50 protein-coding genes, 2 pseudogenes and 1 riboswitch (1 of these 53 running past the window's edge) are annotated in these 57671 nt (G+C 45.7%); of the genes and pseudogenes, 14 read left to right on the top strand and 38 right to left on the bottom strand.

Going from position 1 to position 57671, the window contains the following annotated elements; translation table 11 throughout:
* Positions 1-35, top strand: partial view of a substrate-binding periplasmic protein gene (locus L5M29_RS18155; protein ID WP_173243155.1) — the 3' end only. The gene continues 823 nt to the left of window position 1, outside the view; the window shows 35 of its 858 coding nt (coding positions 824-858); the start codon falls outside the window, past its left edge; its stop codon occupies positions 33-35.
* Between the two features lie 15 nt (positions 36-50).
* On the opposite strand, the gene L5M29_RS18150 is transcribed toward L5M29_RS18155, so the two are convergent.
* The 3 genes from L5M29_RS18150 to L5M29_RS18140 all read right to left on the bottom strand — a co-directional run bounded on the left by L5M29_RS18150 (position 51) and on the right by L5M29_RS18140 (position 1583).
* The gene (locus L5M29_RS18150) at positions 51-488 is read right to left on the bottom strand and encodes a universal stress protein (protein WP_105251647.1); all 438 of its coding nucleotides are present in this window, start codon (positions 486-488) and stop codon (positions 51-53) included.
* Between the two features lie 171 nt (positions 489-659).
* On the bottom strand, positions 660-1091 hold the full coding sequence (locus tag L5M29_RS18145) for a universal stress protein (RefSeq protein ID WP_028761700.1): 432 nt from the start codon (positions 1089-1091) through the stop codon (positions 660-662).
* 108 nt (positions 1092-1199) lie between these two features.
* Positions 1200-1583 (bottom strand): STAS/SEC14 domain-containing protein, encoded by a 384-nt coding sequence (locus L5M29_RS18140; RefSeq protein ID WP_263169280.1) that lies wholly within the window; start codon positions 1581-1583, stop codon positions 1200-1202.
* A gap of 226 nt (positions 1584-1809) precedes the next feature.
* Between L5M29_RS18140 and L5M29_RS18135 the strand changes: the two genes are divergently transcribed.
* Positions 1810-3234, top strand: coding sequence for a coniferyl aldehyde dehydrogenase (locus L5M29_RS18135; protein ID WP_263169278.1), 1425 nt, complete (start codon positions 1810-1812; stop codon positions 3232-3234).
* A gap of 17 nt (positions 3235-3251) precedes the next feature.
* Positions 3252-3857 (top strand): TetR/AcrR family transcriptional regulator, encoded by a 606-nt coding sequence (locus L5M29_RS18130; RefSeq protein WP_181800896.1) that lies wholly within the window; start codon positions 3252-3254, stop codon positions 3855-3857.
* A 147-nt stretch (positions 3858-4004) separates the two neighbouring features.
* Here the strand turns inward: L5M29_RS18130 and L5M29_RS18125 are convergent, their stop codons facing one another.
* From L5M29_RS18125 to L5M29_RS18080, 10 genes and pseudogenes are all read right to left on the bottom strand, one after another.
* Complete coding sequence (locus tag L5M29_RS18125; RefSeq protein ID WP_105251644.1) at positions 4005-4811, bottom strand: CsgG/HfaB family protein; 807 nt, start codon at positions 4809-4811, stop codon at positions 4005-4007.
* Complete coding sequence (locus tag L5M29_RS18120; protein WP_106649655.1) at positions 4811-5206, bottom strand: curli assembly protein CsgF; 396 nt, start codon at positions 5204-5206, stop codon at positions 4811-4813. The genes L5M29_RS18125 and L5M29_RS18120 overlap by 1 nt, the downstream gene beginning before the upstream one ends.
* 10 nt (positions 5207-5216) lie before the next feature.
* Positions 5217-5627, bottom strand: coding sequence for a curli production assembly/transport protein CsgE (locus L5M29_RS18115; RefSeq protein ID WP_131523186.1), 411 nt, complete (start codon positions 5625-5627; stop codon positions 5217-5219).
* Positions 5628-5926: 299 nt separating this feature from the next.
* Positions 5927-7615: a sensor histidine kinase gene (locus L5M29_RS18110; RefSeq protein ID WP_263169276.1), complete on the bottom strand. Its 1689-nt coding sequence runs from the start codon at positions 7613-7615 to the stop codon at positions 5927-5929.
* A gap of 46 nt (positions 7616-7661) precedes the next feature.
* Positions 7662-9140 (bottom strand): annotated as a pseudogene (locus L5M29_RS18105) (sigma-54-dependent transcriptional regulator).
* A gap of 123 nt (positions 9141-9263) precedes the next feature.
* The gene (locus L5M29_RS18100; RefSeq protein WP_263169274.1) at positions 9264-10463 is read right to left on the bottom strand and encodes an FtsX-like permease family protein; all 1200 of its coding nucleotides are present in this window, start codon (positions 10461-10463) and stop codon (positions 9264-9266) included.
* Between the two features lie 10 nt (positions 10464-10473).
* Complete coding sequence (locus L5M29_RS18095) at positions 10474-11784, bottom strand: ABC transporter permease (protein WP_198571797.1); 1311 nt, start codon at positions 11782-11784, stop codon at positions 10474-10476.
* 11 nt (positions 11785-11795) lie between these two features.
* Complete coding sequence (locus L5M29_RS18090; protein ID WP_028761691.1) at positions 11796-12545, bottom strand: ABC transporter ATP-binding protein; 750 nt, start codon at positions 12543-12545, stop codon at positions 11796-11798.
* Positions 12546-12630: 85 nt separating this feature from the next.
* Positions 12631-12894: a hypothetical protein gene (locus tag L5M29_RS18085; RefSeq protein ID WP_028761690.1), complete on the bottom strand. Its 264-nt coding sequence runs from the start codon at positions 12892-12894 to the stop codon at positions 12631-12633.
* 109 nt (positions 12895-13003) lie between these two features.
* Positions 13004-14266: an efflux RND transporter periplasmic adaptor subunit gene (locus L5M29_RS18080; RefSeq protein WP_263169273.1), complete on the bottom strand. Its 1263-nt coding sequence runs from the start codon at positions 14264-14266 to the stop codon at positions 13004-13006.
* A gap of 375 nt (positions 14267-14641) precedes the next feature.
* Here L5M29_RS18080 and pyrC point away from each other — a divergent pair, with 375 nt between their 5' ends.
* Both pyrC and L5M29_RS18070 read left to right on the top strand, forming a co-directional pair.
* A complete protein-coding gene (pyrC, locus tag L5M29_RS18075) occupies positions 14642-15673 on the top strand; it encodes a dihydroorotase (RefSeq protein ID WP_263169271.1) in 1032 nt (343 codons plus the stop codon).
* Between the two features lie 212 nt (positions 15674-15885).
* Positions 15886-16932, top strand: a complete 1047-nt coding sequence (locus L5M29_RS18070; protein WP_263169269.1) for a hypothetical protein — start codon at positions 15886-15888, stop codon at positions 16930-16932.
* Positions 16933-17315: 383 nt separating this feature from the next.
* Here L5M29_RS18070 and L5M29_RS18065 read toward each other — a convergent pair whose 3' ends face one another.
* Both L5M29_RS18065 and L5M29_RS18060 read right to left on the bottom strand, forming a co-directional pair.
* The gene (locus L5M29_RS18065) at positions 17316-18503 is read right to left on the bottom strand and encodes an MFS transporter (protein ID WP_198571801.1); all 1188 of its coding nucleotides are present in this window, start codon (positions 18501-18503) and stop codon (positions 17316-17318) included.
* A gap of 98 nt (positions 18504-18601) precedes the next feature.
* Positions 18602-19291 carry an SDR family oxidoreductase gene (locus L5M29_RS18060; protein ID WP_049821802.1) on the bottom strand — a complete coding sequence of 230 codons (690 nt, stop codon included), beginning with the start codon at positions 19289-19291 and terminating at the stop codon, positions 18602-18604.
* A 118-nt stretch (positions 19292-19409) separates the two neighbouring features.
* Between L5M29_RS18060 and L5M29_RS18055 the strand changes: the two genes are divergently transcribed.
* Both L5M29_RS18055 and L5M29_RS18050 read left to right on the top strand, forming a co-directional pair.
* A complete protein-coding gene (locus L5M29_RS18055) occupies positions 19410-20333 on the top strand; it encodes a LysR family transcriptional regulator (protein ID WP_028761684.1) in 924 nt (307 codons plus the stop codon).
* A 299-nt stretch (positions 20334-20632) separates the two neighbouring features.
* On the top strand, positions 20633-21085 hold the full coding sequence (locus L5M29_RS18050) for a hypothetical protein (RefSeq protein ID WP_028761683.1): 453 nt from the start codon (positions 20633-20635) through the stop codon (positions 21083-21085).
* A 664-nt stretch (positions 21086-21749) separates the two neighbouring features.
* Here the strand turns inward: L5M29_RS18050 and L5M29_RS18045 are convergent.
* Together L5M29_RS18045 and L5M29_RS18040 are read right to left on the bottom strand one after the other, a co-directional pair.
* A complete protein-coding gene (locus L5M29_RS18045) occupies positions 21750-22715 on the bottom strand; it encodes a hypothetical protein (protein ID WP_263169265.1) in 966 nt (321 codons plus the stop codon).
* The gene (locus L5M29_RS18040; protein ID WP_263169263.1) at positions 22672-25695 is read right to left on the bottom strand and encodes an NACHT domain-containing protein; all 3024 of its coding nucleotides are present in this window, start codon (positions 25693-25695) and stop codon (positions 22672-22674) included. Before L5M29_RS18040 ends, L5M29_RS18045 begins: the two co-directional genes overlap by 44 nt.
* A 543-nt stretch (positions 25696-26238) precedes the next feature.
* On the opposite strand from L5M29_RS18040, the gene L5M29_RS18035 reads away from it, so the two are divergent.
* Complete coding sequence (locus L5M29_RS18035; RefSeq protein WP_263169261.1) at positions 26239-28293, top strand: toxin-antitoxin system YwqK family antitoxin; 2055 nt, start codon at positions 26239-26241, stop codon at positions 28291-28293.
* Between the two features lie 203 nt (positions 28294-28496).
* On the opposite strand, the gene L5M29_RS18030 is transcribed toward L5M29_RS18035, so the two are convergent.
* Together L5M29_RS18030 and L5M29_RS18025 are read right to left on the bottom strand one after the other, a co-directional pair.
* Entirely contained in the window at positions 28497-29639 is a 1143-nt protein-coding gene (locus tag L5M29_RS18030; RefSeq protein ID WP_263169259.1) for a glucosaminidase domain-containing protein, read from the bottom strand.
* Positions 29640-29903: 264 nt separating this feature from the next.
* The gene (locus L5M29_RS18025) at positions 29904-30818 is read right to left on the bottom strand and encodes a LysR substrate-binding domain-containing protein (protein ID WP_263169257.1); all 915 of its coding nucleotides are present in this window, start codon (positions 30816-30818) and stop codon (positions 29904-29906) included.
* A gap of 96 nt (positions 30819-30914) precedes the next feature.
* Here L5M29_RS18025 and L5M29_RS18020 point away from each other — a divergent pair, with 96 nt between their 5' ends.
* Positions 30915-31982, top strand: a complete 1068-nt coding sequence (locus tag L5M29_RS18020; protein WP_263169255.1) for a tartrate dehydrogenase — start codon at positions 30915-30917, stop codon at positions 31980-31982.
* Positions 31983-32107: 125 nt separating this feature from the next.
* On the opposite strand, the gene L5M29_RS18015 is transcribed toward L5M29_RS18020, so the two are convergent.
* Positions 32108-32566: a GNAT family N-acetyltransferase gene (locus L5M29_RS18015; RefSeq protein ID WP_263148791.1), complete on the bottom strand. Its 459-nt coding sequence runs from the start codon at positions 32564-32566 to the stop codon at positions 32108-32110.
* Positions 32567-32683: 117 nt separating this feature from the next.
* Between L5M29_RS18015 and L5M29_RS18010 the strand changes: the two genes are divergently transcribed.
* The gene (locus L5M29_RS18010; protein WP_263169254.1) at positions 32684-34147 is read left to right on the top strand and encodes a PLP-dependent aminotransferase family protein; all 1464 of its coding nucleotides are present in this window, start codon (positions 32684-32686) and stop codon (positions 34145-34147) included.
* A 9-nt stretch (positions 34148-34156) separates the two neighbouring features.
* Here the strand turns inward: L5M29_RS18010 and L5M29_RS18005 are convergent, their stop codons facing one another.
* The 3 genes from L5M29_RS18005 to L5M29_RS17995 all read right to left on the bottom strand — a co-directional run bounded on the left by L5M29_RS18005 (position 34157) and on the right by L5M29_RS17995 (position 35617).
* A complete protein-coding gene (locus L5M29_RS18005; RefSeq protein WP_113941155.1) occupies positions 34157-34540 on the bottom strand; it encodes an MAPEG family protein in 384 nt (127 codons plus the stop codon).
* Between the two features lie 92 nt (positions 34541-34632).
* Entirely contained in the window at positions 34633-35028 is a 396-nt protein-coding gene (locus L5M29_RS18000) for a GNAT family N-acetyltransferase (protein WP_263169251.1), read from the bottom strand.
* A 73-nt stretch (positions 35029-35101) separates the two neighbouring features.
* Positions 35102-35617: an AAA family ATPase gene (locus tag L5M29_RS17995; protein ID WP_263169248.1), complete on the bottom strand. Its 516-nt coding sequence runs from the start codon at positions 35615-35617 to the stop codon at positions 35102-35104.
* Positions 35618-36157: 540 nt separating this feature from the next.
* On the opposite strand from L5M29_RS17995, the gene L5M29_RS17990 reads away from it, so the two are divergent.
* Both L5M29_RS17990 and L5M29_RS17985 read left to right on the top strand, forming a co-directional pair.
* The gene (locus L5M29_RS17990; protein WP_263169245.1) at positions 36158-37273 is read left to right on the top strand and encodes a glycerol dehydrogenase; all 1116 of its coding nucleotides are present in this window, start codon (positions 36158-36160) and stop codon (positions 37271-37273) included.
* A gap of 238 nt (positions 37274-37511) precedes the next feature.
* Positions 37512-38903 (top strand): NAD-dependent succinate-semialdehyde dehydrogenase, encoded by a 1392-nt coding sequence (locus tag L5M29_RS17985; RefSeq protein ID WP_263169242.1) that lies wholly within the window; start codon positions 37512-37514, stop codon positions 38901-38903.
* A gap of 62 nt (positions 38904-38965) precedes the next feature.
* On the opposite strand, the gene L5M29_RS17980 is transcribed toward L5M29_RS17985, so the two are convergent.
* From L5M29_RS17980 to L5M29_RS17935, 10 genes are all read right to left on the bottom strand, one after another.
* Positions 38966-39793 (bottom strand): cobalamin-binding protein, encoded by an 828-nt coding sequence (locus tag L5M29_RS17980; protein ID WP_113941151.1) that lies wholly within the window; start codon positions 39791-39793, stop codon positions 38966-38968.
* A 76-nt stretch (positions 39794-39869) separates the two neighbouring features.
* Positions 39870-40904: a DUF2235 domain-containing protein gene (locus L5M29_RS17975; RefSeq protein ID WP_168822678.1), complete on the bottom strand. Its 1035-nt coding sequence runs from the start codon at positions 40902-40904 to the stop codon at positions 39870-39872.
* Positions 40905-41118: 214 nt separating this feature from the next.
* On the bottom strand, positions 41119-41742 hold the full coding sequence (gene cobO, locus L5M29_RS17970) for a cob(I)yrinic acid a,c-diamide adenosyltransferase (RefSeq protein WP_006085878.1): 624 nt from the start codon (positions 41740-41742) through the stop codon (positions 41119-41121).
* Between the two features lie 44 nt (positions 41743-41786).
* Positions 41787-43421, bottom strand: coding sequence for a cobyric acid synthase (locus L5M29_RS17965; protein WP_263169239.1), 1635 nt, complete (start codon positions 43419-43421; stop codon positions 41787-41789).
* Between the two features lie 104 nt (positions 43422-43525).
* Complete coding sequence (cobU, locus tag L5M29_RS17960; protein ID WP_263169237.1) at positions 43526-44146, bottom strand: bifunctional adenosylcobinamide kinase/adenosylcobinamide-phosphate guanylyltransferase; 621 nt, start codon at positions 44144-44146, stop codon at positions 43526-43528.
* Positions 44143-44931 carry an adenosylcobinamide-GDP ribazoletransferase gene (locus tag L5M29_RS17955; RefSeq protein ID WP_028759425.1) on the bottom strand — a complete coding sequence of 263 codons (789 nt, stop codon included), beginning with the start codon at positions 44929-44931 and terminating at the stop codon, positions 44143-44145. Before L5M29_RS17955 ends, cobU begins: the two co-directional genes overlap by 4 nt.
* A 106-nt stretch (positions 44932-45037) precedes the next feature.
* Positions 45038-46120, bottom strand: coding sequence for a nicotinate-nucleotide--dimethylbenzimidazole phosphoribosyltransferase (gene cobT / locus L5M29_RS17950; RefSeq protein ID WP_263169235.1), 1083 nt, complete (start codon positions 46118-46120; stop codon positions 45038-45040).
* Positions 46121-46328: 208 nt separating this feature from the next.
* Positions 46329-47459: a FecCD family ABC transporter permease gene (locus L5M29_RS17945; protein ID WP_105251612.1), complete on the bottom strand. Its 1131-nt coding sequence runs from the start codon at positions 47457-47459 to the stop codon at positions 46329-46331.
* On the bottom strand, positions 47456-48331 hold the full coding sequence (locus L5M29_RS17940; protein WP_263139915.1) for an ABC transporter ATP-binding protein: 876 nt from the start codon (positions 48329-48331) through the stop codon (positions 47456-47458). The genes L5M29_RS17945 and L5M29_RS17940 overlap by 4 nt, the downstream gene beginning before the upstream one ends.
* Positions 48332-48430: 99 nt before the next feature.
* Positions 48431-48607, bottom strand: a riboswitch (cobalamin riboswitch).
* A 221-nt stretch (positions 48608-48828) separates the two neighbouring features.
* Entirely contained in the window at positions 48829-49554 is a 726-nt protein-coding gene (locus tag L5M29_RS17935; RefSeq protein ID WP_263169233.1) for a histidine phosphatase family protein, read from the bottom strand.
* A gap of 269 nt (positions 49555-49823) precedes the next feature.
* Here L5M29_RS17935 and metH point away from each other — a divergent pair, with 269 nt between their 5' ends.
* Positions 49824-53558 carry a methionine synthase gene (gene metH, locus L5M29_RS17930; protein ID WP_263169232.1) on the top strand — a complete coding sequence of 1245 codons (3735 nt, stop codon included), beginning with the start codon at positions 49824-49826 and terminating at the stop codon, positions 53556-53558.
* A gap of 379 nt (positions 53559-53937) precedes the next feature.
* Here metH and L5M29_RS17925 read toward each other — a convergent pair whose 3' ends face one another.
* From L5M29_RS17925 to L5M29_RS17905, 5 genes are all read right to left on the bottom strand, one after another.
* Entirely contained in the window at positions 53938-54348 is a 411-nt protein-coding gene (locus tag L5M29_RS17925; RefSeq protein WP_263169229.1) for a hypothetical protein, read from the bottom strand.
* Between the two features lie 69 nt (positions 54349-54417).
* Positions 54418-54849, bottom strand: a complete 432-nt coding sequence (locus L5M29_RS17920; protein WP_263169227.1) for a hypothetical protein — start codon at positions 54847-54849, stop codon at positions 54418-54420.
* A gap of 239 nt (positions 54850-55088) precedes the next feature.
* A complete protein-coding gene (locus tag L5M29_RS17915) occupies positions 55089-55820 on the bottom strand; it encodes a hypothetical protein (protein ID WP_263169225.1) in 732 nt (243 codons plus the stop codon).
* Positions 55821-55979: 159 nt separating this feature from the next.
* Positions 55980-56759, bottom strand: a complete 780-nt coding sequence (locus L5M29_RS17910; protein WP_263169223.1) for a Bro-N domain-containing protein — start codon at positions 56757-56759, stop codon at positions 55980-55982.
* A gap of 71 nt (positions 56760-56830) precedes the next feature.
* Positions 56831-57232 (bottom strand): hypothetical protein, encoded by a 402-nt coding sequence (locus tag L5M29_RS17905; protein WP_263169221.1) that lies wholly within the window; start codon positions 57230-57232, stop codon positions 56831-56833.
* Between the two features lie 299 nt (positions 57233-57531).
* Here L5M29_RS17905 and L5M29_RS17900 point away from each other — a divergent pair.
* A pseudogene (locus tag L5M29_RS17900) lies at positions 57532-57671 on the top strand (IS110 family transposase); the annotation flags it as partial.

Genomic DNA, 57671 nt, shown 5'->3' with positions numbered 1-57671 from the left:
CAGAACCTAAAATGATCAAAAATGATTCCTACTAAACTTATCCCATAGTGTTATTTCACCACCAACACAGGGCACTTAGCGTACTTAACAATATCCTGTGTAACGTGGGGTTTTAAAAAGTCAGCTAAACCGCTGCTACCATGACTAGCGATAACCACCATGCCCACATCAACGGCTTCCGCTAAAATCTCATCAATAGCATCACCATGGCGCACGACTAACTTAATATTGAGCCCTTCGGTAAGGTTCTGCTGCATTTCCTGCTGCAAACTGTGCATTTTTGCATCAACGAAAGCTTTAAGTTCATTTTCCAATGTCGCGGGAATATCGACCGCAATACCATAACAATGGGCGCCACGGGCAGGGCTAGTCACATGCAACAACCGAATATCGACTTGATAAACATTTGCCATTTCAACCGCATATTTTAACGCATGGGCCGCAGTGGATGAAAAATCCGTAGGGCATAACACTTCTTGAGTACGCATAAGCTTATCCATCATTTGAGTTTTTAATTAAGCTAATTATTAAGGCCAAAATACCACTATTTTATAGCAGTTTGCTATGCTTCTTGCGTACCCATTTCAATTAATTATTCTTTATCAATCAAAAAGAAAGGACGCTATAAGCGCCCTTTGGATTTATAGAGTCAAAGCCAGTTACTTAACCACAAGCACAGGACAAGCTGCACCATTCGCCACCGCTTCTGAGACATTGGTGTGTAAAAAATGCGAAATCCCAGTTCGGCCATGGCTAGCAATCACTACCATGCCAATGTCTTTACTGTTGGCCTCTTCTAAAATTTGATAGACAGGATCGCCACGACGGATCAAGGTAGTGATAGGAAGCTCAGTATTCAATCCATCCAATAGTGCTCGCATTTTAGTTGCCGCCGCTTCCTCCATGCTTTTAGCAAGCTCTTCAGGGGTAATAGATAGAATCATAAAGTTTTCATCACCGATCGGCTGTTCAACCACATGTAAGATTTTTAGCCCTACATGGTATAGATTAGCCATTTCAATGGCATAGCTCAGTGCATGGGCCGCAGTTTCCGAAAAATCTGTGGGCCAGAGTATTTGACCTGTACGCATAATTTGTACTCCTTCTATGGCGCGAATGGATTGCTGGGTGAATCTTTACGGCGCTGCTATAACGCCCGATTTAGCGCATTGGCAGACCACAAACTTCATCTCACAACCTTAGTCTCTCAGCCAAGCAACAGCATCGCCATTATCAACAAAAAACCTTACCTCAGCAGGCGTAAACAAATTTGCCAATTTAGCCAACACTTCCTGCAAAGTCGTCTTACCGACGATGGCTATTTTCTCGAAATGACGAATATGCTTCACCCCAAGTTTGAGATCGTCCCAAGCAGCCTGTAGTTCCAAGCCTTCCAACTCGGTGACATCTACCAAGGCGAATATATCAGGATCTTTCACCCCAGCTAATGCAGACTCCAACACAGGCACCATCATTTCGTAGTCTTGATGAGTTAAGGTACCGATAGCTTTAAAGGTAACGAAAAAATCATCATCACCATAACGCTCAATACCAATCAAAATTCCGTGCTTTAACAATGCCATACATACTCCTTATGTAACAACCCTTGATTTAGTGTAAAAGCTAACGCCACAACAAGCCGTGATCTTGCTCAAAAATACACCAGATACCTTGCACCATCTCACTAAGCAAGCTAGGATAAACCGACTAATCAGTCGGTACTGATTTAATAAAAGACTCAATCGAGACGATTACTTAAATAAAGTACCGAATAAGACTCAGCCTACCATTTCCCTTGGAGCAACCACTATGAATATGGCCACCGAACACCTTAATACTTCGCCACTGACTCAGTTGCTCCAACGCCAACGCAGCAGTTATTTAGCGGCGCCGAATCCTAATTACGCTACGCGAGTGGAGCAATTAACTCGACTTAAGGCGGCCATACTGCAATTTCAAACACCCTTAGTCGAAGCCTTAAGCCAAGACTACGGCCATAGATCGATTGATGACAGCCTGATCTCAGACATTATGCCTGTCATCAACAACATCAATTACAGCTTGAAAAACCTGAAAAAATGGCTCAAGCCCAGCGCTCGCCATGCGGGCATCTTACTCGCCCCCGCCAAAGTCACAGTGCATTATCAACCTTTGGGGGTGATCGGCATTATCGTGCCGTGGAATTTCCCCGTCATGCTGTCAATTGGCCCGCTAGTGACTGCCATTGCCGCGGGTAATCATGCCATGCTCAAAATGTCTGAATTTACCCCAGCGACCAACCAAGTGATCAAACAGTTATTGGCACAAGTCTTCGAGGAATCCCACGTGGCGGTTGTTGAAGGTGAGGCGGACATTGCTGCCCAATTTTCTGCCCTGCCCTTCGATCATTTACTCTTTACAGGCTCGACCACAGTCGGCCGCCATGTGATGCGCGCCGCGGCGAATAACCTCACCCCTGTAACACTCGAATTGGGTGGTAAATCGCCTGTGATTATCGCCCCCGATATGCCGCTTGAGATAGCAGTAGAACGAATGATTTACGGTAAGTGTTTGAATGCCGGACAAATCTGCGTCGCCCCTGATTATGTGCTTTGCCCTAAAGCCAAGGTGGATGACTTTATCGCCGCCTACCAAGCTAAGTTTAAATCCATGTACGGTGCAATTAATCACAATAAGGACTATGGCAGCATCATTAATACACGTCAGTTTGACCGCTTGATGACAGTGCTCGAAGACGCTAAAGCAAAAGGTGCCCGTGTTATTTCGGCGACGGACGAAGCCATAGATAGCCAACATCGTAAACTCGCAACTCAGTTGATAACTCACACCAGTGAAGACATGCTATTGATGCAAGAGGAAATCTTTGGTCCATTGTTACCGATTATTAGCTACGACTCCTTAGATGAAGCGATTCAGTACATCAACCACAGAGCCAGACCCTTAGCGCTTTATGTGATGAGTTTCGATGAGCCAACTCAGCAAAAGATCCTCCAGCAGACCCATTCTGGCGGTGTTTGTATCAATGAAACCGTATTTCATGTCGCCGCCGACGATGCGCCCTTTGGCGGAATAGGCCCGTCGGGCATGGGGCATTACCATGGCAAGGAAGGCTTTTTGACCTTCAGCCACGCTAAAACGGTACTCAGCCGTGGCCGATTCAACACAGGCAAATTTGTTCACCCGCCCTACGGCACTTTTATCCAGCGCATCTTAATGAAGCTATTTTTGCGCTAGTCATTGGGGGATAAATCTTGAATAAACCATCAACAACACAACCCATTAAAACCATGACAGATAAACGCCAAGCTATTCTCGATACTGCTTTAGCGCTCTTTGTCAGCCAAGGATTTCATGGCACGTCTACCGCCTCGATTGCGAAACAAGCAGGTGTAGCAACGGGCACCTTGTTCCATCACTTCCCTTCTAAGGAAGCCTTGATGGAATCTTTGTTTCTTACCATAAAACAAGAATTTGCCGATGCCTTACTGTTAAACACCCATAAGGGCAGCGATCTTAAACACAATGCCCTACAACTATGGCAAAGTGCGATAGATTGGTCGCTGGATAACCCTGTCAAACAACTGTTTTTTCAGCAATATTCAATGTCGCCCATGATTGCCGCTAAGGTGCGCGATCAAGCGATGAATAGCATCTTAGGCTTTATTAGCGAACTCATTAAGCAGGGACAAATGATGGGGCTAATCGCCCATTATCCAGTGGAATTGATGCTAGAAAACTGCCACGGCCAATATCTAGCAGCAACCCGATTCTTTATCGATAACCCGCACTTGGGGACAGATAAAACATACCGCGATGCCAGTTTTGAACTGTTTTGGAAGGCCATGCAAGCGGACTAAAATAGCCTAATATCAACTGACTGCTGCAATAACTGCAATAAAAAACCGAGTCAGCTTAACTGGCTCGGTTTTCTTTTACGCTATCGCGACTAAGTGCTAAAGCAGAAGCCTGCTTTGCTCTAGCATCTAATACCGGCTTTCAGACACCTAGCCCTGACTCAACTCCTGGGCTTTTTCTGCTGGCTGCGCCACTTGAGTTGGGCTCCAGTAACCTTGTTTGATACCCTTATCAATCAGCTCAGCGACCGCCAATTCAATGGCTTGTAATACGCAAAACTGCACTGGCTCATTGGTAGTAAAACCGACTTCAGCCTCGGCTAATCGATTTAAACTCGTGTAACGGAACAAACCCGCACGCATTTCTTGGGACAAGACTCGTTTGCTGGTTGAGACCGACATCATAACTTTACCTGTGTGTACATCCACGGCTCGTAGATAAATGGTCACCAGATCTTCACGGTACATTTCAGAGGCGCCAATACCATAGTATTCGACCCCGCTACCGCCTGTGCTAGTGTTGGTCTCATAACTAATCACTCCACCTTCGAGTAACAATCTGGCGGTGGATAATACGGGCACTTCATCGCCCTTAGTACCGCTCTGTTTATTGCTGATCTTACGCTCGGTAAGCAAATTTTGTAGCCCTTCACGCTCAACGGGTGTAAACCATTTAGAGTCGAGCAAAGTCTGCATCAACATCGATGTTGCACCCTGAGTAACCGCGGTCGAAAATGAACTCACGTTAGCCTGCGGCTTATATTGGCCAGTTTGATCGCGAAAGGAATACACGGCCACAGGGATAGGAAACTTAGGTCCTGGTTGAGTTTGCAACCCACGCATCACCTCACTCAAGGGGTTAACCTCGGCAGCCGTGATATTTAAATCGGGTTTGGAGATCAGGCTACAGGCCGACACACTTAGCAGTAATAAACTCACTAACACTAGACGGGCCATTAGTTGACTCCTCCGAATGTCGGCATTTCAATCACAGTGACTTCACCGGTTTCAGTATTAGTAATAGTTAGCATCACGCCATTTCCCGTAGAAGCCACTTCAATCCGAAAATCACCTGTATCGTAAACACCATCGGTAATTTCACCATCAGCAACACCGCGGGTGATTGAGTTAATGATATTACGCTCTAGGGATTCTTTAAAACGGGTGACAAAGTCCTTCTCGGTCGAGGTAGATTTATTATCATTCTGGGCTTGAGCTTTATTTAATAAGAAAGCCCCATTTTGTGGATTGCCGCCAAAGCTGGGATTCACTGGCGTATAAATCAATTCAGTGGCTTGGCCACTGCTTGCCACACATAGCGTGACAAGAGCAAGTAACGTCCTGTATGTCATTATTATTATCCTAAAAGTCGTCCGATGTTCCTGAAAAATCACCTGTTATTGCATTGGCTCTGACTTGCGCTAAATAATCAATCGTAAGCAAAATCGCCTGCTCTGCGCTCTCTTTAATCGGATTTGCACGACGACCAAAATGGGTGGTGTAAATCCGAGTCCCGTTTACCTCTAAGGTTAAAACGGTTCCAGCTTGTGGAAACACTGTCTCATATAGAGTGACGTTAAAGCCTTGAGTAAAGGGCAGTTCGCGCCAATAGCTTGAGTAGTAAAAGCCAAAGTCCTTACCAAACCGAGTCAAGGTTCTATCTATTACTAAGCCACTAATTTCAATGTCGTTATCGGCAATAGTGATAGGGGAAGCCAGCAGCAGGAATGGACATAAAACGTAAGTAAGCAGACGCTGTTTTAACTGTTTCACTTATCCCTCCTTAACCTTTTTAATCGAACCTTAAAAACCGCGCTAACCTCTGTTAGAACAAGGTGAGTTTTAACGCAAATTTTCGATAAAACAGGTTAACAGGGTTAAAGATCTCCCGTCATTACGCTGGGGGGCAAATTAGCCCGAAGAGCTAAGGTAAAAAGGCAAAAATAGCCCATTTGGCTAATACGCCAAGAGGCAGTTGAGGATAGGAGTTATGCTTTAAACAAGCGGATAAGATAAGCAATAAAAAATGCGACTTAAGAGTCGCATTACGGTGTTTATTCAAAACGCGAGCATTATTGTGGTAACCATAGTCGAACCAACAGGCCACCGTCACTGCGATTATGCATGCTAATACTGCCATCGTGGGCTTCAATAATTTCACGGCACAAAGGTAAACCTAAGCCTGTACCCGATTGTTTTGTTGAGTAAAACGGCAGTAGCGCCTGCTCTAATACTTCACCAGACATACCTGCGCCGCGATCCTCAATCACAATACTAAAACCTGCACCATCCACTAAGGTTTGATACCGAATCGATAGAGTGACATCCTCGGGGTTTGAGCCAGATTCATGGGCGTTTTTAAGTAAATTGAGGAGCACTTGCTCCATCTGTCCTTGGTCGAAATAGCCATCGACCTCAGGTAACTCATGAATGAGTTTAAAGGGATAATGCTGAGTTAACTGGGCAGTAAATTGCGTCCAATTCACCTGACGCCGTTGCGGGAGCGGCAACTTAGCAAAACGGGCATAGTTGAAGATAAACTGGCTTAGATGACTGGTGCGATTCTCGATGGTATCGAAAATTAAGGTTAGCTTGGGATTATCGATATCTTTGGTGAGCAGTCGGCCGGAGTTCACCATAGAGGCGATGGGCGCGACTGAGTTATTGAGTTCATGGCTAATAATGCGGATGACTTTTTTCCATACTGCCACCTCTTGACGATTGAGCTCGCGGGTCATCTGCTTGAGCAAAATCAAGTTATGCTGTTGGTTATTCAATAAAAATTGGCCGCGACTTAAATACCAAGTTTCCACATCATCTTCACCCATGGCGAAGAGTCCGTTCTTTTCATGTTTAAGCGCTAAGGCCAATACTTCGGGCAAATCCACCAGCAATTCATCTAGGCTCAAGCCTTCCATTCTGCCCTTTTTATGGAATAGGTGACGCGCCGCATCGTTGGCGTAAATGAGCCGCTGATGATCGTCCAGTAACAACATCACATTGGGAGAACTTTGAATCACCTTATCCAGTAATAACTCCCGCTGGTAAATGTACTGCCTTTCTTGGCGCAATTTAGCAGCGCTATGGTTAAATAACTGCGCTAAGGTTTTGAGCTGACCTTCGCCATGTTCAGGAATACTCACACTAAAGTCATTATCACTAAAATTTAGCAAGCCGACTTCAAGGGAATCTAAACTGCGGCCGAGATGTCGAGTCAACCAAGCAATACCTAAACCACAGACAGCACAAGCGAGAAGCAACACGATCAAACCTTCACCTAAGGTCAAACTCGAGACACGCTCTCCCTTAGCTATATCAGCGGATATCGCAGGAGATACAGGTGCTTTGGGCGGTAAAATGGATAGCGGTTCTATACGTAAAGGCTCAACCACATGAGGAATAGAATTAAACAGCCCTTCTTTAAGTTGTTCTAACTTGAAGAGTTTTATTTGTAACTGCTCTTGTTTAAGTTGTTCAAGCTTTTGCAGCTCGGCTTTAATCTGCTCGGCCCTCTGGTGCGCTTGCATCGCCGCAGCCTCCTGCAATTGCTCACTATTGTTAAGGGCGAGTTCGATGGAGGCGACCGTTTTCTCAAGCTCCGCAAAATCGAGTTGCACATTCACATCAGGGATTTCAATCGTGTTAGACGTGGCAACAGACGAAGCATAGGGTGAGATATACTTCACCAAAGCAAAACTCAGCAAGACGCCAAAGGCGCAGCAAGCCATTGAAAAAATGATAAGTTTAGTTCGAATTAACACTCAGATTCCTTAATCGATAGCCTTTACCCTAGCATCTGCACTTAGCCTATGACTTATCTAAACCAAACTTGTCCATCCGCCGATACAACGCTTGGCGACTGAGTCCAAGCGCTTTTGCCACCCGAGCAATTACGCCATGATGCAGTTTTAACGCCGCTTCGATATCTTCTCGGCTCACGTCTATCGCCTCATTGGCATCTGACACTTGGGCACGAACAGACTCATGATAAAACGCGGTATTTACGGGGATGGAAGCGGGCGAATAAACAGGCAGAGGATCAGACTGTCTCAAGCCAGATAGCCGCGACTCAGATACAGCCGAAACACTGGAAGCAGATTTTATAACACTCGCAACAGTCGCCAAACCAAAGTCAGCTTCAGTCAACACATGGCTTTGCGCCAACAATACGGCCCGCTTACAGGCGTTTTCAAGCTCGCGCACATTTCCTGGCCAGCGGTGCTGTAATAACGCCTGCAACGCAGGTTTACTCAAGCTAAAATCGCTGCCGATAAAATGCTACACTAAAGGTAAAATGTCATCGGTGCGTTGATTCAGCGGTGGCAATGCCAGTTCAATCACGTTTAAGCGGTAAAACAAATCCTCACGGAATCGCCCTTCGGCGATATCTTGGGCCAGATCCGCATTGGTCGCACTGATCACCCGCACTTTTACTTTCTGGGTTTTATGGCTTCCTAAGCGTTCAAATTCGCCAGTTTGTAGCACCCGCAATAATTTCACTTGCCCAGACAAAGGTAAATTGCCAATTTCATCTAAAAACAGCGTGCCGCCGTCTGCCGCTTCGAAACGGCCAATACGCGCTTTAGTCGCGCCAGTAAAAGCGCCCGCCTCGGCACCAAACAGCTCGGCCTCTAATAAATCCATCGGCAAGGCGCCGACATTAACCTTAATAAAAGGTTTGTTTTTTAAGGGTGAATTGGCGTGGAGAATATCGGCAAGCTTGTCTTTACCCGCGCCATTGGGGCCAGTGATCAAGACCGACACATCGGAGCGCGCCAGTTGCAAGGCTAAATCAATGCAACGCTGCATAGCACCGCTACCAAAGACAATACCGCAGAGATCCGCATCGGCGATCGCCACTTGGCGTTGATGATTCACCCGCTCCAAGCGGTGGTTAGCACGGGAGAGTTTATAAAGCGCAATCAGATTAGTGATGCTATTGAGTAGCTTAGCGTCATCCCAAGGTTTGCCCATATAATCGGCGGCGCCCGCTTTGACTAATTCAACTGCCGTTTCGAGCTGGGTCCATGCCGTCATCAAAATAATCGGCAAATCCCCTTGGCGTTCGCGCAGGGCGTAAAACAGCTGCCGACCTTCCTCACCCGAGGTGGTATCTCGGGTAAAGTTCATATCTTGGATCACTAAATCCACATCTTGAGTCGTCAATAACCCAAGGGCGTCCTCTGGGCTATGGCAAGTCAGCACCCGATAATCATTGAGTTCTAGCATCAAACCTAGGGCTTGGCAGATGGCATGATTGTCATCGACGATAAGGATAGTATCCATAAGTGTGAGTGTTGTCCTAAGTAAAACTGTTAACCGTAAAGTAACAAAAAGTGCAATAACATCCTATTGTTATCGCACTTTTGTCGAGCTTTTATCGTACCTTGAGTAACATCAAATATTCCGCTATACGCTGCGAGTTGCGGTTGCTGGCGAAATATTTGCCGCCTTACGCGCTGGCAAGTAAACCGCTAACGTGGTGACAATAAACAAACCTGCCACAGTAATTAGTGGGTAGCTTAAGTCCAACATAGGCAAGCTATAGATTTTCATTAACTGTTGGCCTAACTGTATCGCTAACAAGCCGCCCAGCACGCCTCCCGCTAAGCAAATCAAATAGTTCTCCACGAGGAAGTAACTGATAATATCGCGCTTTTTAGCACCCAATGCGCGGCGGGTACCTATCTGCTTAGTGCGGCGCTGGATATTAAACATCACCATGCCCGTTAAACCGAGCGAGGTGATAAGCAATAACAACACCACCATCATAGTTAACACAGTAATCATCAATTTATGATCGCGATATGAACTATCTTTTAAGGCCTCGATTGACTTAAAGCCATCGAGCACTCGGTTTGGATTCTCCGCCAGCAGCGCTTTTTTTATCGCGTCTTTAAGCTCGGCGTGAAACTCAGGTTTGGCCCGTACCATGTAAGAACTGCTGCCATAATCCACATTTTGAATCACACTGTTTTCAAGGCTAGAACTGTCAATCCACGCGCCTTGCAGTTTTTCGACAACCCCAATCACAGTGATCTGCGCATCCTTACCCTCGTACAACACTTTGCCAAGTGGGGATTCATCAGGCCAAACGGCTTTAGCTAACGCGCTGGAGATGATCGCTAAGCGACTCGGGCTATCGAGACTGTCCTTTAGTTCATGGGGATAAAAGTTACGCCCCTCAATCAGCTTAATGCCTAAGGTCTCAATGGTGTGATCTGTCCCTAGATACATGGCAAATTGCGGTGTTGATTTAGCGCTATCTGGATCGGGGCCCAGATTTAAAGTGCTCGACCAGCCGCCACCGCTTAACGGCAACATATTGGTTGAGGTCGCATCAATCACATTGGGTAGCCCCCGCAAAATTTGCTGATCAATTTTGTTTTGCGCGGTTTTATCAATCAATGGATCAAAGTTGAACAAGCTAAAGGTCAAAACTTCTGACTCTTTAATCCCCGAATCTCGCTGCATCAGGGCTAAACGCTCTTGAATAATAAAGCTCGCATTCGCCACAATCGCCACAGACAAGATAATCTGAATAAGCAGTAAAATTGGGCCACTTTTACTGCGCAATAAACTGCTGAGAATAGGTTTAATATGCAACATAATGAGTCCCTTACTGGCTTTTAAGATAAACGCTAGGTTTAGTACGACACACTACCCATGCGGGATACAAGCCAGCCAACAAGGCTGTGCCTACCGCAATACTTGGGGTGATAATCCACATACTCGCCGATAAATGGGTTAAGCCCTTCGCGACCTCAAACTGGGCCGATAACCCATAAAGCGAAGCGTAGGCCCAAGCGAGTCCAAGCAAACCACCGAATAAGCCAATCATGCCCACTTCAACCATATATTGAGCGAAGATTTGACCACGGCTAGCACCAATAGCGCGGCGCACTCCCACCTCGGGAGCTCGCTTGAGGAACTTTGTCAGCATTAAACCTAATATATTGACTAAACAAACACTTAAAAACAGCGCACTCAAGCCAACCAAGATTTTATTGTCTTCGGGCACCACATGATTGTATTCAAGCCAAGTTGCCACATCGGATACTTTGACTGAGTCAGCGGCAGATTTATTATCCGTAAAACGGCCTAGGGCTTTTTGCTCCGCCACATAATTGCTGAGCCAAGAACGGTAACTGGCTACTGCGTCTTTATTTGGTAACTCAACCCAATACAGCAGCCACACTTTTTCAGAGTTAAGGCGATCACTGTAACTATTCATCGTCTCAAACTTCCAACCTGACGTGTTACCCCATATATCAAACTCTTCGATAGGCGTCAGCGAAAACGGCACAAAAATTTGTTCCGTGTCGTTAAAGGCACCGTTAGTGGGATCATAATATTTAGGCTTAGGATCCCAAGCATCAATCACACCAACCACTTGATAAGGTTTACGATTAAGATAGATAACTTTGCCAACACTGTTTTGACCCGCAAACAATTTTTGATTGAGTTTATCGTTAATCACCACTTGATAAGCAGGTTCAGTGTCGACGGATTTATCCCACGCATTACCGTACAAAAATGGCACGTCAAACAGCTTAAAAAAGTCACTGTCCGTCACCCGAATGCTTTCTAAAATAGGCGCAAAATTGGCATCCTCCGTTTGCACTGCCATCCCAGTGCGAAACATCGCAGCTTGGCGTTTAGGTAAGGTATTGTTGCGCAGATTCATCGCGTCTTGATAAGTCACTAACGAGTTTAACTCATCCCAAGAATCAGGGCCTTGGCTCCAAAGCTGTACCGCATTTAACTCATCAGAGCGTTCACCCGCAGGATTAAATGACATCATCTTGTACACGTTTAACGTAGTAATCGTGATACCAATACCAATCGAAATCGCCAACACCATCAACAACGACAGCACTGGGGTTTTCTTAATGCTGCGCCAAGCTAAATCAACATAATAAAAGAACATAATGCATATCCTTAACGGTCGGCGTTGGCGACAAGTTTGTCGATATCAGTCGCTGCAGTGATGTCACTGACATGTCGATGACCTTGATGATACATAGTAAAATCACACACTTGACCATCGACAATTTGAATGTTGCGTTGGGCGCGGCGAGCGAGTTCAGGATCGTGCGTCACCATAATAATGGTCGTGCCCGCTTGATTGATATTTTCGAGTAATTCCATCACTTGACGTGCCATTAGGCTGTCGAGGTTTCCCGTAGGTTCGTCGGCGAGTAGGAAACGTGGCTCCCCCGCCAAAGCACGAGCAATCGCCACCCTTTGTTGTTGTCCACCCGACAACTGAGTAGGTAAATGTTTAAGCCGTGAAGCTAAGCCCACTTGCTCTAATGCCTCTTGTACACGACGTTGACGCTCCTTGGCATTAAAACCACGATAGCGCAGCGGCACTTCAATATTCTCAGCTAAGTTAAGATCGGGAATTAAGTTAAAACCTTGGAAAATAAAGCCAATTTTTTCATTTCGGATAGTAGCGCTCTTGTTATCGCTCAAGTTAGACACGTTAATCCCATCGAGAAAATAGTCACCGTGGGTAAAACCTTCGAGTAAACCTGCAATATTTAAAAAGGTAGTTTTACCCGAGCCAGAAGGACCAGTGACAGCGACAAATTCGCCTTCATTCACCTCGAGGTTAAAATCGCGCAGGGCGTGGGTTTCTACTAAATCCGTTTTAAAAACCTTGCTCACATTCTTCATTGATAACATGTTAATTTCCTTTAAATAATCAAATCTATTTTTGCGCCTAGACTCTGCGTCTACACCTTAGGCATCGACTCATGTACGACCGTAATCAGCCAAAGAATGGCTCAACGACACACTCTAAAAACCACATAAAAGCGCCCAACATAAGGTTGGCAGTTTCGGTGGAAACCTCACCCACTTGGCGAAACTCATCCAAAGGATTGCTCCATTCCAACAAATTGAGTCCGAGGAAAAACCAGCTATTGGCCTCACCGATACTTAATTCCACCGCAACCACCAGTAATAATAAGGCTAGTACTCCAAACATTTTGGATGACATCAACACGCTGATATCAAATTGTTTATCACGCATTTCCGGCTCCTTTTCTTATCCATGTCGCAGCAGGTTTCGTCATTCACCTTGATCACTGCGCTGTTAAATTCATCAGATTGGTTGTTTAATAATTTACGAATATCGGTCATCAATGAATTCTGACCTGTTCGGCGTGATTAAAGGGGTCGACACTTGAAATAACCCACTCATCTCCGGCTTTGCCACCATCAAGCACTTCGACTTGGCTCAGGCTAGTACTGCCGAGCTTAACCTCACGACGACTGGCTAAATCGCCCTCGATTTGATAAGCCACATTACCCCCACCGCTGGTCATAAAGGCGCCGCGTTTTACCATAAGAACATTGGGTCTGTGCTCTAATAACACTCGGGCCGAGATGCGTTGATTCTGGCGCAGTGTTAGGCTGTCGCTTTGGTCAAATTGCACCCTAGCGGTCACTTCACGGTTACGCACTTCAGGGGAAATTGACGATAACTTGCCCATTAACTTAATACTGCCAAAACTCAACTCGACTTCCATGCCTAAACCCAGATCGTCCGCATAGGACTCAGGCACGGCTAACTCAGCCTCATAGGCGCTTAAATCCACGACGGTTAAAATCGGTTGGTTAGCGCTAAGACGGGTTTTCTGCTCGGTAATCCAGTTACCGATAATGCCGTTAACAGGTGCAACAATATTCAAGGCATCGACTTGACGTTCTAATTCACGCACCGCGAGAGTTTGACGCTCAACTTCTAGGGCTTTATTTTTAATTTCAAAGGTTAACGTATCTTTCGTTAACGCAACTTCTTGCTCTGCATGCTTAAACTTCAGCTTGGCTTTGTGTAAATCATCTTTGCCCTTTTCATAATCAATCTGGCCAATAAGCTGACTTTGAATCAGCTCCTCTCCGCGTCGGCTTTCCCTATCCGCCGCTTCAAGATCGACCGTTGCGATATCTAAGGTTTGATAAGCTTGTAATTGATCGCGTCTTGCATCCAACTTAGCGCGTTCTAATGCACTCTCCATGCCCGCTAATAGGGACTTGGCTTGCTCTAGCTGATTAGAGAGTCTTGGACTATCGAGTTTGGCGACCACATCGCCCTTATTAACAGTATCGCCAGGATTGCTGAGCAGAGTCACAGTACCTTCCTCTGTGCTATACAAAATAGGCGCATTGGCCGCCACGATTTTACCTGTGGTCGCCACATCACGGGTTAACGTTCCAACAAAGAGTTTTGCGGTAGTGATGTCGCTGCGGCTAAGGGATTTGCTAACACTATCAGAGCCTAAACTTGCCCACACTAAGGCGCTGACTAATAAGGCGCAACCGCCAATGATCAGCGGTAACTTAAGACGTTTAGAGGTCGATGGCACAAGTACTGTATCTTGGCCGCTAGTATCTTTAATCATGGCTTTACTCGCTTCCCTGTTGGAATCATCAGTGCCGGAACGTATCAACGGACACTATTGGAAATCTCTACCCTAGAGTTAGCAAAGCCTATGCCAAACAAGTAAAATCATTTACTTTCATAATTTTAATAAAAAATCGCAGATAAAAGTGTCCGCGGACACTGGGGCTTTTATTTAAAAGTGTCCGCAGCAGATTAATCAAAAGTGTCCGATGCTAAAAACAGTGACATAGTACGGGCCATGCGGCTAAGCGCTTCAATTACATGTCCTAACAGATTTATTGGCCGAAACAGCCGAGTTTCCCTTTACAGTAAAATCCTTGCCACATAAGATCCCGCCACCCTCGCAGCAAAAACGATCAAAAGACCAAACCCTATGACTACAATAACAATCACTCGCCCAGACGACTGGCATATTCACTTAAGAGACGGCGCCCAGCTTAAAGATACAGTGCGCGACATCAGCCGCTATATGGGCCGCGCCATCGTCATGCCAAACTTAGTGCCCCCCGCTATCGATACCGAAACCGCACTGGCCTATTACGATCGCATTAAAGCGCAAGTGCCCGCGGGCTCACAGTTCGAACCTTTGATGGTGTTGTATTTAACTGACAAAACTAGCCCAGATGAAATCCGCAAAGCCAAAGCTACGGGTAAAATTGTTGCCGCTAAACTCTACCCTGCGGGCGCGACGACCAACTCGGATTCTGGCGTCACCGATTTGAAGAACATCTACCCAGCCCTCGAAGCCATGCAAGAAGTCGGCATGCTGTTTTTAGTGCACGGTGAAGTCACGGATTCATCGATTGATATTTTCGACCGCGAGCGCGTTTTTATCGAAAATATCCTCAGCAAAATCGTCGCCGATTTCCCAGAACTTAAAATCGTGCTTGAACATATCACCACTAAGGATGCGGTCGATTTTGTCACCCAAGCCTCTGATAATGTGGCCGCGACTATTACAGCCCACCATTTGCTGTATAACCGTAACCATATGCTGGCTGGCGGTATTCGCCCACATTTTTACTGCCTACCGATTTTAAAACGCAATACCCACCAACAGGCGTTATTGGCCGCAGCAGCAAGCGGTAGCAAGAAGTTCTTCTTAGGCACAGATTCGGCGCCACACGCTAAAGATAAGAAAGAAGCCGCCTGTGGCTGCGCGGGTTCGTACACGGCCCACGCCGCCATTGAGCTGTATGCCGAAGCCTTCGAATCGGTGAATGCGCTGGATAAACTCGAAGCGTTTGCAAGCTTCAATGGCCCAGATTTTTACAATCTGCCACGCAATGCCGACACGATCACGCTTGTTAAAAAATCATGGGATGTCCCTGCAACTTACCCGCTGGGCGACACTAACGTAGTGCCGATTCGTGCAGGCGAAGCCATTGATTGGCAGGTTAAGTAAACCTTAAGTCTTTAACATCAGGTCGCCTACGGGCGACTTTATCTATACCCAAGCTACCTGAAGATACGAGTTTCAGAGCGCCTAGGGTGCTTCAATTCAAGGCGCATCAATGACAGAATGTCGGCCACCTTTTGAATTGATGCAACACGGAAGTGGAGTGCCCAGCGCTTAGAATACGACCCTTACTTATCACCTTTTAAGAGAAAATCAGTATGCCCACAAGGATGTTATTCTCCGTTTTATCTTCAAGCCTGTTGCTGACCGCCGCGATCTCTTTGCCGACCTTTGCGGTCAATGAACTCACAGGGATCTGGCAGGGACAGTTAGGTAAAAGCAAGGTCAGAATTTGTTTTAATCAATATGGAACAGGCAGTTATTACTATCAACGCTACTTAACGCCGATAAGACTCGAGCAGCAAGATGAACTGTGGAAAGAAGAAGACAATACCGGAAATTGGCAGTTTGATAGTGTCACACCACAAAAACTGAGCGGCCATTGGTTTAAAGATACCGCGAGTAAATCATTACCAGTGCAACTTGAGCGAGAAATCAGCCCAGATAAGGTCGAGGATTGTGGTGCCGATGCTTACAATCTACCGCTAGAAACCACGCCAAAACTCAGCCGAGGTAAATGGCAAAGCTACGAAAATATTGAGTATCGCCCGCTGACTTTTGGCACAGATGTGGGTATCGAATTTAAAGGCCCACAAACGGGTATCTTGGCAATTAATCAATGGCTTGAACATAAGCTCACCGATGAAGTCCAACTAGCACAAACCTTTGATACTCGCCGCAGAATGCTGGCACAAATGGGCAGTTTTGTGACTGACGAAACCTTTGCCGAACCGATTTTTATTAATCAGCATTGGCTCAGTGTGCGCCTATATCGCTGGGCGGCAGGTTATGGCGCCAATGGTATCAGCCAAGAATTTGTGAGTTTCTCCCTTACCGACGGCAAACCTTTCCACCCATGGCAATGGTTTATCACCGATACGCAACCACAAAGCATGCTCGAGGGTATGAGTCATCCTTTACCTCCAGCATTAAGGAACAAATTGTTTGCAGGCAAAGCACCGGACGCAGAATGTCCCACATCAGACGGCTCAGGATATTACCAACTCACCCTTGAGCAAAAGGGGATCAAATTCTGGGAAACGCCCCGCGGCGATGGATGCGAGCAAGAGTTTGTCCTCAGCCCGCAAGAAGCCATGCCCTATGCCACCCAATGGGGAAAAACACAGCTTAAGCTATTAGAATAGTGTACTTAACTGAAAAAATATTAGAGGGAAAGAAAGCTGTCATGGCGATGATGCCTAACTGCCAGTTCGCCATCCCTGACTCTCGTTCGTAACGTTGCTACACAGCACTCACCCTAGCGAAGTTACAGGTATTGATTAGTAGCTTCGCCGGGAGTTGGCATATTTCTGATGCTTAACATGACCAGTTATTAAGTGGAATTTAAAAGTGTGTCTAGTCCGAATATAAATTAAGCAAGATAGACGATAGATGAATCAATCTTGCAGAATCACAAAGGTCAGCTACATTTGAGCCTAAAATACAAAATGCTCAATGAGTTACATTGAGCATTTTAGCTAAAATAAATGGCAGCCTATATCAGAAGTAATCAGACTTTCTACCACATTTAAATATTAGGCACAGCTACAGCATTCGCGGCACGTGTCTCACGTTTGTTTACCATCGAAATAAACACTAAGCCAAGCACTGGGACAATCACTGCTGCATAAGGGATCATGCCTGCGCCCATCTGACTATCCAGCACCATACCCCCTAAGAATCCACCGAATGCATTAGCTAGGTTAAAGGCTGAAATATTAGCGGTTGCTGCCAACTCTTGGCCTTCACCACCGTGATTCATTACCCGTAACTGCATCGCAGGAACATTAGCAAACGAAGCGATACCAAAGACAAAAACGGCAATAACAAACATCACTTTGCTGTCCAGCGCGAAACCAACCAGTAGCAGTGACACTATCATAGCTATCGCCCAAAACATCGACGATTTCTGCAGGTTTTTATCCGATGAACGCCCACCTAAAGTGTTACCCAATATCAAACCTAAGCCGACGATAACTAAAATCCACGTTACTGCATGTTCACTAAAACCCGTAATGTGCATCGCAATTGGCGCAATATAACCGTAAACAGTCATAAAACCGGACCAAGCAAACACTGTGATAGCAAGACTAATCAACAACATAGGGTTTTTAAACGCTCGCAGCTGAGCCGAAACATTTTTAGCTTCACCATGGCCGGTCGCATTAATAAACTTGAAGATAGAGGCGATTGAGATAACACCCAATATCGCGACTGTAATAAAGGTGGTTTGCCAACCAAATTGCAGGCCAATCCAAGTGCCACCTGGTACACCCAATACGTTAGCTAAGGTTAAACCCGCAAACATCTGACCCACAGCACGTCCGGCCATTTTTTCAGATACCAAACTGGTCGCCACTACGGCACCTATGCCATAAAATGGGCCTTGAACTAAGCCAGTAATCACTCGGCTAATCATCAGCAAGGTATAATTGGGGGCAAATGCCGACAGCAAATTACCCAAGATAAACAGCACCATTAAGCTGGTCAGTACGGTTTTTTTATTGAACCGCGCCAAGTAAATCGTGAGGATGGGACCACCAAACACAATTGCCAATGCATAGGCGCTGATCAAATACCCTGCCTGACCTTCACTAATAGACAAAGACGTGGCAATTTGTGGCAGGATACCAGCAATCACAAACTCTGCGGTGCCAATTGCAAACGCTGCTAGCGTTAGTATCCACACTTGTAACGGCATTTTTTCCTTGTTCATTGTAATCTCGCTTATTTCAAATTTTGTGTAGGGAACATACCGGCGATGTGTTATCAGCTCGGTGCAATAATGGGTAAAAGCACTATTTATTCAGTGCATTAGTTAATCAGCGCGCCACCATCAACATCGATAATGGCGCCAGTCATAAAGCTGTTGTTAATGGCAAGGTAATAGGCCATAGCGATATCACTCGGCTCACCCACTTTTGCTACAGGCAATGTGGTTTTGGCTTGTTCGTACATCGCCGTTTGCGCTGGCATTGACCCGGTTCTTGTTAATCCAGGGCTAACGGCGTTGACTCTAATGGGGGCAAGCTCTTTAGCGAGCACCTTAGTAAAGGCTTCTAAGGCGGCGTTCATTGTGCTTTTAACATAGGTATTAGCGACCACTTTTCGTGACAGCATCCCAGTGGTTAGTGTGATAGAACCACCTTGTTTAATGTAACGAACCGCCTGTTTTGTAGCATTGATTGAACCCCAAAACTTAGTGTCAAAAGCCGCTTTAGCTTGTTGAATATCGACATCAACGACCTTGCCAGCTGGCGCAGAAGAACCCGCGGTGATCACTAAGTGATCGAACGCACCAATGGATTCAAAAAATCGATTTACCGATTGTTCGTCCGCCACATCTACGCCTGTTTGACGACTGGCGACATGGACAATCTGGTTGTCTACCGTTAGCTGCCTAGCAAGCGCAGCCCCTATTCCTGATGTTCCGCCGATGATGACAACCACAGCTTTATCGCTATTGCTCTGATTGCTAATCTGATTACTGATATGGCTGCTCATGTGACTACTCTCTGTACTGCTGATTGGTTAGTAGAGCCAGTATATTCATTCGACATATTTTGATAATTGATTAATATATGAATTCATTATTCAGCTCAGACAAACAATAGAAGTGAAAATGGATAAATTTTCAGATATGGCGCTGTTTATCAGCATAGTGAAACATCAAGGGTTAGCAGCGGCGGGCCGCGAGCTCGGACTTTCTCCAGCAACCGTCACGGCGCGCTTACAAGCACTTGAAGATCGCTACGGAGTTAAGCTGCTCAATCGAAGCACTCGACATCTGTCACTCACAGACTCAGGGGCCCTGTATCACCAAGCATGCTTGGGGATTATCGAAAATGTAAAAGAAACCGAAAATTTGCTGCAGAATGGGGTAAAAGAGGTCAAAGGCACCTTAAAAATTGCTGCGCCAAAAGATATAGGTAAACAATATATACTGCCGATTTTGTCCGCCTTCACCGACCGCTACCCCGATATCGTTCCCTATCTGTATCTCAATGATAATTTGTCTAATATTGCCGAATCGGGCATAGATGTCGTTATTCGCTACGGTGATTTAACTGACAGTAATCTGATTTTAAGGCGGCTCGCACCGAGTCGACGGGTACTGTGCGCATCTCCAGAATACCTTGCGCGTAAAGGCACTCCCGTTAAACCGCAAGACCTCAGCCATCATGATTGCCTCGCTATGCTGCGCAGTAATGAAGAGCTCAAAACTTGGCACTTTCAAGACCAAGAAGGCCGCAACTCAGTCACTGTCACCCCAAAACGGTTTTCTGATGATGGCGAAGTGATCCGTTGCTGGGCATTAGAAGGCGCGGGGATCGCGTTAAAATCACTGCTCGATGTGCAAAATGACATTAATCAGCAACGCTTAGTGACAGTTTTAAATGGCTACATGAAAAACTTTAATAGCTCGACCACAGTCTCAAGTGCCGACCTCAACGTGGTATACATCAGCCGCCAATATCAGCCCAAACGACTGCGATTATTCTTAGATTTTCTGTTCGAACAATTTGAAAAGCAGCTGGAGCATTAATCGCTAAACGTCGATCAAACGGGGGCAACTGTATCAACCAATAGACGCAAAGTATTTTATCGATGTGATCAACTGTATTTTAACGCATCACCTCGCAAGGATTGCGTGTAAACAGCGCATGGCTTATGCCCCGCAATGTAAACAGCAATAGCGGTAAGGTCATTACGGCTAAACCCGGCATAGAATTAAATGTACTTTTGCCCAATAGAAAATTGCTAAGCACCCTCTACAATTAACCATCAGCTCACACTGCAAACTAGCAATGAGCGATTAACAACTTGATACTAACGAGGGAACTCATGAATACTAAAATCATCATCACAGCAAGCATTGCACTATTAATATCGGCAAATAGCTACGCCATTAACGATGAATATCGCAAGTTACTCGAGCGCTCTGGCTGCACCCAAATGTCAGAAGCCCAAGGCTGCGATATCCACAAAACCAAAGAGGAAAATGCTAAGGCAAGCGCCATGTCCCAAACCGCAGATGACGCTAAGGTAATCATTCCCAATGCCCGACAATGGCTTGCAACCGCCAGCTCAGGCGCGACGGTTGCCAACATTCAAATCGATGATAAAAATCAGGTTTGGGTTAATGGTAAACACGTAAAATCGAGCCATAGTGATGGCGCAATCAAATTCAAACAAGGCATGGTGGAGTTCACCATTTATCCTGATGCAAGCATGAATAAAGACAGCTCGTGGATTGATACTGATGCAGGAACTCAAGGCTCAATTACCGCGAAGTAATATTCAGTAGATGTCTGACAACGATGTGCTGAGCCATCGTTGTTGGGCAAACGCATTAGTGAGATTAAAGATTATCTCTTTGAAGTGATGGTGTTTGAGATTAATGATGAGTTGATTCAAGCCATATGGAGTTTTGCAACCAACTGATTGGTTTTTTTATAATTTTAAAAAAGTCAAAGTCGTGTGAGCTTGACCTCTGATGTTAAATCAAGAGCCAACCAAGAGGGAATTAACAGCAACTCCCTCTTTAAGAGAGTGATTAGTTCTTTATTTTGTATGCATAAAATTAATCACTTTCATTCCAGTGACACGCCATAAACTCATCCCTGAGGGCTCGACGACGGCATCCATGCCGCCAACGGTCACTTACATGCAAGTGCTTAATTTCGTCAACACTTGAGTAGTCTGTAGCTAAATGACTCATATCTCCGTAAACACCTTAGTAACCAGTATCATACGCCTACTAAAAGTCACCTAACGGCTCAGATGGAACATCCATGTGCCCCTGAGCCTGCGCCATTATCCACGATATCGCCACGGCATTTTATTATTTCAACAACTTAGAGTACAGATGGTGTATCACCTTAGCTTTGGTATTGGCTGTTAATCTGAAAAGACTTACGCCTGACCAACTTATTCTTTACTAGCTAAATAGAAAATGTCTTTACCCATTGATTTCTAGATCTAAAACAACAATTTTCACTCTCCCTTGTTGTGCAGCAAGACAATTAGCCATGAGCATTTCTTGCAATTCTTCCGCTGTTTTAGGTATAGCTTTTCCCCTTCCTTGCGGCTTTAACCTCTTAGTGCCAAGCTGACCCTTACCAAACCAAAGCACTAAATAGATCCCGCGATGCTCTGCGCGCCAGTCTTGCGTATATAGCCTATCTAATTGAGTATCTGCGGCATGCCATAAATCTCTATGCCATTGCCCTTTTACTTCAATTGGAAGCCTAATCCCGCCAACAGAACAACAGATATCAACTTCTTTATCATTCGATACATGCTGCTCTGGCGTATAATCAACGCCTGCTGCGCCTTGACGAAGTAACCCAATTAACAAACTACTACAGTGTTCTTCATTGTGTGGGATATTGTCATCGTTATAAAAAACGCGACCACTATCTATGTCATCGCTTTTTATCTTTGCCTGAACAATTTCTAACTCTTCAATTATTAAAGCTTGAAGATCAGCCATTGATTGTGGAGATATATTACAAGTAATAGCCTTAATTGATGCTAATGTCGGTGGCGCATAATTTGATTCAACCACAAGCCGTTGTTGCTCAGCTGCAACCACTTTTATCCACGAGGTATAACTATCCTCTGGAGCTTGCCGCAAACGCCTTAATGCCAAGACAGCATCTTCATTGGAGGATTTCCCTAATCGCTCTATAAATGAATTAATAAATTGACTAGCATCCCAAGCATTATTAGAACCACGAGTTTCTTCATAAAGATCTGTTGCCATTGGCCATAACAATCTAAATGTCTGTACTATCCATTCACATTGAGCAACACTAAGTTCTAAATATGCGTTGTGCCTGTAGTGACCTTGTACTAAGTCACGAATCTGCCAAATAAAATCAGGGGAAATTTTTTTTACCGACTTTTTCAGTAATACTTTCAAAATCCACAATAAAACAAATCGCATCCCAAATTAAACGATGATGTTTCTCGCTAACATTAAAGTACTCAACAAGTAAAGATCGTAACTCTTCGAATTTAGATGAGTAAATCAGACGTTTAATGCACTCACTTTCAATATTTTCAGGAAGTGATTTATATCGTTGTAACCATTCAAATGCTAATTGGCTACAAACCTCTTTTTTTGAATCATCATGCATTAGCTCATAAAAACCCAAAATAGTATTTTTACCAATAGCAAGTTGTGGTTCATAAAAACGTCTTATGGCAGTTTCCCACAATCCTCGCAGTTCAATCTCTTGTTCTACTGACTGAGTAAGTTGAAGATCACTTATGCCTGCATGCTGCTCAAGATTAGAATGATGACGCAACGATGAAAATACCGAGAATATCACTTCATCTGAAAGGTCTGCTATCCCTATGCCATTTCTGATACGTTCGGCAGTAGCTACAATAATAATGTACTCTGCTTTATGGAACTTTCCTTCATTTCTAAATTTTTGAATTTGTTCAAATGATGGGAATAAATGTTTTTTAGTTAAGTATGCTTCAAAACCCTCAAAGGCAGCTTGACTCAAGTCATCACCTAGCCATTCAGCGATGCGTTGGTAAGCAGGAGTATCATAACCAATATCAATAAATAGTTTCAAATAAGCCATTGCAGGCTCAACTATATCTTGATGGTTTCCGGTTCGCATTTTATTGATGTGAATTTGACATTCATCACGATGAATTTGATGTCTTACAGTTTTTTTCTCTATTTCTTTACGAAGCCTTTCTTCCTCCTTAACTTGCCACTCAGGAACGAGCGATACGGCTAAACTCGATAGCCAATCGATATCTACTTGCTTATGTCGTGCAAAACGTTGTGCTGCTTTTCTTAAAAGACTTCCAACCTCCCCATCATGATGAATAAGCTGAACTAACTCTTTCCAGCGATGATCATGTTCACCTAATGTATTTAAAATAATAATTAGATCTTTTTCGGATACGGTTAGCGCAGATAAAGCACTAGCTAGATTATAACCTCTGCCTATAATACTTTTATCAATAGGAGCCTCAAGTAATACCCACTTTTGTATAGCTATTTTAAAATCACTATTTTCATTGATAAATTTATTTAGCTCATTTCCATTATTTTTATTATACCCTTGCGAACTATTATGTGGACTTAACCAAGAAAAAAACCTATCAACATTTGGATTTTTATGTGATGACTTAATTTCTCTAAGAATAAGATAATAGGAAAAATCAGCAAATTCGTAATTACCAGTTCGCGCATACCACTCTCCTATTTCCGTAAGTGATTTAGATAATAGGTCTAAGACACTCCCGATCCTACTATCAGGTAGACTTCGCTCTATAGTATATAAAACACCTATAGTAAATTGATTTTTTGCTGCATAAGAAATGACGGCATCGACAATAAGTTTATCATCAACACTTTCGAAATTAAGTAGCTCAAAACTCTCAATGACTAAACGCAATGAATCTACATCACTATATATGCAAAGAGAGTTCAGTAACGTAATAACATCATCTTTGGCTTTACTATTAACAAGCACTTCTATAGCAGCACTTCTAATCGCAAACGTATCTGTTTTGTCTAAAATAATACGTTTTAAATCATCGACTAATCTATCGTTAACTTCACCACCATTAAATGCTTCAAGCAATATCAAACGTAACCCAAATATCGTATTTTTTGAAATAATTAATTGTCTTAAATCTTCGATGAGTGGTTCTTGAATTAATCCTCTTATCGAATATTTTTTCCAATCTCTAAATCGGGGATTCTCAATCGCTAATCCTTGCAAAGCCGTAAGCAAGATACTCGCCTCATTTACTGTCAGCACATCTGCATCGCCATATTCAATAAACCCCATAGGATCATTTTTGATGACAATAGACTTAAACGTAGGATCTTGCGCCAGCCAAGCATGAATCCCCCTCAAACTCGCGGGTACTAATCCATCAGAATAGAACAGTGAAAAAAACCGTCTCTTGTTCGTTCCAGAATTTGAGTTTTGAGCCAACCATTTAGCGCCAAGGTATTCACCAATACTACGATGTAGATAACTAAAGCGATCTACTCCAATACTTCTAAATAACCTTGTGGTAATGACATCTTTAATATTTTTCGCATTAGGTAATGTGGCAATTTCAGTAAATGAAATCTCGCCATCTCCAATATTAGCTGCAGCTTTACGAGTTAAAGCCTCATTTCCGGTGAGTATTAAAGCCGCAAAAGCGGCACCTGCGGCTTGGATTATGGCTTCTTTATCAAGCTGATATTGGGCTTTACTGTCTTTATGCTCACACCACAAAACATCAATCGCACGCTCAAATAGTTCACTACGGCTATTTGGCAACTCACGTTCTTGAGCTACTTTACCAATGAGTTCAAGTGTTTGTGGATTGCCAAGTAACTGATTCAAACCACGAGAATTAAAATGTTGAATAACGACTTCCGCTCTCTCAACTCCTAAGGATAGAGATAAGTACCTCTGAATATCATTATCGCTGAAAGACATTAAGTGCAGTTCTATTGGCTTCTTTGAATAATCCTCCAAAATCGATACCACTGCTGTAGCACTTTGCCAATCAGCAACTCGGCAGGACAAAATAAAAGCTGGACAATTGAGTTGTTGAAGCTTTTTTAAAACAGCATCAACCGCAGTCCCTTCTTTTTGAGAGCTAACTTCATCTAAAGCATCTATAACAAGAACTTGATTACCATCAAAAAGCTTTACTGGATCTTGGCTACGAATAAGCTGCCCTGCTGTGCAATATTTAAAGCCTGACAATTCGCCCAATCGAGCCAGTAAAACTGACTTCCCCATTCCAGCTTCGCCCAATATAATTAAAGGCTCGATAAAACTGCTTAGCTCAGTTTCCTTAAGTTCTTTACGACCGTCTTTGTGCTCATACCAAAGAGTCCGCTCAACAATGCCTTTATCCATGTTTGGAAAAACCTTATTAAATACTAATCTTTACCAACTATTTGAACAGCCTAACAAAACTAATTTGGAGATGACAGTACGAAATACAAACATTGAACTGTTAATATGAAAGCCAAAAATAGTCATAAATCCTCTATAAAATCAGCTATCAGACATAAACAGGGATTAACCTGATTAAGCACTATCATGGAAGTGACCGTCCGTGGCATGGATGCCACGTTCGAGCATCCAGGGACGGACTTGCTGCGAGTCACTGGAATGATAGTGCTTAATGGATATACGGAATTAAGACTATCTATAGTCAACAAGAACAGGCCAGCATAACTTTTCTGTAAAAACCAACAGTCAGACATTTACCCTAAAAGACACCCACGAAATAAATGCTACGTACCATCGCTGATTGTTAACTGTTGGATCTTAACAGGCCGCTATTGCGGCCTTTTTTGTATCAGCTACTTCCTGAAGTGCTTGTCTTCGCATAAAATTCGGCCCGTTTACTGGTGCGCATGAGGCGCAAGTTATCGGTGTAAAAGGTGTAGTTAAATGGAACTTTCGATTCGCAGTTTATTCACTGCAGCGGGCATGATGTTGTTATCCTCTTTAACGGTTATTCCTGCGGCAAACGCTGCGGGCAAAGCCGTCCATCCCACTGTCGATTTACCGAATGGCCAATGGCTTAATTTCCACCAAAAAGACAATCAAGTATGGAGCGAAATGTCCGACGGCGATGCGCCCGGCGTACATCTTGATGATTATGGTGCGGCTGAAATTGTGGCCGTTTTTTACTATGACTTTGATAAGGGTGGCGACAAAGAAGTCGTGGTCATGCTTAAAGATGCTGATGGCCAGCATTTACGGGGTTATGGTTTTGAGGATTCAAAACTCACTAAGCTGCCACGCCTTCAAGTTGTGCTGGATGAAGTCGCCCCGACGTTATCGTCATTTACCGTCAGCGACACCCGCAAAGTGTTAAACCAAATTCCGCCGCAGCAATATCGCATGACCTATGATGTTGAGGCGATTGAAGATCCTGCCATTAAAGCGATTATTGATGGATCAACCAAGCTCAAACCAACCTTAATCGGCTATCGCAATGCTAAAGGTTTACCCGCCGATGTGAAAACCGCGGACGAATATAAATTACGTTATCCCCTCACCCGCAAAGATAAAGATGCCCAAGGCCGCGAGCATCAATACAGTTTAGTAACCCACTTTTATCGCAATGATTATCGCGAACAACAGGGCAGTTTTGTGTTGATGAGCGTTGTCTTTGAAGCCGATGATGTGGACTGGCTAAACAGCGGTGAGAGTGAGATCCCCAAAACGGGCCCAGCTTATGATTATATGAATCTCGGAGGTTCTTGGGCTGGACTTGCGCTTGAAAGTCATTATGCCCAAGGTGTGCTCGATGGCCCCTATATTGCCTACGATAACCGTAATGCCAATATCATGTTGAATGGTCAGTACAAACAAGGCAAAAAAGTCGGTAAATGGATGGAGGCTGACGGCCAAGCAAGCTATTGGGAAGGTGAATATCTTGACGGTAAAAAGCAAGGTAAATGGATTGCACAGTCCATGTTCGATGAGGCAGATAACTACGGTTTTGCCCATTACAATCAAGGAGTGCTTGATGGCCCCTATGAAATCTATGAGCCCGAATATGGCGCAGACACAGGAGATAAGCGATTGTCTGAAAAAGGCATTTATCGCAACGGTGTCAAAGACGGTGAATGGCTTGAGAGCAATGGCAATAAAGGTCACTATCAAAACGGCATTAAACATGGCCCTTGGGTAGATAAAGTCTCGCTTGGCGAATACCGCAACTATGTGGGTAACGGGGCTTACCTTGATGGCAAGCGCACTGGCCCTTGGGTATTTAAAACTGACAAGAAATCACGGATCGAAGTGACTTATCTCAGTGGATTACGTGAAGGTGAAGAAAAACTAATCAGCGATGAAAATGTGCTCTTTGCCAATAAGTATTATAAACAGGGCCTGCTCGATGGTCAGAGTATTTGGTACTCAGCACAGGATGTCGTTAGCGGCATTAGGAACTATCGCAAAGGTGAGTACCATGGCATGCAGGCTATTTTTGATCCTAACCACAATCATAGGCTTATGGAGTTAAGTCATTATGAATATGACGAAACCCTGCCAGTCAAACCCTCTCAGGACGAGTGCATTATACGAGAAAATCCCTATAGTAATGACTGTAAGGACATACTGAATCCCCCCTTTAGAAATACACCGTCAATTAAGCATGGGGAACAATATTATTATGATAGTAAAGGAAAATTATACAAACTTTCTGACTACCATCATGGCAACCTCATCAAAGAATATGAATTCGATGAAGAGGGGCATGTCCAAAAGCTGCAAAATAATCAACAGGGGCAAGACAGTCAAATCAGCATCCGCTACAAGAAGGATGGCGGTTATTCACTGTCCAATTACAGCGACAATGAGCAACGTGGCTGGACATATGAAATCGATAACAAGGATCGATTACTGTCCCTGAAGTATTACCACGATGGTGACAAAAAGGGGTTTACCATCCGCTATAACACAGATGGCAGTTATGCGATTACAGAAAGGTAAACATTAATATCGAACATCAGGCACTGCTTATCCTTTTATCCTAATGGTTAACTCAAGGCCTTGAAGACAATTACCAGCAAAAAGGCAAAGTTTAAAATTGGGATATAGGGTAATGCGGATGCCCTTGATTAAATTGGCCTATATAAGCCTAATTAAAGTGCGCTTTATTCAGGCTAAGTAAAAATGGTTATTTTACCAATCACTTAGTTTGTTCTTGTTAATAGATGTAATGGCGCGTCATCACTTAAATAAATATCATCCACCAGATATAGCTTATTGGTGCGGATCATCTGACGAATCGCCTCAACATAGGCGTGACCACGCTCCGAATATCGGTCTAACGTCCCTGCGAGTGCAGAGCCTGTCACAGCTTGATTAGCTTGTCTTGATTGGGCACGAAAATCTCGCATCTTCTGATAAGCATTATGGGTATTCAAATTCAACAAATACCCTTCCACCGAAGCAAATGGTGTATCGAATTGTGCTAAACCATAATTGCCTAAACCTTGGCGCTTTTGCCTAGGTTCCATACCATTACCCTTGAAATCCCACTGCCCAAATAATGCATTACCTTCACGGGCAAATCGCGATGTGCCCCAACCGCTTTCTTTTGCCGCTTGAGCTAACACTAACGATGGCGGCAGGATATCCACCCTTTCAAGTAGCATTTGTCTTTGGGCTTCTAACAGCGGTTTATCTTCAGTGCTTATTACTTTGTACTTTACCCCTAAGGCTAATAACGCAATATCATCGAGGGGGGCAGACATAATGACCTGTCTTTCTTGTAAAATTTTCTCATTCGCCAATAAGACTAAAGGGGCAATCATTCTAAGAAACACCATTTTCTTTTGCTTCACTGGGAGTTGGCTTGACACTGAACTCCAGCCCTCTCCCACGGCATCAAAGGTCAACCTAGGGACCGATTTATTACCATCACGAAAACTTTCTGGCGTGTAATCAAGCGAGTCAAACAAGCCCATGAGTTCATCGAGAGAACTGATATTCAGACTCAGTTGTTTAGACTCTGGATTGTCTAAGGATGACTGCTCAAGCATTTTTGGGGATGAGAAATGTTCAGCAACCGTTGGATTGGCAACAGCACCTTGATTCGCTTGCACCAGGGAAGTCGTCATCAGTTTTGGCAAACTCTGCATATGATGCTGAGCACTCTGACTGGCAACTAAAGGATTGGAAGCCGTCTGTGACTGAAAACCAAGAGTATCAAATGGCAGCCTATTCGAAATCAGCTTAGTCACTCGCGTTTCTTGCACATACACCGAAGAGCATAAAACAGACAAAGCAATGAGTGCGAGCATAGCAACGGGAAGCTTAAACTTTATAAACATGGTATCTCTTTAACTGAGGTAAAACGGTAGCAATGGGATTAGCCAATACATCGGGGGCGTAAGGTAACAGTAAAAACCTGACAGTTTGCTTAATAGATATACAAAATGGCCTATTACGATCATTTTATTAAGGAGAATAGGACGAGCGCCTTCTTGGCCGCCTCTTGACCCAATATCAGCAATTAAATCCAACACCTTGATTTATTTAAACTCAATATGAAAATAGCGAGCGTTCACTCGCCAATAGAGATTGGCGAAATAAAATCAACTTATTCCAGTGCCAGCAAAACGAGGTAAAGCCTCTTCAAGATAGGCGACGCAGGTGCGAAGTTTGGCAGACGTTTCTAATCGTGAAGCATAGATTACATGAATTTCAGCGGATTGATGATACTCGGGGAGTACTCTGACTAATGTGCCACTTAAGAAATCTTGCTGTAAATCCCAGATGGAGCGCAACATAATACCGTAGCCTTTAAGACACCACTGCTTAGCGACTGTGCCATTGTTGGTCATCAAGGAAGCCGCTAAATCAACCGAGGCTATGCCAGCCGCACTTTCCAATCGCCACACTCTATGGTTTTGATCGCGCTCGCGGATCCCTATGCACTTATGCTCGGCTAATGCCGCGAGATTGTTTGGCATGCCATGCGTGTCGATATAGGTCGGCGACGCCGCCAATACCCGATAATTACTCGCAAGACGCTTAGCAATCATTTGCGGTGGCAATTCGCCACCGACACGGATCTCCAGATCAAAACCTTCAGAGACCAGATCGACGGGGCGATCGAGCAACTCTAAATCAACTTCTAATTCGGGATAGTGGAACACGAGGTCTGAAATAATCGGTGCAATGCAGTGGCTGCCAAATCCTGTGCTGGTTGCGATACGTAATCGCCCCCGTGGCACTTGCTGCTCTAAGCTAATTTCAAGGCTCATTTGCTCCATGGTATCGAGCAAACGTTCGGACCATTCCAAGGCAATCTTGCCCTCTAAGGTGAGGCTAACACGTCTGGCAGAACGCAGAAACAAGCGCACTCCGAGCGCTTTTTCTAATAGGCCAATGCGTTTACTCACATACGCTGGAGAAAAAGATAATTGCTCCGCAGCGGCTGTAAATCCCCCGCTTGTAGCGGCGATAACAAAGACTCGTAAATCTTCAAGTGGCGGCAGTTGGCTCACGATTCGTAATCCTTAACAAAACATTTAGCCTATTCATACACGATACGAATATGGAATAACATACAAAAAACGCAGAATCCCCTATTGGAGTCGAAGATGTCTAAGGTAAAAATCGCCGTAATTGCCGGAGATGGCATAGGTACAGAAGTGATCCCCGAAGGGATACGCACACTCGAAGCCGCAGGAAAAATCTTAGGTGTGACGTTTGAGTGGACCTACTTCGACTGGTCCTGTGAAACCTACCATAAAACCGGTCGCATGATGCCAGAGGATGGACTTAAGCAACTAAAATCCTTTGATGCCATCTACTTAGGTGCTGTTGGATTTCCAGGCGTTCCCGACCATATTTCACTCTGGGGATTGCTACTACCGATCCGCAGAGCCTTTGAGCAATACGTGAACCTTAGGCCTATTCGGTTATTTGAAGGCGTGCCCTGCCCACTCGCGGGCAAAAAGCCCGGCGATATCGATTTTTATGTAGTACGTGAAAACGTGGAAGGCGAATATTCCGCCGTCGGCGGCATTCAATATGAAGGCACTGAACATGAGATAGTCTCCCAGCAGAGCATTTTTACCCGTCGTGGCACAGATCGCATCTTAAAATATGCCTTCGATTTAGCCCAAAGCCGCAAAGCAAAGCACTTAACCTCGGCGACCAAATCCAATGGCATATTTCACGCTATGCCCTATTGGGATAGTCGCGTCGTGGAAATGGCAAAACAGTATCCAAATGTTAAGGTCGACCAATATCATATCGATATTCTGACGGCAAATTTCGTGCTGAAACCCGAGCATTTTGACGTGGTTGTTGGCTCAAATTTGTTTGGCGATATCCTGTCTGATCTTGGCCCTGCGTGCACCGGCACTATCGCCATTGCCCCTTCGGCGAACATCAATCCAAGCAAGGAATTTCCGTCGATGTTTGAGCCGGTTCATGGTTCGGCGCCGGATATTGCAGGCCAAGGTATTGCCAATCCTCTAGGCACAATTTGGGCAGGCGCTATGATGATGCAACATTTAGGTTATGGTGCAATGCACGACATGATACTCAGTGCGATAGAAAACGTATTGAAAGATAAGCAGTCTTTAACCCGCGATATGGGCGGAACAGCAAATACTTGGGAGCTGACCGATGCGGTGATCGCTGCGATTAGTCGCAATTAAAACGTGCATCAAAACCTAATGCTAAAAGCCCTTTAGCATTAGGGTTGAAAGGAGTTTAGACTATCAAGCACCTGATAATAAATGCATTAATAAGCTAGCCAGTTAATGCATTTATTAAAGGCCCCTTACAACGGCATTCTGTACTCAATGACTCCCGGTTTTTCACCAATCCAGTTATAGAGTTTTTGCGCGGTTAAATTTGTTTCCTGTGTATGCCAATACAGGCGCGCACACTTGTGTTCAATGGCCGCTTGCTTTACATACTCAATCAATTGTTTTCCAACATGTTGACCCCTTGCTGTTGGGGCAACAAACAAGTCTTCAAGATAACAATAATCCGTTTCGGCCCAAGTAGAACGATGAAAAACATAGTGTACAAAACCGAGTAAGTTTTGGCCCTCTCTTGCGACGGCGCAATAAATGGGTTCTTGGTCATCGAAAAATCGGCGCCACGTGGCTTGGGTGGTCGCTTCCGATAACGCCACTTTGTAAAAAGTCTGGTAATCACGCCAGTGTGGTAACCAGAGTGAATAGTCCGTTTCTTTAACCATATCAATGGTTACTGTTAGTGATTGGCTGGACATTAGCGCACTCCTTGAAATTAAGTAAATGGTCTCAGTTTTACTGAAGCAAGATTCTAGATTCAATTGTGGTACCGCATAAGGTACACTTTTTGTATTTTTTACAGTACCAGTTAGCAAATGAAAAAACCTCAATCCAATTTCCCTCACTTGCAACTCAAAGACGGCATCCTCAAAGATCAGCTTTATCATGCGTTTAGAGAGGCCATTCTTGATGGACGTTTACACCCGCGAATGAAGCTCCCATCCAGCAGAGCCTTGTCGGAAACCATGCAGATTTCACGTAACTCAGTACTGCAAGGGTTTGAGCGCCTGATTGATGAAGGCTATCTGCTGACTAAACCGGGATCGGGCACTTATGTGTCAGATACCATTCCCGATGAATTGATCGATATTCCAAACCGTGCCAGAGAAAGCGCTCAAGCCTTTGATTCAAAATTAGAAATTAATCCACAGTTAATAGAAATGGCGCGACTGAAAGCGAAGGGAAATACGGACCACAGCCATAGCATGTTTAATATTGGCGTCGGATGTGTCGATCTTTTCCCGCACCAACTTTGGGGGCGGCTGTTAGGCCGAGTTTGGCGGAAATCGCGTAAAACCTTAGGTAAATCAAACAATAGCGCGGGGTATTTGCCGCTGCGTGAGGCGATAAGTGACTATGCGCGTTCGACCCGCGGCCTCAATTGCACACCTGAGCAGATCATCATAATCAATGGAACTCAGCAGGCCATTAACCTCACAGCGCAGGTACTACTCCAACAGGGAGATGAAGTCTGGCTTGATGAACCTGGATATGACGGGGCTTTAGGTGCTTTTCTCTCGCAAAATATGCGGGTTCGTCCTGTGAGTGTTGATGATGAGGGCACAAATATTGCCGATGCGATCCAGCGGTGGCCCGCAGTGAAACTGGCTTTTACCGCGCCCTCACACCAATTTCCCCTCGGCGGTATGCTAAGTCTGCCACGACGATTGGCCTTACTCGATTGGGCCGCTGAGCAGAGTAAATGGATTTTAGAAGATGACTATAATAGCGAGTTTCGTTATAGCGCCCGCCCAATTCAGGCACTGCAGGGACTCGATAAACAACAGCGGGTGATCTACGCAGGCACCTTTTCCAAGATGCTGCTGCCCGAATTACGACTCGGCTTTTTAGTGGTACCCCCTAAACTGGTACAGGCTTTCCAGTTGGCAAAGCATTACGCCGATACGCACACGGCTCACCTAGAGCAAGCAACATTAGCGTTGTTTATCGCCGAAGGACATTATGCGCGGCATGTTCGCCGAGTGAGAAAAGCCTGCTTAGCGCGCCAAACGGCGTTAATCGCGGCAATTGAGCAGTATCTGCCCGACAAATTGTCCGTTCAAACCTCTGACTCAGGTATTCACCTCGTGTGTTGGCTGAAGGGCGACTTGACCGAAGAGGAAGTGCTCAACAAATGCCGCCAAATACGTTTGGGGGCACAGCCTTTGTCTCGATATTGCCAAGCGCCCTATCCAAGGCAAGCAATCTTACTGGGCTATGCCGCTCATACGCCTGATGATCTGCGGGAAAGTATCAAAAAACTGGCGCAGATCCTTTAATATCCAAGCTTAAAAAGCCTGAAAGAAAATCCCGAAAGCACTGAAGATGGCAACAAACCATGTGAGGGATCTTAAGGTGCCTTTGTTAGCAAGATAGAGGATGTGATACACAAAGCGGGCGCCTACATGGACGATTGCGAGCCACTCAGTGGTGGGATTTACTTTGCCGGTAGCAATCACCACTAATACGGCTAGGCCAAACACCAGCAATGATTCAAAGGCATTTTGATGTCCCGCTAAAGCGCGAGCGCCAAAACCAGTGAGCTGCGCCTGCTGAGCACGGGGATGATTATTATCGTAACCACCCGCCTTTGCCATCGCCCAAGCCACGGGACCTTTCGCAAGATATGGCAATAACATGGCGACAAATAAGCAAATAAGTAAGGTATTCATGGGGTAATCTTCCTTTGATTGTTGTTTTAAGTTCTACTGTTTGAGTTCTACAGCTATAAGTGCCTAAGTTACAAGTGTATTGGTTAGCGGCGTTATTTCACCATATACATGCCTTCACTTGCGGGACGACTAAATTTAAAGCCAAACTTTTCATAGAGTTCAGGCACATCCGCCATCAGGGTAATATACGCGCCCTCAAAAGCCTCACGATCTAGATAAGCCATGATGTGCTGCATAATAAGCCGCCCTAATCCCTTACCTTGATGCTCAGGATCCACTGCGATATCGACAATTTCGAAGTTGAGCGCGCCGTCACCAACCACACGCCCCATGCCCACAGTCTGCTCGGCGAACTTTATTTGCACGCCATATAAACTCCTTGGCAAGGCCTTAATGGCGCCCTCCAATGGTCTAGGGCTTAAGCCTGAAATCTGTCGTAGGCGAACAAAATCATTGGCAGAAACAACGCCTTCAAGCACTTGGTACATGATATTCCCTATTGTTTTTATTCAGTCACTTGCTTTCAGTCACTTGGCTTTCAGTCACTTGGCTTTCAACTATTTAGCTTTCTATCACCTCAAGCTCAAAGCCTTCATCCAGAGTCGGTGGCTGAAAATAACGGCTCACATGCCAGAACATCGCCTCAGTATCGAACATGGCACGCTCAGGGTGGCTTTGTCTGCGTTTATCGAGTTGACTCAAACAAAGCGCATCGCTGTGATTAAGATAAATAAGTTTATGGGCGGCGCAATCAGTAAAAATGCTTCGAAACCACAGGCGCTGATTGGTAGTATTCGCGGGAAAGTCCATGACCACAGAAACACCCGAACAGAGCAGTTCCTGCACATGCTTTTTAAGCAAAGGCTTAAGGCGAGCGGAATAGCTCAAGTAAGTATCAAAATCTTTAATTTCATCGGGGTATAGCGCCGCCAGCCATGCGTCTTCCGAGATTAAAATACAGTTTTCGGCCTCAGAAAGTTGTCGCGATAAGGTTGATTTACCTGAGCCCATTTTGCCACAAAAGAATATTAACGTACCTTTACTGACCAATTGTCCTAACGCATTCTGCTGTGTCATCTTCACTCCTTGATTACTGGTCTTTTATCTCAGCCGACGATTTCACTCGCTATGACACCAATGAACGACTGTACAGAGCATCACATAAAGCATGAACACCGAGCAAGACTTAGGGCGGGTTTGAGGTAATAAATTCCCATTACATTAATGACTATGCTGTGTTTCCAAAGCAGGCGTTTCCGCTATTCACACAATCCAGTTTTAGTTTTCATCACTTTCTTAGATGCCTTACATCGCTTCGCCCACTCAGTCTTAAATCAGCTCGCCCGCTCCGTCTTACATCTCTTCACCAACTGAGTTCGCCTCGCTCTCTGGGCCCTCGCCCCTGCCTTAAACCAGAAAAAACCAGAAAGAAACACCTGAGCATTTAACTCGACAAATAAAATAATAAACCACATTTTTAACCTAATAATTAAGCACTAAAGTAGTAATTTACGCTGCATAATAAAAATATTACCACCACTCATGCTGTGACGATAAATTAAGCGTATGCTAGGGTAAGCATGAAAGGATAACCGTCATAAGTGCAAAGGAGGCTCTATGAGCACTGTCGTTCCGCGTACCGTCACTTCCCCTAAAAAATTCATTATCGGCAAAGGCTTATTAGCTCAAATGCATGATTATGTTAAGGACTTTGGTGACAATGCTTTTATCATCTGCGATGAATTTATCCTCAGCCGAGTTGAGAATGAAGCGGTCGCAGGGCTAGATCATAATGGGATCAGCAACCATCTCGAAAAATTCAACTATGAGTGCAGCGAAGCCGAGATAAAGCGTTTAGGTGCGCTGGCAGAACAGCATCATACCAACGTTATTGTTGGAGTTGGCGGGGGAAAAACCTTAGATGCCGCCAAAGCCGTCGCCTTCTATCAAAAACGGCCAGTGGTGCTCTACCCAACCATTGCTTCAACCGATGCACCATGTACGGCACTTGCCGTGATCTATTCCGAAACCGGTGAGTTTGAGCGCTATCTGTTTCTGCCACAAAATCCTGATGCTGTTGTTGCCGACACAGCCATTATCGCCGCGGCTCCGGCCCGATTCTTTGCAGCAGGCATAGGCGATGCACTTGCCACTTACTTTGAAGCCCGCGCCTGTTATCAATCCGATGGCGTCAATCTCGTATTGAAAAAACCTTCCCGCACTGGGCTGGGATTAGCGCAACTTTGCTATCAACTACTGACTGAAAATGTTGAAGCCGCTATGGATGCGGTGAGAAACAAGATAGTCACTCCCGCACTTGAGCAAACCATTGAAGCGACGATTTATCTCAGTGGTGTCGGGGCCGAAGCGGGCGGATTAGCCGCAGCCCATGCTGTGAACAACGGTATGTCGGCGGTAGCTGACCTACATAAAGCCCAACACGGCGAGAAAGTGGTGTTTGGCTTGCTCACCCAGCTAGTTCTCGAAAATGCCCCCAAAGCCGAAATCGATAACGTCATTCACATCATCAAAACCGCGGGACTGCCGCTCACGCTCGCCGATTTGGGGCTAAAAACCTTTGTCGAAGCAGAGTGGCGCAAAGTGGCTGAGATAGCCTGCGCAGAGGGCGACACTATGGGCAATATGCCGATGCAGTTAACTGCCGACGATGTCTACCAAGCCATGATCGCCGCCAATGCCATGGCTGAACGCTATAAAAAGCTTACGGTTTAAAACAGTTAAAAACGCCTCTGGCAGAGGCCCATCATCCCTTTGATATGTTTATCAAAGTTAACGAATGTGGCTAAAACACAGCCTGCCACTGCGCGAGTTTAAAGATCATCAATAACTCCCTTGCCTCACATTAATGCTAAGCAAGAGCGCAAGGGAGATGACAACAGACACGATATTTCCACCCTCGATGCCAAGAGTTGGCATTTACTCTCTATTCGTTGAACGCTTGGAGGAACATATGGCTTATGCAACGATCAATCCCTTTACGGGAAAGCTCATTAAAGAATTTCCAAATGCAACAGATACCGAAGTCACACAGGCGATAGAATCCGCCCATCAGGCATTTTTAAGCTGGCGAACTACGCCTTTTGCCGACAAGGCCGCCGTACTCACTAAAGCCGCTCACATCCTCAGAGACAGCAAGCCTGCTTACGCAAAATTGCTGACCTTAGAAATGGGCAAAGTCACCGCAGAAGCCGAAGCTGAAGTAGAACTGTCGGCGCAAATTTTCGAATACTACGCCGAACATGCCGAGCGACTGCTGGCACCGCAAAAACTGCCGGTTGCCGATCCCGCCGAAGGTGAAGCGATACTGGTTAACGAACCGCTGGGCGTATTATTGGCTATCGAACCTTGGAACTTTCCCTACTACCAAATTGCGCGCATCTTAGCGCCGCAGCTTGCCGCCGGAAATACCTTACTACTCAAACATGCATCCAACGTGCCCCAGTGCGCAGCGGCCTTTGAAGGCTTAATGCGCGATGCCGGACTGCCCTCAGGTGCATTTCAAAATCTGTATGCCACCCGAGAGCAAATAGAAAAGATCATCAATTCGCCCAAAGTGCATGGTGTTGCGCTCACAGGATCAGAAGATGCGGGATCGATCATTGCCGCACTGGCGGGTAAGGCACTGAAAAAATCCACCCTAGAACTGGGTGGCGCAGATGCCTTTATCGTACTTGAAGATGCCGATCTGCCTAAAACCATCGACTGGGCTGTGTTTGGCCGTCACTGGAACGCAGGACAGGTCTGTACATCATCTAAGCGGATGATCTTAGTTGAAGCCATTTACGATGAATTTATGAAGGGTTATATCAAGGGGATCGAAGCGCTAAAAGCAGGCGATCCTATGGACTCGGCCACTACGCTGGCACCGCTGTCTTCCCAAGGTGCAGCCGATGAGTTGAAGCAGAAGATCCGTGATGCCGTAAAACACGGCGCAACTGCGACCGAAGTGGGGCCAAAAGTGCCGCAGCAAGGCGCCTTTGTGCAGCCAACAATACTGACAAACCTGACGCCAGATAACCCAGCCTACTATTGGGAATTCTTTGGCCCAGTGTCCAGCATCCACAGAGTGAAGGATGAGCAAGCAGCGATTGCCATCGCCAATGACTCGCCCTTTGGATTGGGTGGCTCAGTGTTTACCGCCGACACCCAACGCGGGCTGGCGGTCGCTAAGCAGGTTTCCACAGGCATGATGTTTGTCAATCATCCAACTATGGTCAAGGCCGACTTACCCTTTGGTGGCGTGCGCCGCTCAGGTTATGGCCGCGAGTTGATTGATTTAGGATTGAAAGAGTTTGTAAACCACAAACTGATTAATGTGGTCGACATCAACGCGCCTTTCTAAACGCTTAGAAAATAGCAACATCTGACTAAACGCCTGACGGAATAATCTGTCAGGCGTTTTATTTAACGTGCTTTATCCAAGGCATCACATAAGGCTTGAACGCCAAGTAAAGCTCTGGGCGTCGCGCGATGTAATAAATCGGCATTGAGTTGATAAATATGCTGTTTCTTCACAGCAGGAATTTCTGGCCATTGGCGCCAATCAACCCCTTTCACATTACCTTCTTCTTCACTCTGTAAAATCACCTCGGGCAAGGTCAGCAAGACGTTTTCTAAACTGACTTGCGGATAATCACTGGCGGCATCGTAAAACACATTTTGGCCATGGCACACACTGATGATCTGTTGGATCCAACTGTTTTTAGAGACTGTCATCAAAGGTGTCGACCAGAGTTGATAAAACACTTTAGGCTCTGATTTTTTAGCATTTTCAACCCGCAATCGGATAAGCTCAGCGCGATAAGCGGCCGCAGCCTTGCTTGCTTCTTCAACATGCCCCGTAAGTTGGCCTAACTCTTCAAGCTCCTTGGCGACGCCTTCTAAGGTTTTAGGATCGCTACCATAAAGGTTAAATCCTAACGTCCTAAGCTGGTTGATATCTTCGGCTTTATTACCCGAATCCCACACCACAATCAGATCGGGATTAAGCTCCATCACCCGCTCCATTTGAATGCCGTAGTAACCCCCAATACGCGGGATATTTTTTGCCGCCTCGGGATAATCCGCATAATCGGTTGCGGCCACAATCGTATCGCCCGCACCTATGGCGTAAAGCATTTCCACCGCATGGGGCGAGAGCGCAATAATGCGTTTAGCGGGCTCGGCCAATACGCTATGAGGGAGAAACAGACTGAGCCCAAAAACGAGTCCAGCTAAGTGTCGCTTAATCATGATATGCCTTAGTATTTATCCCCAAACCGCCTGAAGATGCAGGCGTAGTAGCTTCAGGTCACTTGGGGTTATAGAGTTAAACTAGCTGCTCTGGCCAGCCATAGTGTTCGATATAAGTTTGTAGATTCTTCGGGCGATACTGAGGATCTTGATCCCAGCGGGTCTTCACCGAATGATGCAAAAGTACTGGGACTTGCTCAGGGTCGAGTGGTCGCAAATATTCCTGTTTTATCCGATAAAAACTGCGTCTCGAGTCATGTAAGGTCGCGAGCGGATTTGGATGCACACTCGCGGCTAAGTGTGGCTCTAGACTTAAATTAAATTTCTGCGCCTCGGATATCATCCACAACAGTGCAATATCCGACAACAATGAACCGTCTTTATCGGGTTTATAACTGCCGCCAATATTGCTATGGGCACCCGCAAACCACACTTGCTGCATGTCCATATTGTCGCGTAGTTGCCAAATGGTCGGCTCAAAATCACTACGGTGTTCATCTATGGCTAAGGCATGACGAGCAACGCGCACATTGCGGCCAATTTTAGTGTCGTAAAACTCGTCTTTATCTTCGAACAAGCCTAAAAACGAGATAGGGATCCCCATAGCACCCACGGTATCCCACACGCCAACAAACTTGATTTCCCGAGATTCATGACTGTATCTCGCTCTAAATTCGAGGGATTTTTCACCATCAGGCGCAAAGGGTGCACTGCTTTTTTTATAGTGGTCGAAAGCTTGTTGAATCAACGCCGCATCGGGACGTTTAAGTATGCCGCAGTTATTAATCAAGCCACACAAGCAACGCACAGTGTAAGCACCGCGGCTAAAGCCAAAGAGATAAATCTCATCGCCAGGGGAATAGTTTTGCACTATATAGCGATACCCATCCATGATGTTTTTATGTAAACCGCGCCCTGTCGCACCGCCAATGGCTTGATCGTAATAGGAACCCACGCCCCAATCATAAAATACCTGCTGGGGTTTACCATCAGCCGCTATCGGGCTGATAGCACGCGCGAGGCGCAGCACATTGGTTGGGAAATCGACCTTAAGATCTTTCTCGGGCCGATTCCAAGTCCCATCGGCACAAATCACGATACGCTTATTCATAGGATCATCCTTGAGAACGCTTTGAACACTGAACGGCTAGAGGCTAACCCATAGTCGCTAACAACAAATTGTCGCTAGTTGCTAGTCACTAATAGGCAGTTACTAGTCCTCAAACTTAGCGCATTTTATGCCTGTGCTAAAGCCATTCGCGCGTCTTACTTAACATTGCAACCAACAATGCTGCGTCACTTATGCGCCGACATTTAAGGTTCGATTAGTAATCAAAACCTTGCTGTGCCTTGATACCCGCTTCAAAGGCGTGTTTCAGCGGCTGCACTTCGCTGACCGTATCTGCAAGCTCGATGATGGCACGGTGGCAAGCACGGCCAGTGATAATCACATGCTGCATCGGTGGGCGATTTTTAAGTGCGCTAAGCACGCGTTCCACATCCAGATAGTGATAGCTCACCATATAGGTGAGTTCATCGAGCATAAGGCAATCTATGCTCTCATCTTGCAGCAGCTTTTCGGCGGCTTCCCAAGCGAGTACAGCGGCGGCGGTATCCTTTTCTTTATCTTGGGTTTCCCAGGTAAAACCTGTGCCCATTACATGAAACTCAACCCCTGCACCTTCGAGTAAATTGCGCTCACCGCACTCCCAAGTGCCTTTGATAAATTGCACTACCGCGGCTTTTTTACCGTGACCGACGGCGCGGGCCACAGTGCCAAAACCTGAGGTCGATTTGCCTTTACCGTTACCGGTTAACACCAGCAGAATCCCCTTCTCCTCTTGGGCGGCGGCAATTTTAGCATCCACACCTGCTTTCACTTTCTGTTGACGAGCCTTGTGGCGTTCGGCCTTGATTTGCGCTTGTTCGTTGTCGTTCTGTGCTGTCATGGTCTTCTCTTCACTCTGCTGCTAAAAATGTCTGCTTCTAAAACTTATGCTTCTAAAATTGGCTGTAATTTTTGCATGTCTAAATGCTCGGCTAACACATCGGCTAAACGATCGAGTTGCTGCTCACGTATTTGATTGATATCTATCGCCTTAGCATCGTTTAATCCTGCCCAGCGCAAAATCAACTGACACGCATCTGGGCTATCAAACAGCCCATGTAAATAAGTACCTAAGATTTGCCCGTCATCGCTTTGCAGGCCATCGGCAAAGCTCACAGATGTGGATTCAGGGATTAACTGCAAGGGCGCATTCGTTTGTTCAAGCCTAGGGATAAGATAGCTTGATTCACCGCAGTGGATTTCATAGCCCTTCACTGCAACCTTTTGCCCAAGTAACGTTAGCTCACCGCTCACTCGCCGTAACTGTTTTTCGGCTTTGAGTTCTGTGCTCAGCGGCAGGTAGCCAAGTCCTGCGGTATCACCCGCACTGTCTTCAATGCCTAGGGGATCGGCAATGCTTTGACCTAACATTTGGTAACCGCCGCAAATACCAAGCACTTTGCCTCCGTAACGCAAGTGAGTGGCAATATCTTTATCCCAGCCTTGCTGGCGTAAAAAGGCCAAATCGGCGCGCACATTCTTACTGCTGGGCAAGATCAATACATCGGCGGCGGGCAAATGAGTGGCGTGACTCGCAGCTTGGGTTTGCAATGACACATAGTCAAAATCGATATCGGGATGCAGCCGCAGCGGATCAAAATCCGTATGATTACTGATCCTTGGGTACACTAATACCCGCACTTTTAAGCGGCTGTTAGCGCCTTTAGTCGGCGAGCTTATCAGCGCATCTTCGGCATCGAGATGTAAATCATGCAGATAAGGCAACACACCTAAAACAGGCTTGCTCGTATAAGCTTCAAGCCAATCGAGCCCTGATTGCAACAGGCTAATATCACCACGGAAACGGTTGATCACAAAGCCCTTTACCCGCGCCTGTTCGGATTCTGATAACAAGGCCAAGGTCCCGACCAAATGGGCAAATACGCCACCTTTATCAATATCGGCAATGATAATCACAGGGCAATCCACAGCTTCGGCAAATCCCATGTTGGCAATATCACCTTCACGCAGATTGATCTCCGCTGGACTACCCGCGCCTTCAACCACTATGGTTTGATACTGGGCCGTCAATCGCTCGAAGGACTCCAGCACAGCGCCAAGCGCCATTGCCTTGTAATCCTTAGATTTAGGCCCAAAAAAGGCCGAGGCTTCGAGTGTCGTCAGGGCTTTGCCATGAACAATAATTTGCGCGCCCGTGTCCGAGCTTGGTTTAAGCAGAATGGGATTAAAATCGGTATGGGGCTCAAGATAACAGGCCACGGCTTGCAAGGCCTGTGCGCGGCCAATCTCGCCGCCATCAATAGTGACAGCGCTATTGAGCGCCATATTTTGCGGCTTAAAGGGCGCAACCTTAATCCCCTGACGAGCGAGCAAACGACAAATGCCTGCGACTAATGTGCTCTTGCCCGCATCGGATGTAGTGCCCTGCACCATCAAGACTGCCGCGCGCCGAGGCGAATTAACCGCAAGCGTATTAATTGCGGGCGTATTAACTACAGGTGTGTCAGCGGTATCGAGTGCATTAGCACAGGCTGTGTTGTCTGTGTTTGGAGAGGACATAGGTTTAAAAGGCTTATTCTAGTTTGCAGTCATTAACATAACAGCTCAGTCAAAAATCACTTAAGTATGCAACTTAAGCTTAAAACGTGGACTGAGCACAAAGTCTAAAGTGGTTTCAATGCTAAGGGTAAACCAGCGACCACTAAGGTGACATTGTCCGCTAAGGTCGCCACGGCTTGATTTAACCAGCCAGCTTCATCAACAAATTGTCGGCTCAACTCACCTAAGGGCACGATACCAGAGCCTACTTCGTTACTGATCAACACCACCACACCTTCGAGCTCGGCAAGTGAATCCACAAAAGCGCTTTTCTCCCCCTGCCAACTCGCCAAAGCTTCATCGTTAGAGGTTGAACTGGCAGACGGTATAAAGTCTGTCGCATGCCACTCAGTCGGCGCGGGGTCATCATCAATCTTGGCGCTGGATGCAAGTAATTGATTGGTTAACCAAAGGGTTAAACAATCCACTAAAATCACTCGCCCAGGTTTTGCTAAGCGCTTTAACAGTGCCGTGAGGGCGAGCGATTCTTCAAACAATTGCCATTCGATACCATCGTCCGTTCGTCCCGCTTGATGTTTGGCGATACGGGTCGCCATTTCATCATCCAGCGCCTGCGCCGTTGCCACATAGCAGGCATCGAAGCCTAGCGCTGTGTACTGGCGCACTAAGGCTTCACCGTAGCGACTCTTACCGCTACGGGCGCCGCCTAGGACGAGGTGGATCACAGTATGTTACCTACAACGAGCAATACAAAATAACACACGATTTCAGATATTTGCTGCGCCGCGCCTAAGGTATCACCCGTGTAACCGCCAATCTGGCGTCTAAAGATCACTATGATCAAACGGCGCAGTCCTATCATCACCAATAGCAATGACAATGCCGCTAACCCCTTGAGGAATAACAGCACTAATACGCCGCTGGCGATCAGGATAAGCAGCTCATTAATGCCTTGATGTTGCGATAGCGGCTTAGACTTACTGGTCTCGTCATCGCGGACATATTTTTCACTAAAGATGATACTGGCTGATACCACGCGGCTGACAGTGTGGGCGACGATAAGCGCCGAGCCCGCGACCACAGGATCGTACAGTGCCAACTCGACGAGCAACTGCCATTTCAGCAGCAGGGCCAACATCAATGCCAGTGCACCATAACTGCCAAGGCGCGAGTCCTTCATGATCCGTAGCTTGTCTTCCGCCGTCCAACCACCGCCAAAACCGTCGAAGGTATCGGCGAGGCCATCCTCATGGAATCCGCCCGTGAGCAAGACGCCAACCAACATAGCTAACAGCACAGAGACACCGGCGGGGAGCCAGTTCTGCGTCAACCAAAATACAATGGCACTTAACAGGCCGACCAAAAGACCGACGAGACCGAAATAACGGCTGGCCTTATTCAACTTATCGCTATCGACTTCGACCCACTTAGGCATAGGAATGCGGGTAAAATAGCCCATGGCAACTAAAAACAAATCTATCTCTTTGTGCCAGCTTTCGCGTTCTGACATAAAGCATCCTTAGTGAATTAACACTTGCTGCAAGGTTTAAGATTAAAACGGTTGGCTAAAAAGTTATTATTTTAAATAAGTAAAATAAGCGACTTAGCAGAGCACATCATACAACAGCCTCAATCCCCGCATCACTAAAACTCGCCATTTGATTGTAAAAATTTACTGAGGCTTGAATAAGCGGCAATGCCAAGGCCGCCCCCGTACCTTCGCCTAATCTCAGCCCTAGGGATAATAAAGGTTTAGCCTGCAAAAATTCTAACATTCGCAGATGACCTTGCTCATCGGATTGATGGGCAAAAATCAAATAATCACGCACATTAGGGGCGATTTGCACCGCGACTAATGCCGCCGCTGTCGCGATAAAACCGTCCACGACCACCAGCATTTTACGTTCGGCGGCGGCTAACATAGCCCCCGTCATCTGCACAATTTCAAAACCTCCTAGGCAAGCTAACACTGACTTAGGCCCAGTTAAGGCGCTTTGATGCAGCAATAACGCGAGCTCAATCAGCATCAGTTTACGTTCTAAGGTTTCGCTATTAATGCCCGTACCACGGCCAACGCAATCAATCACATCCAGCTGCATGATCGCCGCCATAATGGCCGCAGCAGAGGAGGTATTGCCTATGCCCATTTCACCAAAGGCGACTAAGTTACAACCCGCTTGATGGTGACGCTCAATCAAATCACGCGCCATAGCAAAGCCTTTATCGACGGTTTCCAGCGCCATTGCGGGCTCTAAATGAATCGCCCCTGTGCCCGCGCCAAGACGTTGATCGATAATGCCTTCAACCCCTTCGACTGGCGTTAATATACCGCAATCGATCACTTCGAGCGTAAAGCCCACCTGCCGACAAAAAACGTTAATCGCCGCGCCGCCATGGGCAAAGTTTTGCACCATTTGGCGCGTCACTTCGCTAGGGGCTATCGACACGCCTTCTGCGGCAATACCATGATCACCCGCAAACACTAACATGGTTGGCTGGACTATTTTGAGCACAGTATTTTGTGGCTGATCCGTTTGTTGCAAATCAGTCGCTTGCACGCGGGCAATCTGTAAGGCTAAGGATTCGAGCTGACCTAAGGCGCCGGGCGGCTTAGTCTTAAGATCAATTTTTTGCTGGATCAGCGGATCCTGCGCTTTACTCACAGGGCTGATTTGAAAAGACACGGCTGACTGAGACATCCACACTCCACTTTGTAATCTACATTAAATAACCACAACGCATCCCGCGTCTATGACGAACATGTCCAATTGTGCATTTCCAATCGCGGGTGGGATATCAACAGAAATACTGATTATCCCGTCAGTCTGCACTTACGGCATGACTCAAAGATGACGACTTAACTCTGGGTTTACGTCCTGACTAGGTGCCTACGGCATGACCTTGTATTTACGGCATGACTCTACGCTTACGCAAAATCAGCAAAAAGAACATGCTACCTATGGCGGCCGTGATAATGCCCACGGGCAACTCTTGATTCCCCAATAAACAGCGCGCTAATACATCAATCCACACCATAAATAATCCGCCCACCAGCGCCGTTAATAAAATCGGCTGACGACCGGGAAACAGCATGCGTACTGTATGGGGGATCATTAACCCGACAAAACCGATACCGCCGCAGGTAGCCACCAAAATAGCGGTAATCAAGGAGCAGAGCAGCAACATATTGAGCCGCAGCTTAGGCACATTCACCCCTAAGGTATGCGCCGTTTCATCCCCCGCCTGCAACGCCATGATCTGCCGTTTCATGCCTAAAATAATGAATAAACTCGCACCAATCACCAGTGTCGGCAGTACTAACAAGGACCAACTGGCCTTTGCAAAACTGCCTAAACTCCAAAACAGCACAGAGGCTGTCGCCTGCGGACTGGCGAAATACAGCAGCAGACTCGTTAATGCGCCGAACATAAAGGAGGTCGCCACACCAGAGAGCAGCATGCGCTCCACTTGGCTATTGAGCCCTAAGCCTGACAAAGCAAGCACTATCAACACCGACAAACTCGCGCCAATAAAAGCGCCCAAGGGCAAGCTAAACCAAAGTAATCCAGACAAGGCACCCGAACCGCTAAAAAGCCCAGAATGTGCCGCCATGCCCGCATTATCAAAAAATCCAGAGCCAGTGAATAAGGTCAACATCACCACAGCGCCAAAGGACGCGCCAGAGCTAATGCCAAACAAATAGGGATCGGCGAGCGGATTGCGAGTCACGGTTTGCAACACACTGCCCGCCAGTGACAAACCCGCTCCCGCCACAAAAGCCAGTAAAATGCGCGGCAACCTGAGCTCCATCACAATGCGCTCAGTCATGCCATTGGCTTGAGTGAGGTTCGTCGCTTTATTGATAAATACTTGAATAACATCCGTAAAACTGATGTTCGCCGCACCAAAACTCGTCGCGGCAATAGGCGTTATCAAAGTGATGATACCTAATACGAGCAGCATCAGTTGTTGTCTCGTCAACGGTGTCACGATACGCCCCAAATATGAGATGAAATATTGTTTACTCCCCTGAGTCATCCACCCTCGCCTCGCTCGTTCAGGCCATGATCTACATGGTGGTAACCATAAAAATAGCTGATTAAGGGCTTTTTATGTTGTGGATGGGGCGATACCTGAGCACACACGCCAAACACATCGCCAATTCGCGCCTCGGTTAATACTTCGGTTGGCGTCCCCATAGCGCTGACTTCCCCGTTATGGATCAACAACAAACTGTCGCACAGGGCACTGGCTAAATTAAGATCATGAATTGAGGCAATCACGCTAATCCCAAGACTACGCACCAATTCGAGGATTTGAATTTGATAGCGCACATCGAGGTGGTTCGTTGGCTCATCGAGGATTAAAAGTTGCGGCTGCTGCACTATGGCGCGGGCAATCAAGGCGCGTTGCTTTTCACCGCCGGATAAGTGCTCATATTGTTGGTGCATCTTATGGCTCAAGCCAACTTTCTCTAAAGCCTTAGCAATACGCTCAGTATCACAGCTCGAATTGGTATCAAACATGCCCTTGTGGGGCGTTAAGCCCATGCTGACCAATTGCTCTGTGGTGAGGTCAAAATAGTGCGGTGTATCCTGCTGCACTACGGCGACGCGACAGGCAAACGCCTTGGGCGACAAGCGCTCAATATCTTGATCAAAAAGGGTAATTTTGCCCTGAGTCGGGCGAACAAACCGATACAAACAGCGCAGCAAACTGGACTTGCCCGCACCGTTAGGGCCAATCAGCCCCAGCATCTGCCCCGTTGGCAGCGTAAAGTTAATATTGGAAAGAATGGTTTTGCCATCGATACACCAGCTCAACTGGCTCACATTGAGCGCGACTGACGGGCTCAATGACGGGTTAGTGTCATTCACGGGGCTGTTAGTTTGGATTGCGGAAAGTTTCACCTAAGCGGCGCTCCTATCAAGTCCAAACCTGTATAAAAAAAGGTTGTGCATATTGTCATCTGCTCCCTCGAGTCACCCGCTCGAGAACTAAGGCTGCACGCAGCGATAACAGAAATAGGCAGGTCTCCTGACTTGTAGGGAAGAAGATTCGAGATCTTTTTCACTACTCACAGTTGCGGGCACAGTTCGGGCTGACTGACGAGCAGCTCCCCGATTCCCTATTATGTTTGGGTTGATATGCTCTTTGTTAACAACGCCACTGTGAATTAAAACAACGGAGCGATTCGAACAAAGAGAGTCTATTCCCAACACCTATTTCTGCGACGTTATCACTCATTGCGCATGTAATACGCTATCTCGTTCAAACGTCAGGGAAAAGCATTATCCTACATCTATCCCATTAGGCAATGCTGTTTAAATCAGAATATTTTCATGTCAGCTTATTCTCGCCAAACGATCACGCCTACACCATAACTCCTAGGTCGTGAAATAAGGCCTCAACACCTGCGCCCACTCGGCCAATCTAAACGCCAATAGCAGGCACCCTGTTCATCTTGCAGCACATTAATGCTCACCACGGCCGCCACGGGTAAATCGAGTTGACTATAAAACCCCACCGCCCGTTCAACCCCTAAGGCACGCGCCATTAAGTGACGGATCACCCCGCCGTGGGTCACGACCCACACTTGAGTGGCTGGCATATTGTCAGTGGTTTCATTAATGGCACTGTTTTCATTACCCATTTTATGTGAGTCAAGGGTCAATCGTTCAAACTCGGCGGCGAGTATCTGGTCAATCGTCCCATTCACCCGCGACTCAAAACTTGCCATAGTTTCACCATTGGGCGGCGGATTTTGCCAAGGGTTTTGCCAATACGCCGCTAAGTGTTCGCCCTCTTGTTGATACAGGTCATCGAGCCGACAACCGTCCCAATCACCAAAATCAATTTCCTGTAAACCCGACAAACACTGCGCCTGCAATGGCCTTGACTCAGATATCAGTGCCGCCGTCGAATGCAGCTCGGCGGCAAAAGCGTGGGCAAAATCGGCGCAGCGGCGTGAAATCGAGCTATAAATCGCGCTACACACGCTGGCCTGTGACTCAACTGCTGCCGACATTTGTTGCCAACCCTTTTTACTCAAAGGCACATCCACACGACCCCGCAAAATAGCGCCGCCTTCACACTCACCGTGGCGCAACAATAACAATCGAACTTGTTTCATATATGCCTTTTTAGTTAGGGACTAGATGCTAGGAACTCAAGCCGAGGGCTTAAATTCTAGATTCTCGATTCTCGCTCCTAATGCCTTTGACTTTCATCTTGCCCTGACAATCATAAGTCGCGTATTATGGACGTCTATACGTTTAAATGTCCAAAACAAATTTTTAAGAACAAGTATTCAAAAAATGTCGGCAGACGACAATAAAATGCACTTAGCATAACAATGGCCGATTTTTGGACTTAACTTAGCTGTATTTAAGGTAACTATTTATGACGATACCCTCTACCAAAGCCGGCCAGATATTGGCAGACATACGCAAACAGCTTGCAGAGCGCATTCTGATCTTAGACGGTGCCATGGGCACTATGATCCAAGGCTACAAGCTGGAAGAAGAGGACTATCGCGGCGAACGCTTTAAAGATTGGCACACTGACGTCAAAGGCAACAACGATTTATTGGTGTTGTCGCAACCCCACATCATCAAACAAATTCACACCGACTACTTAAACGCCGGTGCAGACATCATTGAAACCAACACCTTTAATGCTACGACTATTGCCATGGCTGACTACGACATGCAGTCGCTGTCTGCCGAAATTAACTTAGCCGGCGCGCGCCTCGCCCGTGAAGCCTGTGATGAAGTCTTTGCTGCCACAGGCATTCCACGTTACGTCGCTGGTGTGTTAGGCCCCACTAACCGTACGTGTTCGATTAGCCCAGATGTGAATGACCCAGGCTACCGCAACGTCAGCTTCGATGAGTTAGTGAGCGCTTACCGAGAGTCCACTAAGGCGCTGATTGAAGGCGGCGCGGATATCATTATGGTCGAGACCATCTTCGATACCTTAAACGCCAAGGCCGCACTGTTTGCAATTGAATCGGTGTTTGATGACTTATTTGGTCAGCATTCTAAAGACAGATTGCCTATCATGATCTCGGGCACCATTACCGATGCCTCTGGCCGCACCCTTACCGGCCAAACCACCGAAGCTTTTTATAATTCCCTGCGCCATATCAAGCCCTTATCTATCGGCCTTAACTGTGCGCTCGGACCAAAAGAGCTGCGCCCGTATGTGGAAGAATTATCGCGCATCAGTGAGTGTTATGTGTCGGCGCATCCGAACGCGGGCCTGCCGAACGAGTTTGGCGGCTATGATGAAACCCCAGAGGACATGGCGAACGTGATTGAAGATTGGGCGCGCGAAGGCATGCTCAATATTATCGGTGGTTGTTGTGGTAGTACCCCTGAACATATCCGCGTGATCCGCGAAGCGGTGAGCCGTCACGACCCGCGTATTTTGCCAGACATTCCGGTAGCTTGCCGCTTGGCAGGTTTGGAACCGCTGACTATCGATGCACAATCCCTGTTCGTTAACGTGGGTGAGCGCACCAACGTCACAGGTTCGGCCAAGTTTTTAAAGCTGATCAAAGACGGTAAGTTTGAGCAGGCGCTCGATGTCGCCCGCGAGCAGGTCGAAAGCGGCGCGCAAATCATCGACATCAACATGGACGAAGGCATGCTCGATGGTGCCGAGATCATGCACAAGTTTTTAAACTTGATTGCCTCTGAGCCCGACATCAGCCGCGTGCCGATTATGATCGACTCATCTAAGTGGGAAGTGATCGAAGCTGGCCTCAAATGTATTCAAGGCAAGGGCATAGTTAACTCGATTTCCCTTAAAGAAGGCGAAGCCAAGTTTATTGAGCAAGCAACACTTGTGAAACGCTACGGCGCGGCGGCCATTATCATGGCATTCGACGAACAAGGTCAGGCCGATACTAAGGCACGTAAAATCGAAATCTGTACCCGCGCCTATCGGGTGCTGGTTGATAAGGTCGGCTTTCCGCCAGAAGACATCATCTTCGACCCGAACATTTTCGCCATCGCCACAGGTATCGATGAACACGACAACTATGCCGTCGATTTTATCGATGCCATTAAAGCGATTAAAGCCACCCTGCCCCACGCGATGATTTCGGGCGGCGTGTCGAACGTGTCGTTCTCGTTCCGCGGTAACAACCCAGTGCGCGAAGCGATTCACGCGGTATTCCTGTACCACGCTATCAAAGTCGGCATGGACATGGGGATTGTCAACGCGGGCCAGTTAGCCATTTACGACGATATCGATCCTGAACTTAAAGTGCGGGTCGAAAACGTGGTCCTTAACTTGCCTTGCCCAGTCGATGGCTCAAGCAATACCGAGCAGTTACTTGAAATCGCAGAGAAATTCCGCGGTGATGGCGCGCAGGTGGGTAAAAAAGAAGATTTAGAATGGCGCAGCTGGCCAGTGAGCCAACGCTTATCCCATGCGCTCGTCAAAGGCATTACCGAATTTATCGATGAAGATACCGAAGCCGCTCGCCAAGAAGCGAAACGTCCGCTGGATGTGATTGAAGGCGCCTTGATGGACGGCATGAACGTGGTCGGTGACTTGTTCGGCTCGGGCAAGATGTTCTTGCCGCAGGTGGTGAAATCGGCGCGGGTAATGAAAAAAGCCGTAGCTTACTTAAACCCGTACATTGAGCTGGAAAAGGTCGAAGGCCAATCTAACGGCAAGATTTTGATGGTGACAGTAAAAGGAGACGTGCACGATATCGGCAAAAATATCGTCGGCGTGGTGCTCGCCTGTAACGGTTTTGAGGTATTCGATTTAGGCGTGATGGTGTCGGTGGAGCGAATTCTCGACGCCGTGAAAGAACACAATATCGATATCATCGGCATGTCGGGCCTCATCACGCCGAGTCTGGACGAGATGGTGCATAACGTGAAAACCTTCCACCGCGAAGGCTTAACCATTCCGGCGATTATCGGCGGTGCCACTTGCTCGAAAATCCACACAGCGGTGAAGATTGCGCCCCATTATCCCCATGGCGCTATTTATATTGCCGATGCGTCCCGCGCCGTGCCTATGGTGAGTAAGCTCATCAACAACGAGACTCGCCAAGCGACTATAGACGAAACCTATGCCGAATACGACGACATGCGCACTAAGCGTCTATCCCAAGCCAAGCGCAAAGAGATAGTGTCACTCGAAGCGGCCCGTGAAAACCGCTGCCAACACGATTGGGCCAACTACACCCCGTTCACGCCAAACGTGCTCGGGCGCCAAGTGTTTGATAATTATCCATTAGAAGACTTAGTCGAGCGTATCGACTGGACACCGTTTTTCCGCTCGTGGGAACTTCACGGCCATTACCCTGAAATCCTCACCGATAAAGTGGTCGGTGAAGAAGCGCAAAAGCTGTTCGCCGATGGTCAGGCCATGCTCAAACAAATCATCGAAGAAAAGTGGCTCACGGCGAAAGCGGTTATTGGCTTATTCCCTGCCAATACCGTCAATTACGACGACATTGAGCTGTACACAGATGAGTCGCGCACCACAATTGAAATGACCACACATCACCTGCGGATGCAGCTTGAACGTGTCGGTAACGACAACTTCTGTCTATCCGACTTTGTTGCGCCAAAAGACTCAGGCGTCGCCGATTACATGGGCGGCTTTGCGGTGACCGCAGGCCACGGTATCGACGAACATGTGGCGCGTTTTGAAGCGAACCACGACGACTACAACGCCATCATGCTCAAATGCTTAGCCGACCGTTTGGCCGAAGCCTTTGCCGAACGGATGCACGAACGGGTACGTAAAGAGTTTTGGGGTTATGCGGCCGACGAGCAGTTAAGCAACGAAGCCTTAATCCGCGAGAAATACAAAGGCATACGCCCCGCACCGGGTTACCCAGCTTGCCCAGACCACACAGAAAAAGGCTTGTTATGGGACTTGCTCAAGCCCGATGAAACCATTGGCCTCAACATCACCGAAAGCTACGCCATGTTCCCGACAGCGGCAGTATCTGGCTGGTATTTCGCCCACCCGAAATCCCGCTACTTTGGCGTGAGTAACATAGGACGCGATCAAGTGGAAGATTATGCCAAGCGTAAAGGGATGACTGTAGCTGAGACGGAGAAGTGGCTGGCGCCAGTGTTAGATTATGATCCCGAGTGATTGGGGTTTAGATTACGCTAACGCGGTTTGAGATCTAAGATCGGTCTTGCGACCGAAAAGGTCGTGGAATTCCATTCCACACCAGGGCAAGAAGGGGATCAACAGCAATCCCCCTCTTGCATCTCCCCTTGCCGCCCCTAGCGAAGTTACATGCATTAGTTACTGGCTTCGTGCTTATTCGAAAATAGCTAACGCTTCCGATGGGGCGTCCCTTCCCCCCGAAAGCTACGCAGACGTCCTGTCTGCGTCACGCTATTTTCTTCAACGCCCTTCAGCAACTTCGCAGGGGATCGGTGAACTTCTGTGGCATTAGAGTGAACTATTCGCATTGAAAGAATTATGCCAACGCCACAAGACTTATTACCCTCAACTTACCAATTTATATAGTAGACTCGAGCTTATCATTGATACTTTTATAAACTAAATATAAGTGTATCAACTCAACCAAAGCGAAATTAACTATTACGACGGTGAAATATTGTAGATCACCCATAGACCATAAGTTAAATAAAAAGAAAACTTCTAGATATCGAAACTTAGACCACCTAAAGTAATTTGACGGATAATCTTTGCCTATAAGCATAGGTAACACTTTAAAATTAAAAGTGACTGCAATAGCAATATATATACAAAGCATGCTAAGTAACGAAAACAATAATTTAAAGCTAAAAACATTCATCTGCATAAAAATCGATTCAGACTTAAATTCAACCATCAAAGCAACTGCAAGACCGATAACTACTGTCAAAGCAAGCACTATGCTCATACCCAAAAAACTAATTTTTTTCATAAAAAACTCTTAAATCATCCCTAAAATAAATCAATAAACACAGTCAGCGAAACATCTCGAAAGTAAAAATTAAACCAATAAATTCAACCTATTATACTTTTTCATAAGTATATTAAAAACAAAGAACAAGGTCAGAAACATGAGTGTTTTTACAAAGATATCGATAAAACGTAATGGACTCATCCCGCCAGCTAATAACACATCGAAAACAGGCAGTGATGGCAACACAACAAATGTAAAAAATGAAGTAGCTAACACAGAGTAAATAAAATACCTTGGATACCCAACTCGATTAATAATCAAAGCACATGCTAAAGAAAATATTATCATCAGTGGAAGATGTATCCAAAAGCAAAATACAACCATCCCCAAGTTTTCACTTAATGCTTTTACATTGAAAGATAACAGTAAATCCCACCACCATTTGCTATCGACAGACAACTCACTTCCATGCATAAATATCGACACAGCTATGCCGAAGATAATCACTAAAAACTTCAATCAACCTCCAAAAACTCAAACTTAGTTATTACTAATCGAGATTTAAAAAATCGAAACCGTGTATTTTCAATAATAGTGAGAGCGTTATACCATTTCTGCATCGAGTAAAGTAATAGGCGAAAAATTATAGTTTTAATAAGGATTGGTGAATCCAATATTTTTTGTTTTTGCATTCCATTTAAAAATGAAATGCATATCTAACTCACCATTCAAAAAAAAAAATTTATTGTTGAAAAAATTTATTCAACAATAATTTCAGTCGCAAGAACTGAGAAGCCATACAACCAAGTTGTAGCACCCTCAATTTTAGATGTGCTACGGCGTTTATGACATCTCCATGAATTATCAAATGGGCTAGTATATTCTAATGTTACCTTTGGAAGTAGCCTATCATCGATTGCCTCAATCAATTTTTTATGCTTTATTGATACTGCCGATGCAATATCATTAACGAGATCTTCATCTTTATTACTAACATATAGATAGACTACTATAGGTAGCCGAATATATTTATAATTCAAGTCACTTTCAATTTGTTCAATATTCAGACGTTTCATTTGATCACATGCACTTTCCCAAGGCTGCAATACTTTTGGAATATTAGATAGCGTTGAAATATCTTTTGCAATATTAATACGAGCGACTTTAAATTCAATTAAAAAATGTACATCTCTATAGCAAAGTAAAAAGTCAACACGTCCAACACTCGAACCCTCCCGCCCAACCTGTAGTTCGGTTGCAATGAAACCCACATCGCCTTGAAATTTCAAGCAAGACTTTACGAAAATACCATATAACTCGCGCTCATTAGGAATTCTAAACTTTTCGAAAAATACTTTAGACTGAGGTGAAGAAAGCTCTAGATTAAAATTATTACAAAATAGATTAACAAAATCCCTTAGGATACGTTGTTGATGCCCATCAGAATTTGAATAATAAAGCCTATTAACATTCATAGATAAATCTACCATTGTAAACCTCTCAAACTATCATTCTAATAAAATAACTATGATGCCACTATTACATCATCATGCAACTTAGTATGAAAACTCAATGCAAAGTATTGAATTTAATAAAATGTCTAAAAAATCACATAAACTCACTTGCAATTAAATTATTACAGCTAGTTTTTATTTAGAATTTAAAACCAATGAAATTGCCTCATCAATAATTAACAAATCATATCTACTGTTTAACCAATTACCTGATGCACACCGTCTAATCCTTTTATTTTTATTTAAGCTCAAGTTATCGCACCAAGCAACAAGGTGTTCCTCAGTTACACTATCTAATTCCATATCTAATTCGTTGCATCTTTCTCTAACGGTGACAATGAATTCATCTATTTTCGAAGATACGTCTAGAGAATTAATTTTTTTAACTACATGACCCAGCTGATTTTTTACTTCGATCACATCTTGTTCAATTGCATCTTGCCTCGCCAATGAGTCTGCAATCATTCTAGAGTTTTGAGCAACAACTTCAGCCATTTGTGTCAGTAACGATCCCTTTGTTTCTGGCGGGGGAGGATACACACCATGTTTAGTTAAGGATGGAATTACTTCATGATATAACCATTTTTGGAATCGTTTACCAGCCATACTTCTATCACTAGATAAAACTCGATATAGACCCGGCTGAGTAACAAAAACTTCAGTTTCACCTTTGAATGTTGCATTTCCTACAGGAATGGAAATATATTCATCAGGTTCGAGAGTTTCTAACTGAGATTTAAGTAGTCCAGCCATATTTTTTGGAATATGGTTCTCATTTAGTTCTCTATTTTCCCTGTTTAAAGTAACCAAAACATCCTTTAATGAAATATGAAGTAGTCCATCATATATTAAGGTTCGGATATCAGAGACCCCTGATTCACCTTCATAACAAATGTTAATTAATTCACTTTCCAAATCGTTTATCCTTATAATTAAAAAAATATAGCCGATTAACTAAAACTTCGTTTCTTCCGAGCTCTATTCCATTACTGCGGTAATACCAATTCCCCTGAATCATACGACCTATCAAATTCTGCTTTTGCATCGGCTTTGTGGTTGATGCAATTGACCATGTGTTCATCGGAATTAAAGTTTTTACAGTCTTCGGGGACTAGATAATACTTGCGCCATGCTTCGGCTTTGCGTATTCGAGCGGCCTCGTTTTGTTTGGCTAGTCTGGATTTTTCAGCCGCATTTTGCTGTAACTCTTGCTGAACCTGATACTCAGCAAGCTGGCGAGCAAGTTCCGTTTGCTTTTGTTGCATAGCAAACTCATTAAGCCCTTGTGTCAGTCGGTATTCGACATAACTCAGATAGCCAATTCGCACTAACAAAGTGACCAAACCCGCTAACAAGATACCCAACGTAATTTGTAAAACTGATTTCATCCCTAACTTCCAAAGTCCATTACCGATAGAAATGCGATTTATGCCGTTAAAATCCGAGTAACATTAAGATGTTGCTGACTGCACCTATGAAGCCCTGTATCAAAACTTTAATCACACCAAATACTAAGCGAACACAGTAGCCGCAGAATACATTTCCCCTCGGAGTTGCCGCAGGGCGAATAGGCAAATTGCGTGAGTCTCGCCATGGATAATGGAATGGACCCATCCACTTTAAATCGGCCTCGCAATGGGCCACGATGTAGTCGCTAAAACTCATCAGAAAGAGGACGGGTCCACCTATGAAGATTACTACAATCGGTTTAGATATCGCAAAGTCTGTTTTTCATGCTGTTGGCGTCGATAAAGCGGGCAAGTTAATCAAAAAGAAAATGCTTAGACGCAAAGACTTGCTGCCCTTTGTCGCGAAAATTGAAATTGA

It is taken from the genome of Shewanella sp. SM95 (assembly GCF_025653595.1).
Taxonomy (GTDB): Bacteria; Pseudomonadota; Gammaproteobacteria; order Enterobacterales; family Shewanellaceae; genus Shewanella; species Shewanella oncorhynchi.
This window is presented reverse-complemented; position numbering and strand designations above follow the sequence as displayed.

Coding starts and splice junctions, on each gene's coding strand:
- L5M29_RS18120 (WP_106649655.1), bottom strand. CDS start 5,206: ATGACATACAGGACGTTACTTGCTCTTGTCACGCTATGTGTGGCAAGC.
- L5M29_RS18050 (WP_028761683.1), top strand. CDS start 20,633: ATGAATACTAAAATCATCATCACAGCAAGCATTGCACTATTAATATCG.
- L5M29_RS18020 (WP_263169255.1), top strand. CDS start 30,915: ATGTCTAAGGTAAAAATCGCCGTAATTGCCGGAGATGGCATAGGTACA.
- L5M29_RS17945 (WP_105251612.1), bottom strand. CDS start 47,459: ATGACTCAGGGGAGTAAACAATATTTCATCTCATATTTGGGGCGTATC.
- metH (WP_263169232.1), top strand. CDS start 49,824: ATGACGATACCCTCTACCAAAGCCGGCCAGATATTGGCAGACATACGC.
- L5M29_RS18080 (WP_263169273.1), bottom strand. CDS start 14,266: ATGATTAAAGATACTAGCGGCCAAGATACAGTACTTGTGCCATCGACC.
- L5M29_RS18150 (WP_105251647.1), bottom strand. CDS start 488: ATGCGTACTCAAGAAGTGTTATGCCCTACGGATTTTTCATCCACTGCG.
- L5M29_RS17955 (WP_028759425.1), bottom strand. CDS start 44,931: ATGTCAGAACGCGAAAGCTGGCACAAAGAGATAGATTTGTTTTTAGTT.
- L5M29_RS18100 (WP_263169274.1), bottom strand. CDS start 10,463: ATGTTGCATATTAAACCTATTCTCAGCAGTTTATTGCGCAGTAAAAGT.
- L5M29_RS18055 (WP_028761684.1), top strand. CDS start 19,410: ATGGATAAATTTTCAGATATGGCGCTGTTTATCAGCATAGTGAAACAT.
- L5M29_RS18010 (WP_263169254.1), top strand. CDS start 32,684: ATGAAAAAACCTCAATCCAATTTCCCTCACTTGCAACTCAAAGACGGC.
- L5M29_RS18145 (WP_028761700.1), bottom strand. CDS start 1,091: ATGCGTACAGGTCAAATACTCTGGCCCACAGATTTTTCGGAAACTGCG.
- L5M29_RS18085 (WP_028761690.1), bottom strand. CDS start 12,894: ATGCGTGATAAACAATTTGATATCAGCGTGTTGATGTCATCCAAAATG.
- L5M29_RS18040 (WP_263169263.1), bottom strand. CDS start 25,695: ATGGATAAAGGCATTGTTGAGCGGACTCTTTGGTATGAGCACAAAGAC.
- L5M29_RS18035 (WP_263169261.1), top strand. CDS start 26,239: ATGGAACTTTCGATTCGCAGTTTATTCACTGCAGCGGGCATGATGTTG.
- L5M29_RS18065 (WP_198571801.1), bottom strand. CDS start 18,503: ATGAACAAGGAAAAAATGCCGTTACAAGTGTGGATACTAACGCTAGCA.
- L5M29_RS17915 (WP_263169225.1), bottom strand. CDS start 55,820: ATGGTAGATTTATCTATGAATGTTAATAGGCTTTATTATTCAAATTCT.
- L5M29_RS17965 (WP_263169239.1), bottom strand. CDS start 43,421: ATGTCCTCTCCAAACACAGACAACACAGCCTGTGCTAATGCACTCGAT.
- L5M29_RS17925 (WP_263169229.1), bottom strand. CDS start 54,348: ATGAAAAAAATTAGTTTTTTGGGTATGAGCATAGTGCTTGCTTTGACA.
- L5M29_RS17935 (WP_263169233.1), bottom strand. CDS start 49,554: ATGAAACAAGTTCGATTGTTATTGTTGCGCCACGGTGAGTGTGAAGGC.
- L5M29_RS18060 (WP_049821802.1), bottom strand. CDS start 19,291: ATGAGCAGCCATATCAGTAATCAGATTAGCAATCAGAGCAATAGCGAT.
- L5M29_RS18090 (WP_028761691.1), bottom strand. CDS start 12,545: ATGTTATCAATGAAGAATGTGAGCAAGGTTTTTAAAACGGATTTAGTA.
- L5M29_RS17975 (WP_168822678.1), bottom strand. CDS start 40,904: ATGAATAAGCGTATCGTGATTTGTGCCGATGGGACTTGGAATCGGCCC.
- L5M29_RS17985 (WP_263169242.1), top strand. CDS start 37,512: ATGGCTTATGCAACGATCAATCCCTTTACGGGAAAGCTCATTAAAGAA.
- L5M29_RS18005 (WP_113941155.1), bottom strand. CDS start 34,540: ATGAATACCTTACTTATTTGCTTATTTGTCGCCATGTTATTGCCATAT.
- L5M29_RS18030 (WP_263169259.1), bottom strand. CDS start 29,639: ATGTTTATAAAGTTTAAGCTTCCCGTTGCTATGCTCGCACTCATTGCT.
- L5M29_RS18140 (WP_263169280.1), bottom strand. CDS start 1,583: ATGGCATTGTTAAAGCACGGAATTTTGATTGGTATTGAGCGTTATGGT.
- L5M29_RS18070 (WP_263169269.1), top strand. CDS start 15,886: ATGCCCACAAGGATGTTATTCTCCGTTTTATCTTCAAGCCTGTTGCTG.
- L5M29_RS17980 (WP_113941151.1), bottom strand. CDS start 39,793: ATGATTAAGCGACACTTAGCTGGACTCGTTTTTGGGCTCAGTCTGTTT.
- cobT (WP_263169235.1), bottom strand. CDS start 46,120: ATGTCTCAGTCAGCCGTGTCTTTTCAAATCAGCCCTGTGAGTAAAGCG.
- L5M29_RS17990 (WP_263169245.1), top strand. CDS start 36,158: ATGAGCACTGTCGTTCCGCGTACCGTCACTTCCCCTAAAAAATTCATT.
- pyrC (WP_263169271.1), top strand. CDS start 14,642: ATGACTACAATAACAATCACTCGCCCAGACGACTGGCATATTCACTTA.
- L5M29_RS18095 (WP_198571797.1), bottom strand. CDS start 11,784: ATGTTCTTTTATTATGTTGATTTAGCTTGGCGCAGCATTAAGAAAACC.
- L5M29_RS17905 (WP_263169221.1), bottom strand. CDS start 57,232: ATGAAATCAGTTTTACAAATTACGTTGGGTATCTTGTTAGCGGGTTTG.
- L5M29_RS18125 (WP_105251644.1), bottom strand. CDS start 4,811: ATGGCCCGTCTAGTGTTAGTGAGTTTATTACTGCTAAGTGTGTCGGCC.
- cobO (WP_006085878.1), bottom strand. CDS start 41,742: ATGACAGCACAGAACGACAACGAACAAGCGCAAATCAAGGCCGAACGC.
- L5M29_RS18000 (WP_263169251.1), bottom strand. CDS start 35,028: ATGTACCAAGTGCTTGAAGGCGTTGTTTCTGCCAATGATTTTGTTCGC.
- L5M29_RS17995 (WP_263169248.1), bottom strand. CDS start 35,617: ATGACACAGCAGAATGCGTTAGGACAATTGGTCAGTAAAGGTACGTTA.
- L5M29_RS18015 (WP_263148791.1), bottom strand. CDS start 32,566: ATGTCCAGCCAATCACTAACAGTAACCATTGATATGGTTAAAGAAACG.
- L5M29_RS18135 (WP_263169278.1), top strand. CDS start 1,810: ATGAATATGGCCACCGAACACCTTAATACTTCGCCACTGACTCAGTTG.